Origin of the sequence: Novosphingobium sp. (genome assembly GCF_027531025.1) — a bacterium.
Taxonomy (GTDB): Bacteria; Pseudomonadota; Alphaproteobacteria; order Sphingomonadales; family Sphingomonadaceae; genus Novosphingobium.
Genome location: NZ_JAPZQX010000002.1, coordinates 445,757 through 496,860, shown reverse-complemented (window position 1 = coordinate 496,860; position 51,104 = coordinate 445,757). Strand labels below are relative to the sequence as shown.

General features: G+C 65.5%; 55 protein-coding genes (1 of these 55 cut by a window edge). 31 read left to right on the top strand and 24 right to left on the bottom strand.

Features of this window, described 5'->3' with window-relative positions; genetic code table 11:
* The 3 genes from O9281_RS03035 to O9281_RS03025 all read left to right on the top strand — a co-directional run.
* A partial coding sequence (locus tag O9281_RS03035) for an integrase catalytic subunit (RefSeq protein ID WP_298182603.1) occupies positions 1-107 on the top strand: 107 nt, incomplete at its 5' end.
* Between the two features lie 43 nt (positions 108-150).
* Entirely contained in the window at positions 151-711 is a 561-nt protein-coding gene (locus O9281_RS03030) for an SDR family NAD(P)-dependent oxidoreductase (protein ID WP_298182583.1), read from the top strand.
* On the top strand, positions 708-1,505 hold the full coding sequence (locus O9281_RS03025; protein ID WP_298182581.1) for an SDR family oxidoreductase: 798 nt from the start codon (positions 708-710) through the stop codon (positions 1,503-1,505). Before O9281_RS03030 ends, O9281_RS03025 begins: the two co-directional genes overlap by 4 nt.
* A gap of 28 nt (positions 1,506-1,533) precedes the next feature.
* On the opposite strand, the gene O9281_RS03020 is transcribed toward O9281_RS03025, so the two are convergent.
* The 3 genes from O9281_RS03020 to O9281_RS03010 form a co-directional block, all read right to left on the bottom strand.
* Positions 1,534-1,989, bottom strand: coding sequence for a host attachment family protein (locus tag O9281_RS03020; RefSeq protein WP_298182579.1), 456 nt, complete (start codon positions 1,987-1,989; stop codon positions 1,534-1,536).
* Between the two features lie 94 nt (positions 1,990-2,083).
* Positions 2,084-2,758: a response regulator gene (locus O9281_RS03015; protein ID WP_298182577.1), complete on the bottom strand. Its 675-nt coding sequence runs from the start codon at positions 2,756-2,758 to the stop codon at positions 2,084-2,086.
* Positions 2,751-4,583 (bottom strand): PAS domain S-box protein, encoded by a 1,833-nt coding sequence (locus O9281_RS03010; protein ID WP_298182575.1) that lies wholly within the window; start codon positions 4,581-4,583, stop codon positions 2,751-2,753. The genes O9281_RS03015 and O9281_RS03010 overlap by 8 nt, the downstream gene beginning before the upstream one ends.
* Positions 4,584-4,979: 396 nt before the next feature.
* Between O9281_RS03010 and O9281_RS03005 the strand changes: the two genes are divergently transcribed.
* From O9281_RS03005 to O9281_RS02955, 11 genes are all read left to right on the top strand, one after another.
* On the top strand, positions 4,980-5,693 hold the full coding sequence (locus tag O9281_RS03005) for an ABC transporter ATP-binding protein (protein ID WP_298182573.1): 714 nt from the start codon (positions 4,980-4,982) through the stop codon (positions 5,691-5,693).
* A complete protein-coding gene (locus tag O9281_RS03000; RefSeq protein ID WP_298182571.1) occupies positions 5,690-8,050 on the top strand; it encodes an ABC transporter permease in 2,361 nt (786 codons plus the stop codon). The genes O9281_RS03005 and O9281_RS03000 overlap by 4 nt, the downstream gene beginning before the upstream one ends.
* A gap of 2 nt (positions 8,051-8,052) precedes the next feature.
* Positions 8,053-9,258 (top strand): HlyD family efflux transporter periplasmic adaptor subunit, encoded by a 1,206-nt coding sequence (locus O9281_RS02995; RefSeq protein WP_298182570.1) that lies wholly within the window; start codon positions 8,053-8,055, stop codon positions 9,256-9,258.
* Between the two features lie 106 nt (positions 9,259-9,364).
* On the top strand, positions 9,365-11,260 hold the full coding sequence (locus tag O9281_RS02990) for a DUF3604 domain-containing protein (RefSeq protein WP_298182569.1): 1,896 nt from the start codon (positions 9,365-9,367) through the stop codon (positions 11,258-11,260).
* 9 nt (positions 11,261-11,269) lie between these two features.
* Positions 11,270-12,106: a peptidylprolyl isomerase gene (locus tag O9281_RS02985; RefSeq protein ID WP_298182567.1), complete on the top strand. Its 837-nt coding sequence runs from the start codon at positions 11,270-11,272 to the stop codon at positions 12,104-12,106.
* On the top strand, positions 12,103-13,086 hold the full coding sequence (locus tag O9281_RS02980) for a HupE/UreJ family protein (RefSeq protein ID WP_298182565.1): 984 nt from the start codon (positions 12,103-12,105) through the stop codon (positions 13,084-13,086). The genes O9281_RS02985 and O9281_RS02980 overlap by 4 nt, the downstream gene beginning before the upstream one ends.
* The gene (locus tag O9281_RS02975; RefSeq protein ID WP_298182563.1) at positions 13,083-14,060 is read left to right on the top strand and encodes an acyltransferase; all 978 of its coding nucleotides are present in this window, start codon (positions 13,083-13,085) and stop codon (positions 14,058-14,060) included. Before O9281_RS02980 ends, O9281_RS02975 begins: the two co-directional genes overlap by 4 nt.
* A gap of 11 nt (positions 14,061-14,071) precedes the next feature.
* Positions 14,072-14,878: a crotonase/enoyl-CoA hydratase family protein gene (locus O9281_RS02970; RefSeq protein ID WP_298182561.1), complete on the top strand. Its 807-nt coding sequence runs from the start codon at positions 14,072-14,074 to the stop codon at positions 14,876-14,878.
* Between the two features lie 59 nt (positions 14,879-14,937).
* Positions 14,938-16,239: a 3,4-dihydroxy-2-butanone-4-phosphate synthase gene (ribB, locus tag O9281_RS02965; protein ID WP_298182559.1), complete on the top strand. Its 1,302-nt coding sequence runs from the start codon at positions 14,938-14,940 to the stop codon at positions 16,237-16,239.
* The gene (gene ribH, locus O9281_RS02960) at positions 16,239-16,658 is read left to right on the top strand and encodes a 6,7-dimethyl-8-ribityllumazine synthase (protein WP_298182557.1); all 420 of its coding nucleotides are present in this window, start codon (positions 16,239-16,241) and stop codon (positions 16,656-16,658) included. Before ribB ends, ribH begins: the two co-directional genes overlap by 1 nt.
* Complete coding sequence (locus O9281_RS02955) at positions 16,655-17,581, top strand: aldo/keto reductase (protein WP_298182555.1); 927 nt, start codon at positions 16,655-16,657, stop codon at positions 17,579-17,581. The genes ribH and O9281_RS02955 overlap by 4 nt, the downstream gene beginning before the upstream one ends.
* Positions 17,582-17,748: 167 nt before the next feature.
* Here the strand turns inward: O9281_RS02955 and O9281_RS02950 are convergent, their stop codons facing one another.
* Genes O9281_RS02950 through O9281_RS02935 form a run of 4 tightly spaced genes read right to left on the bottom strand, consistent with a single transcriptional unit; the run spans position 17,749 to position 21,028 of the window.
* A complete protein-coding gene (locus O9281_RS02950; RefSeq protein WP_298182553.1) occupies positions 17,749-18,276 on the bottom strand; it encodes a DUF1254 domain-containing protein in 528 nt (175 codons plus the stop codon).
* Positions 18,273-18,872: a DUF1214 domain-containing protein gene (locus O9281_RS02945; protein ID WP_298182551.1), complete on the bottom strand. Its 600-nt coding sequence runs from the start codon at positions 18,870-18,872 to the stop codon at positions 18,273-18,275. The genes O9281_RS02950 and O9281_RS02945 overlap by 4 nt, the downstream gene beginning before the upstream one ends.
* Positions 18,862-19,950 carry a hypothetical protein gene (locus O9281_RS02940; protein WP_298182549.1) on the bottom strand — a complete coding sequence of 363 codons (1,089 nt, stop codon included), beginning with the start codon at positions 19,948-19,950 and terminating at the stop codon, positions 18,862-18,864. Before O9281_RS02940 ends, O9281_RS02945 begins: the two co-directional genes overlap by 11 nt.
* A 4-nt stretch (positions 19,951-19,954) precedes the next feature.
* The gene (locus tag O9281_RS02935) at positions 19,955-21,028 is read right to left on the bottom strand and encodes a phosphotransferase (protein WP_298182548.1); all 1,074 of its coding nucleotides are present in this window, start codon (positions 21,026-21,028) and stop codon (positions 19,955-19,957) included.
* Positions 21,029-21,232: 204 nt separating this feature from the next.
* On the opposite strand from O9281_RS02935, the gene O9281_RS02930 reads away from it, so the two are divergent.
* Positions 21,233-21,910, top strand: coding sequence for a hypothetical protein (locus tag O9281_RS02930; protein WP_298182546.1), 678 nt, complete (start codon positions 21,233-21,235; stop codon positions 21,908-21,910).
* Between the two features lie 57 nt (positions 21,911-21,967).
* On the opposite strand, the gene eno is transcribed toward O9281_RS02930, so the two are convergent.
* Positions 21,968-23,254, bottom strand: a complete 1,287-nt coding sequence (gene eno, locus O9281_RS02925; RefSeq protein WP_298182544.1) for a phosphopyruvate hydratase — start codon at positions 23,252-23,254, stop codon at positions 21,968-21,970.
* A 156-nt stretch (positions 23,255-23,410) separates the two neighbouring features.
* Between eno and O9281_RS02920 the strand changes: the two genes are divergently transcribed.
* The 5 genes from O9281_RS02920 (at position 23,411) to O9281_RS02900 (ending at position 25,480) form a co-directional block, all read left to right on the top strand.
* Positions 23,411-23,989 (top strand): hypothetical protein, encoded by a 579-nt coding sequence (locus O9281_RS02920; RefSeq protein WP_298182543.1) that lies wholly within the window; start codon positions 23,411-23,413, stop codon positions 23,987-23,989.
* A gap of 37 nt (positions 23,990-24,026) precedes the next feature.
* A complete protein-coding gene (locus tag O9281_RS02915; protein WP_298182541.1) occupies positions 24,027-24,425 on the top strand; it encodes a phage holin family protein in 399 nt (132 codons plus the stop codon).
* A complete protein-coding gene (locus tag O9281_RS02910; protein WP_298182539.1) occupies positions 24,422-24,760 on the top strand; it encodes a hypothetical protein in 339 nt (112 codons plus the stop codon). Before O9281_RS02915 ends, O9281_RS02910 begins: the two co-directional genes overlap by 4 nt.
* A complete protein-coding gene (locus O9281_RS02905; protein WP_298182537.1) occupies positions 24,757-25,182 on the top strand; it encodes a hypothetical protein in 426 nt (141 codons plus the stop codon). The genes O9281_RS02910 and O9281_RS02905 overlap by 4 nt, the downstream gene beginning before the upstream one ends.
* A 67-nt stretch (positions 25,183-25,249) precedes the next feature.
* Positions 25,250-25,480: a DUF4170 domain-containing protein gene (locus O9281_RS02900; protein WP_298182535.1), complete on the top strand. Its 231-nt coding sequence runs from the start codon at positions 25,250-25,252 to the stop codon at positions 25,478-25,480.
* Between the two features lie 107 nt (positions 25,481-25,587).
* Here the strand turns inward: O9281_RS02900 and greA are convergent, their stop codons facing one another.
* The 4 genes from greA to carA all read right to left on the bottom strand — a co-directional run bounded on the left by greA (position 25,588) and on the right by carA (position 30,896).
* Positions 25,588-26,064 carry a transcription elongation factor GreA gene (greA, locus tag O9281_RS02895; RefSeq protein WP_298182533.1) on the bottom strand — a complete coding sequence of 159 codons (477 nt, stop codon included), beginning with the start codon at positions 26,062-26,064 and terminating at the stop codon, positions 25,588-25,590.
* 106 nt (positions 26,065-26,170) lie between these two features.
* Positions 26,171-29,494, bottom strand: a complete 3,324-nt coding sequence (gene carB / locus O9281_RS02890; protein ID WP_298182531.1) for a carbamoyl-phosphate synthase large subunit — start codon at positions 29,492-29,494, stop codon at positions 26,171-26,173.
* Positions 29,494-29,718, bottom strand: a complete 225-nt coding sequence (locus tag O9281_RS02885; RefSeq protein ID WP_298182529.1) for a hypothetical protein — start codon at positions 29,716-29,718, stop codon at positions 29,494-29,496. Before O9281_RS02885 ends, carB begins: the two co-directional genes overlap by 1 nt.
* Complete coding sequence (gene carA / locus O9281_RS02880) at positions 29,718-30,896, bottom strand: glutamine-hydrolyzing carbamoyl-phosphate synthase small subunit (protein ID WP_298182527.1); 1,179 nt, start codon at positions 30,894-30,896, stop codon at positions 29,718-29,720. The genes O9281_RS02885 and carA overlap by 1 nt, the downstream gene beginning before the upstream one ends.
* Before the next feature lie 150 nt (positions 30,897-31,046).
* On the opposite strand from carA, the gene O9281_RS02875 reads away from it, so the two are divergent.
* Positions 31,047-31,499 carry a GatB/YqeY domain-containing protein gene (locus tag O9281_RS02875; RefSeq protein ID WP_298182525.1) on the top strand — a complete coding sequence of 151 codons (453 nt, stop codon included), beginning with the start codon at positions 31,047-31,049 and terminating at the stop codon, positions 31,497-31,499.
* Between the two features lie 59 nt (positions 31,500-31,558).
* Here the strand turns inward: O9281_RS02875 and O9281_RS02870 are convergent, their stop codons facing one another.
* Complete coding sequence (locus O9281_RS02870; RefSeq protein ID WP_298182523.1) at positions 31,559-31,903, bottom strand: hypothetical protein; 345 nt, start codon at positions 31,901-31,903, stop codon at positions 31,559-31,561.
* Between the two features lie 225 nt (positions 31,904-32,128).
* Here O9281_RS02870 and dnaG point away from each other — a divergent pair, with 225 nt between their 5' ends.
* Both dnaG and rpoD read left to right on the top strand, forming a co-directional pair.
* On the top strand, positions 32,129-33,988 hold the full coding sequence (gene dnaG, locus O9281_RS02865; protein WP_298182521.1) for a DNA primase: 1,860 nt from the start codon (positions 32,129-32,131) through the stop codon (positions 33,986-33,988).
* Positions 33,988-36,006, top strand: coding sequence for an RNA polymerase sigma factor RpoD (rpoD, locus tag O9281_RS02860; RefSeq protein ID WP_298182519.1), 2,019 nt, complete (start codon positions 33,988-33,990; stop codon positions 36,004-36,006). Before dnaG ends, rpoD begins: the two co-directional genes overlap by 1 nt.
* A 61-nt stretch (positions 36,007-36,067) precedes the next feature.
* Here rpoD and O9281_RS02855 read toward each other — a convergent pair whose 3' ends face one another.
* A complete protein-coding gene (locus O9281_RS02855) occupies positions 36,068-37,753 on the bottom strand; it encodes a M20/M25/M40 family metallo-hydrolase (RefSeq protein ID WP_298182518.1) in 1,686 nt (561 codons plus the stop codon).
* Positions 37,754-37,920: 167 nt separating this feature from the next.
* On the opposite strand from O9281_RS02855, the gene rpiB reads away from it, so the two are divergent.
* The 7 genes from rpiB (at position 37,921) to rpsD (ending at position 42,255) form a co-directional block, all read left to right on the top strand.
* Positions 37,921-38,358 carry a ribose 5-phosphate isomerase B gene (gene rpiB / locus O9281_RS02850; RefSeq protein WP_298182517.1) on the top strand — a complete coding sequence of 146 codons (438 nt, stop codon included), beginning with the start codon at positions 37,921-37,923 and terminating at the stop codon, positions 38,356-38,358.
* Positions 38,359-38,370: 12 nt separating this feature from the next.
* Positions 38,371-39,684, top strand: coding sequence for a serine hydroxymethyltransferase (gene glyA / locus O9281_RS02845; RefSeq protein WP_298182515.1), 1,314 nt, complete (start codon positions 38,371-38,373; stop codon positions 39,682-39,684).
* Positions 39,685-39,687: 3 nt separating this feature from the next.
* Positions 39,688-39,903 (top strand): hypothetical protein, encoded by a 216-nt coding sequence (locus O9281_RS02840; protein ID WP_298182513.1) that lies wholly within the window; start codon positions 39,688-39,690, stop codon positions 39,901-39,903.
* Positions 39,900-40,361 carry a transcriptional regulator NrdR gene (gene nrdR, locus O9281_RS02835; RefSeq protein ID WP_298182511.1) on the top strand — a complete coding sequence of 154 codons (462 nt, stop codon included), beginning with the start codon at positions 39,900-39,902 and terminating at the stop codon, positions 40,359-40,361. The genes O9281_RS02840 and nrdR overlap by 4 nt, the downstream gene beginning before the upstream one ends.
* A 7-nt stretch (positions 40,362-40,368) precedes the next feature.
* Complete coding sequence (locus tag O9281_RS02830) at positions 40,369-41,094, top strand: RNA methyltransferase (RefSeq protein ID WP_298182509.1); 726 nt, start codon at positions 40,369-40,371, stop codon at positions 41,092-41,094.
* 75 nt (positions 41,095-41,169) lie between these two features.
* Positions 41,170-41,436, top strand: coding sequence for a hypothetical protein (locus tag O9281_RS02825; protein ID WP_298182507.1), 267 nt, complete (start codon positions 41,170-41,172; stop codon positions 41,434-41,436).
* A gap of 204 nt (positions 41,437-41,640) precedes the next feature.
* Positions 41,641-42,255, top strand: coding sequence for a 30S ribosomal protein S4 (rpsD, locus tag O9281_RS02820; RefSeq protein ID WP_298182505.1), 615 nt, complete (start codon positions 41,641-41,643; stop codon positions 42,253-42,255).
* A 73-nt stretch (positions 42,256-42,328) separates the two neighbouring features.
* On the opposite strand, the gene O9281_RS02815 is transcribed toward rpsD, so the two are convergent.
* The 5 genes from O9281_RS02815 to O9281_RS02795 all read right to left on the bottom strand — a co-directional run bounded on the left by O9281_RS02815 (position 42,329) and on the right by O9281_RS02795 (position 47,105).
* On the bottom strand, positions 42,329-43,123 hold the full coding sequence (locus O9281_RS02815; protein ID WP_298182503.1) for a class II aldolase/adducin family protein: 795 nt from the start codon (positions 43,121-43,123) through the stop codon (positions 42,329-42,331).
* Between the two features lie 52 nt (positions 43,124-43,175).
* On the bottom strand, positions 43,176-44,306 hold the full coding sequence (tgt, locus tag O9281_RS02810) for a tRNA guanosine(34) transglycosylase Tgt (RefSeq protein ID WP_298182501.1): 1,131 nt from the start codon (positions 44,304-44,306) through the stop codon (positions 43,176-43,178).
* A gap of 76 nt (positions 44,307-44,382) precedes the next feature.
* The gene (locus tag O9281_RS02805; protein ID WP_298182499.1) at positions 44,383-44,928 is read right to left on the bottom strand and encodes an outer membrane beta-barrel protein; all 546 of its coding nucleotides are present in this window, start codon (positions 44,926-44,928) and stop codon (positions 44,383-44,385) included.
* 240 nt (positions 44,929-45,168) lie between these two features.
* The gene (locus tag O9281_RS02800) at positions 45,169-45,603 is read right to left on the bottom strand and encodes a hypothetical protein (RefSeq protein WP_298182497.1); all 435 of its coding nucleotides are present in this window, start codon (positions 45,601-45,603) and stop codon (positions 45,169-45,171) included.
* A 68-nt stretch (positions 45,604-45,671) separates the two neighbouring features.
* Entirely contained in the window at positions 45,672-47,105 is a 1,434-nt protein-coding gene (locus tag O9281_RS02795; protein WP_298182495.1) for a carotenoid oxygenase family protein, read from the bottom strand.
* 44 nt (positions 47,106-47,149) lie between these two features.
* On the opposite strand from O9281_RS02795, the gene O9281_RS02790 reads away from it, so the two are divergent.
* Positions 47,150-47,731: a WHG domain-containing protein gene (locus tag O9281_RS02790; RefSeq protein WP_298182493.1), complete on the top strand. Its 582-nt coding sequence runs from the start codon at positions 47,150-47,152 to the stop codon at positions 47,729-47,731.
* Here O9281_RS02790 and queA read toward each other — a convergent pair.
* From queA to O9281_RS02765, 5 genes are all read right to left on the bottom strand, one after another.
* Positions 47,728-48,756, bottom strand: coding sequence for a tRNA preQ1(34) S-adenosylmethionine ribosyltransferase-isomerase QueA (gene queA / locus O9281_RS02785; RefSeq protein WP_298182491.1), 1,029 nt, complete (start codon positions 48,754-48,756; stop codon positions 47,728-47,730). The two genes, O9281_RS02790 and queA, sit on opposite strands and share 4 nt — an antisense overlap.
* Positions 48,757-48,805: 49 nt before the next feature.
* The gene (locus tag O9281_RS02780) at positions 48,806-49,480 is read right to left on the bottom strand and encodes a peptidylprolyl isomerase (protein WP_298182489.1); all 675 of its coding nucleotides are present in this window, start codon (positions 49,478-49,480) and stop codon (positions 48,806-48,808) included.
* Between the two features lie 87 nt (positions 49,481-49,567).
* Complete coding sequence (coaD, locus tag O9281_RS02775; RefSeq protein WP_298182487.1) at positions 49,568-50,080, bottom strand: pantetheine-phosphate adenylyltransferase; 513 nt, start codon at positions 50,078-50,080, stop codon at positions 49,568-49,570.
* 1 nt (position 50,081) lies between these two features.
* The gene (locus O9281_RS02770) at positions 50,082-50,984 is read right to left on the bottom strand and encodes a polyprenyl synthetase family protein (protein ID WP_298182485.1); all 903 of its coding nucleotides are present in this window, start codon (positions 50,982-50,984) and stop codon (positions 50,082-50,084) included.
* Between the two features lie 4 nt (positions 50,985-50,988).
* On the bottom strand, positions 50,989-51,104 hold the 3' end of the coding sequence (locus O9281_RS02765) for an exodeoxyribonuclease VII small subunit (RefSeq protein WP_298182483.1). It continues 142 nt past the right edge of the window; the window shows 116 of its 258 coding nt (coding positions 143-258); its start codon lies beyond the right edge, outside the window; its stop codon occupies positions 50,989-50,991.

The window sequence follows — 51,104 nt, the reverse complement described above, 5'->3', positions numbered from 1 at the left end:
GCTATCGGCCTCCGGCCCCGGAAACGGCAACACCGCCATGGCTGCCCTCCGGTTCCGCTTCGCTTCACCTGCGGCCAGCCATGGCGCCGGAGGCAGTTTTACACTAACAAATAACACGGACCACTCGGTGGGGGCCGGTCACATCCGCATGTGCGGATCGAGGCGCTCGATCTCGAAGACCGCGCCTCGGTAAGCGCACTCGCGCAGCGTCTTTCGGGCATGGCAATCGATGTACTGCTCAACAATGCGGGACTTTACGGGGGTAGCTGGGACAATGCCTCGCACCGCCAGAGCCATGACAGCATGGACTATGATCTGTGGGAGCAGATCATGCGGGTCAATGTCATGGCCCCGTTCCAGCTGGTGCACGAACTGCGGCCAAATCTTGAAGCTGGGCAGCGCAAGCTGGTGATCAACATGTCCTCCGATCTAGGCTCGATCGCCAACAACGCACAGGGCCAGTCCTATGCCTACCGCTCGAGCAAGGCGGCCCTCAACATGGTAACCAAAGGCCTGTCGGTGGAACTGGCACCGCTTGGCTTTACCGTCATCAGTATGGCCCCAGGATGGACGCAAACCGATCTTGGCGGCACATCGGCACAGTGGCCGGTCGAAGAGAGCGTGGCCAATCAGCGCAAGGTAATTGCGGGGATCACCACACAGGACAACGGGCGCTTCGTCGATCTGCTCGGGAGGAACGTTCCCTGGTGAACGTCCCCCGCCATGCGCTTGTCACTGGCGCAGCGAGCGGAATCGGGCTGGCTGCGGCAGAACTGCTGCTGAAGCAGGGCTGGCGGGTCACCGGGCTGGACCGCCAGCCCTGCCCGACCAACCTGGCTGCAGCCCAATGGATTGCATGCGACCTGAGCGATCCTTCAGGCCTTGATGCGGTCTGTGCCACAGTTGCGGACCCTCTCGACGCGCTGGTTCTCAGCGCAGGGGTTGCGGGAGTTGGCGATCCGCTCCGGGTACTCCAGATCAACTTCATCGCTGCGCGCCGCATGGTGCGGCTGCTCTCGCCCCGGATTCATGCTGGCGGCTCGGTCGTCGTGGTCTCATCGGGCGCCGGATGGCGTTGGATGAACCGCAGGAATGCCTTGCTGGATGTTCTGCGCGAAGAGAGCGACACCGAGGCGCTCACTCTTGCAAGCGCCCTGTGTGGCTCTGCAGCCGAGGCTTACAACTGCTCGAAGGAACTGCTCTGCGCACTCGTGGCCCATGATTGCCTGCAGCACTGGCCCCGCGTGCGCCTTAACTCGGTCAGTCCCGGTAGCGTCGCAACGCCGCTGCTTGCCGATTTCACCGCGTCGATGGGCGATGAAGCGATGCGCTTCTCGCGGGCGGCGGTGGGCCGGGATGCCACCTGTGAAGAGATTGCCGCAGTGATCGCCTTTCTCGCGAGTGATCAGGCTCGCTGGGTGAACGGTGCCGACATCAAGGTCGATGGCGGACTGACCGGCGCACTGGCCGGCTGTGCCGTTCGTTTCCCAGGTTGGGAATCCTGACTTCGCTGATCAGGCGATCGTCCGTGCGTCAGGCGCCCATGGCGTCGAGTTCGCCCACGATGATGCGGGTCAGTTCGTCCACGGTGTGGCGGGTCAGGTCCTTGTCGATCATGGCCACGATCCGCTGCTGCGCGGCAGGGTCGAGCGCACGGCGGAAGGCCGCAAGCGAGCGTGGCGGAGCGACCACGATCACGTCGGCACTTTCCCGATCATCCAGCGCGCTGACCAGCTCGGCCACTTCGGCGGCGAAACGATCCTCGTTGCGCTGGTGCGGATCGCCCCGACTGAAGGTGTCGCTGCCTGAGCCGAAGCGCGATCCGGCAATGCCGGGCCCATCATGCAGAATCTCGCGGTTGGTCGGATTGCGGTGCGCATCGTGCCCAACCACCGAAAGGTTCGGGCGGCGAAAATCGCCAAGATTGCGCAGCACCAGCAAACGCCCGCCATCAAGCAGTACAACATGGGCCCCATGCCGCAGAATCATCGCGCATCACCCTTTCGACCAAGGTTTCAGGTGAAGCCGTGCTTATGAATGCCAGCCAAGGCCTGCTATCGGGTTTGTTACGGAGCCAGGGCGATCAGGATCGCCCTTCTGCCGCCTTCGGACGATAATTGCGCCGCCAGGCCTGTTCCGATCCGAGGCCGGCCGCAAAGGCGATCCGCAAGGCTTCGGCAAAACTTGCAACATCAAGCTTGGTCATCAGGTTGGCGCGATAGACCTCGACCGTGCGCGGGCTGATGCCCAGATCGAAGGCAATCGTCTTGTTGGGATAGCCGCAGGCCAGCCCGTCCAGCACCTCGCGCTCGCGTTCGGTCAGCTTGCCCAGCTGGGTGCTTGCCCAATCGGTGCGGCGGTGCAGTTCCTCGCGATCGTTGAGCGCGGCAAAGGCCAGCTCGATCGAGTGGAGGAGCCGCTCCCGGTCGAACGGCTTTTCGAGAAAATCGATCGCGCCGGAGCGCATGGCCCTGACCGCCAGGGAAACATCGCCGTGGCCGGTAAGCAGGATCACGGGCTGGGCGAAGCCCTGCTCGGTCATCGCCTGTTGCACGGCCAGGCCATCCAGGCCCGGCATCCGGATATCGAGCAGGACGCAGGCCTTGCCATCGCGATCCGCCTCCTTGAGGAACAGCTCGCCACTCGCCCAGCGCTCGGTGCGGAAACCGGCATTACGCAGCAGGAAATCGAGCGAGCGCCGGACCGAATCCTCGTCATCCACGATATGCACCAGCCGCTTGTCGGCATCGTCAACCATCGCCGTCCTCCGCAACGGGAACCGTGAAATGGAACGCCGCGCCACCGGTTGGCACCCGTTCGTGCCACATCCTGCCGCCATTGGCCTCGATGATCGTGCGGCAGATCGCAAGCCCCAGACCCATGCCCTTGGTGCGCGTCCCGCTGAACGGCTCGAACAGATGCTGCTCGACCTCGGGGTGCAGACCGGGGCCATTGTCCTGCACCGTGAAGTGCACGCCATCCGGATCCGGTTCGGCATAGATTTCGATCCGCCCGTCCCCTCCAAGCGCTTCAAAGGCATTGCGTACCAGGTTGATCAGGACCTGTTGGATCTGGATCCGGTCAGCAAAGATCGCCGGGCAGTCTAGCGAGATGTCCATTTGCAGGTTGACCGATCCGGCCTCCGCTCCCGGCAGAGCGAGCGCCAAGGCTTCCTTGACGAGGTCGGCCGTATCGGCGACCCGCGGTTCCAGATCGCTGCGGGCCAGGAAGGCGCGCAACCGATGGATGATCTCGCCCGCGCGCAGCGCCTGGCGGCTGGATTCGTCCAGCGCCTCGCGCAGCAGCGCGACGGCCCCCTCTCCCTGGGTCAGATCGATTGAACCGGCTGCCTGCAGGTAGTTGGCAATGGCGGTAAGCGGCTGGTTCAGCTCGTGCGCCAGGGCAGAACCCATGGTTGCCAGCGCAGCTCCCCGCGAAATCTGCGCCAGTTCGGCTTCGACCTCGCGCAGCTGGGCGGCATCCGCCTCGCGCTGGGTCAGGTCACTGATGAACCCGGTGAAGACCTGTCGCCCATCGATCTCGAACTCACCCACGTGCAACTCGTGGGCGAAAACCGAACCGTCCTTGCGCTGGCCGAGCACACGCCGGGCCTTGCCGATGATCTGGCGTACGCCGCCGGCGCGATAGCGCGCCAGGTACCCATCGTGCCGGGAACGGTCAGGTTCCGGCATCAGCATCGAGACATTCTGCCCGATCACTTCTTCGGCCTTGTATCCGAACAGGACCTCGGCCGCCGTGCTGAAGGACAAGACAATGCCGAAGTCATCCATGGTGATCATGGCATCGGGAACGGTCTCGATGATCGAGCGCAGTCGCGCCTCGCTCTCCCTTAGCACCCGTTCCCGAACCAGTTCATCGGTGATGTCGCGCAGCACCCCGCAATAGCCCAGCAGCTTTCCGAACTGATCGCGGATCGGGGTGGCGGTCAGATCGACCATTACGCGCGATCCGTCCTTGCGCTTGCGCCAGCCACGATCGCGAAAGCCACCCATCTCCAGGATGCTGGCAAACCGTTGGCTTGCCCTGTCATCCCGCTGCTGTTCCGGTAACTGAATGATCCCGATCATCTGGCCGATGGCTTCCTGGGCAGTCCAGCCAAACAACCGTTCGGCGCCCGAACTCCACATGGTGATCCGCTGATCGAGCCCGACCATGACGATCGCATAGTCCGTGGCACTGTCGATCAGCAGCTGCATCGCCAGGTGATAGGTCTGCTCGCGCGTTTGCGATGCCACCAGGTCGGTCTTGCGATTGGCCAACAGCAACGCGCCGCCAATCTCCCCGGCCTCGTCGCGCCAGGGCATCATCTTCCATTCGACCCAGTCGATCGAGCCATCGGCCCACCGCAGGCTATCAAGCTCGGACGATTCGGTGGCGCCGGCGAGGATCCGCTGGTGAATGGCGCGGACGTCCTCCGGTATCTCTGGAAAGACATCGTAATGCAGCTGGCCGACCACATCCCGGTCACCCAGGCCAAAGTCCTCGCGGAAGCGCCGACTGCAGCCGAGATAGCGCATGTCGCGATCGAAAATGGCGATGCCTGCCGGAACATTCTCCAGCATCAACTCGCAAATCTGGCCACTGGCTGCGAAGCCTAGCAAGACCCTCTCCGACTGGTGTCCTTATCCGCCGGATCAATACCGACGCAAACATACGCAAGATTGCGACCGCACCGTTCGCGTTGCAAGCCGCAAAAATCGTTAGCTGCGCCGCTTTTCTGCAAGAAGTCCGGTTCCGGTTGCTGCCCCCCGACCGTTCCTTGGCGAGGCAATCGGTCTGCCACTATCCGGTGTTTCCCGGATAGCGGCGAGTCGCCCCGCCGTGGGATCGCCAGCCCCGGATTGACCTGATCGGGACGTCACCTTGCCCCCATCGACATTGCCCGGGAAATCGGCGACCCTGCCGCCGGATCGCGCCTGTTGCCGTCTTGCCAGCCTGGCGGCGGGACCGGAGGGGGAATGAGCGAGCGGCCTGCCATCTATCGCACCGCCGGGCTGACCAAGTCCTATGGGACCGCCCCAACCGCGGTCCATGCGCTGCGCGGGGTTGACCTGACCGTCCACGCTGGAGAGCTGCTGGTGCTGCTGGGCCCATCGGGTTCGGGCAAGTCCACCCTGCTCAACATCCTGGGCGGGCTGGACAGCGCCACTTCGGGCCAGGCCTGGTTTGAGGATAGCGAAATCACCGCGCTCGATGCCGATGGGCTGACCGAATACCGCCGCCGCTCGATCGGCTTCGTGTTCCAGTTCTACAACCTGATCGCCGCGCTGACCGCGCGCGAGAACGTGCAGCTGATCACCGATATTGCCGAGGATCCGATGACGCCCGAGGAAGCGCTGGCGCTGGTCGGGCTGGAGGGGCGGATGGATCACTTCCCGGCCCAGCTTTCCGGCGGTGAGCAGCAGCGCGTCGCCATTGCCCGCGCCATTGCCAAGCGCCCACAGGTGCTGCTGTGCGACGAACCGACCGGCGCGCTCGACAGCGAAACCGGGATCCGCGTGCTGACCGCGCTGGAAACCGTCAATCGCGAGGTCGGGACGACAGTGATGATCATCACCCACAATGCCGTGATCGCCGACATGGCGGACGAAGTGGTCCACTTTGCCGACGGCGCGATCGCCTCGCACACCAGCAATCCCCGCCGCAAGCCGCCCGGCGAGCTGGCTTGGTGAACGCGCTGCCGCCCCTCACCCGCAAGCTGCTGCGCGACCTGTGGCGGCTGCGCGGTCAGGCATTGGCGATTGCCCTAGTGATGGCGGCGGGCGTCGGCATGGCGGTGATGTCCTATGGCATGATGCGCAGCCTCGATGCCGCGCGCAGCGCCTATTACGAGGGGTATAGCTTGGCCCAGGTCTGGGTGCCGCTGCGCCGGGCGCCCGACAGCCTCGCCCGCGAACTGGCTGAAGTGCCGGGCGTTGCCGGGGTGGAAACGCGCCTGTCGGGTGCCGCCACGCTTGATCTGCCGGGGATCGCCGAGCCGGTGCTGGCGCGGCTCCATTCGCTTCCGATCCAGCTCAACCGCGTGGTCCTGCGCTCTGGCCGGATGCCGCGGGCCGAACGTCCCAACGAGGTGATCGTCAGCGAGGCCTTCGCCAAGGCCGCCCGGCTGGCGCCGGGTGACCGGCTGCCGGCGCTGGTCTATGGCAAGCGGATCGAACTGGTGCTGGTCGGCACGGCGATCTCGCCCGAGCATGTCTATGCCGTGGCCCCGGGCCAGATCTTTCCCGACAACCGCCGGTTCGGGATCATCTGGATGGCGCGCGAGCCACTGGCCGCCGCGCTCGACATGCGCGACGGGTTCAACGAAGTGCTCCTGCGGCTGGCACCCGGCGCCTCTAAACAGGAAGTGATCCGCCGGGCCGACCGGATCAGCGCCGCCTATGGCCCGGTCGGGGCCTATGGCCGCGATCTGGACGTATCCAACCGCTTCCTGTCCAGCGAGATCGACCAGTTGCGCACCATGGTGCAGATCCTGCCGCCGATCTTCCTCTTGGTCTCGGCTTTCCTGCTCAACATCCTGCTGGCCCGCCTGATCGACACCGAGCGCGAGGTGATCGGCCTGCTCAAGGCCTTTGGCTATCGCAGCGCGCCGATTGCCCGGCACTATGCCCAGCTGGCGCTGCTGCTTTCGCTGGGCGGCGTGGCGCTGGGCTGGGTGCTGGGCTTCTGGCTCGGCCGGGGGGTAGCCCTGCTCTACCAGGCCTACTTCGCCTTCCCGGCGCTGACCTTCTCCGCCGGGGCCGACATCTATCTCGGTTCCGCCGCCATGGCCCTTGCCGCCGTGCTGGCCGGGGCAATCTCGGCGGTCTGGCGGGCGCAGCGGCTGACCCCGGCCGAGGCCATGCGCCCCCCTGCCCCGGCGCGCTATTCGAGCGGCCCCTTGTCGAGCCGGCTGGTTCGCCTGCTGCCCGACGAGCCAAGCCGGATGATCCTGCGCGGGTTCTTCCGCCGCCCCTTGCGGACCATCGCCAGCGTGCTGGGCCTGGCCATGGCGCTGGCGCTTTACGTGGCCTCGGCCAGTTCGACCGACAATGTCGAGCGGCTGATCCAGCTGGTGTTCGAACGCGGCCAGCGCGCCGATCTGGCCCTGTCCTTCACCGAGCCGCGCGACGGGCGCGTGCAGCGCGAGCTGGCGCTGCTGCCCGGCGTGCAGCGTGCCGAAACCTATCGCGCGGTCGGCGCGGAACTGGTCAAGGGCCCGCATCGCGAGCGTGAGGCCGTGCTGGGCCTGCCGCGCGGCAGCGCGCTGATGCGGATCGTCGCGCTGGACGGCACGACGATCGAGCCGCCACCGGGCGGCGCGCTGATTTCGAGCCAGCTGGCCCGCAAGCTGGACATTGTCGCGGGCGACCAGATTGAGGTGCAGGTCACCGAAGGTCAGCGCCAGCGCTTCACCCTGCCGATCACCGCCGTGGTCGACGTGCCGCTGGGTGCCTCGCTGGTGATCGAACGCGGCGCGCTCAACCGCCTGCTGCGTGAGGGCGATGTAGCCAGCGGGGCCTACCTGATGACCGACCCGCAGCAGGCGCCCGCGTTGTTTGCCCGGCTCAAGCAGACGCCCCAGGTGGCCTCGGTCACCGTTGCCGCCAATGCCGTGCGCGGCATCCGCGAGACGATTGCCGAAAGCATGGGCATCGTCACCCTGTTCAACACCCTGTTCGCCATGCTGATCGTGGTGGGCGTGACCTATACCAGCGCGCGGATCAGCCTGTCGGAACTGGCGCGCGACCTCGCCTCGATGCGGGTGCTGGGCTACCGCAAGGGCGAGGCCGGCTTCGTGCTGGTGGGCGAGCAGGCCCTGCTCGCCCTCGCTGCCCTGCCGCTGGGGCTGGTGCTGGGGATGGCGCTGTCGCGCTATATCGCCAGCAGCTTTTCATCGGATATGTTCATGATCCCCGCCGCCGTCAGCGCGCGCACCCTGGCCGAGGGCGTGCTGGTGGTGGCGGTGGCAGCGGCGGCCACTGCCGTGCTGGTGCGGCGCAGCGCCGACCGGCTCGACCTGGTCCGCGCGCTGAAGACGCGGGAGTGACCATGACCAAGGCAACCTTCACCGGACCACGCCTGCTGATCGGGCTGATCGTCATCGCCCTGGCGCTGGCCGGCTGGTTCATGCTGCGCAAGCCCGCGCTCGAGGTGGAAACCGCACTGGTCCATAGCGGCCCGATGGCGGTCACCATCGATGACCTCGGCGAAACCCGCGTGAGCGATCTGTTTACCGTCTATGCCCCGGTCACCGGCGAGCTGCTCAGGCTGCCGCACAAACCCGGCACGGCCGTTGCGCCGGGCGAGGTCGTGGCCCTGATCCAGCCGATCCAGCCAGCCCCGGTCGATCGCCGCGCCTATGCCGAAACGCTCGACCGGATCGAGGCGCTGCGCGCCGAGCTCGCCGCCGCCCGGGCCGGCGTGCAGGAGGCGCAGGTCACCGAACAACTGGCCCGCACCACGCTGCAACGGATCGAGGCGTTGCAGGCGCGGGGGTTTGTTTCGCGCGCGCAATACGATGCCGCCCGCAGCGAGCGGGACCGCGCCCGCGCCGCGACCCGCGCCGCCAGCCAGACCGCTGACGCCGCCCTGCATGCCCTGCGCGCGGCCGAAACCGGGCTGCGCACGGGCAGCGGCGCACCGCCGATCGGGCAGGCGATCGAAGTCCGCGCTCCGAACGGCGGTGTGGTCCTCAGTCAGCTGCATGAAAGCGGTGGGCCTGTCGCCGCCAGCACACCGCTGCTCGAACTAGGCGATCCGTCCCGGCTTGAAGTGGTGGCCGAAATGCTCAGCGCCGATGCGGTCAAGGTCGCGCGCGGCGCAGCCGTGGAAATCGCCGCCTGGGGCGGCGACCGGCCGCTGCCGGGCAAGGTTCGGCTGGTCGAACCGCTGGGCTTTCGAAAGATCTCCGCCCTGGGCGTGGAGGAACAACGGGTCCGGGTGATCATCGACCTGACCGGACCGCGCGAGAGCTGGCAGCGACTCGGCCATGGCTACCGCGTGGGCGTGAAAATCGCGCGGTGGAGCGATGCCAAAGTGCTGCAGGTGCCGATTGGTGCCCTGTTCCGCGAAGGCACCGGCTGGGCCGCCTTCACGGTGGACAGCGATGGTCGCGCCCGGCGCATCGCTGTCGCAGTCGGACAAATGAACGACGAAACCGCCCAAGTCCTTGGCGGACTTCGCGAAGGACAGGCGGTCATCGTCCATCCGGGCGAAAAGGTCCGCGACGGGGTTCGCGTCACCGCAGCCGACTGAACCACCTTTGCGAAAAACTTTGCCCGAGCGCGGGATTGACGCGCGCCCCGGCCCTGCGCATGCTGCATTGCAAAGAAAAACCGGTTTCGACGCAGGAGGGGATGGAATGCGGCGCAAGGTAATGTTGGCGGCGGTGCTGCTGGGAACAAGCGCGCTGGTCGGCGGATGCGATCAGATCAAGCAAGCCGTGGGCGGCGGCGAAGTGGCGGTCAAGGAAACCGAGTTTCCGGAAAGGGTGCTGTGGGGCGATACCCACCTCCATACCGCCAATTCGGTCGATGCCTTCGGTTTTGGCGTGCGGCTTGGGCCCGAAGAGGCCCTGCGCTTTGCCCGGGGCGAGGAAATCACTTCGACCACCGGGCTCAAGGCCAAGCTGTCGCGCCCGCTGGATTTCCTGGTCATCACCGACCACGCCGAAGGGCTTGGCGCGACCAAGGCGCTGTATGACGCCCCGCGGATGCTGATCACCGATCCGACCATGCGCCGCTGGTACGACATGATGCACGAAGGACCGGAAGGTTCGCAGCGCGCCATGGCCGAGATCCTCGACGCGCGCGGGCGCAATGACCTGCCGGACGCGATGATGGGCCAGGCCGATGCGGCGGAACGGACCAAGTCGGTCTGGAACAGCAGCATCGACACGGTCGAAGACTATAACGAGCCGGGCAAGTTCACCGCCTTCTTCGGGTTCGAATACACGCTGATGCAGGGCGGCAACAACCTGCACCGCAACATCATCTTCCGCGATGGGCCCGACAAGGTCCGCACCGTGGTGCCGATCGACCCGACCTACAAGGCCACTCCGGACGAGATCTGGAACTATATGGAGGCTTACGAGAAATCGACCGGTGGACGGGTGCTGGCGATCCCGCACAACTCGAACCTGTCGAACGGCCTGATGTTCGAACTGACCCAGCCCGGTGGCGGGCCGATGACCGCCGAATATGCCAAGCGCCGGGCGCGGCTGGAACCGGTGGTGGAAATCACCCAGATCAAGGGCGACAGCGAAGCGCACCCCTTCCTGTCACCCAATGACGAATTTGCCGGCTTCGGCGTGGCCGGCTGGGAGATCAGCAACCTGCTGGGCAACGAGCCCAAGAACTCCAGCATGTTCGCGGGTGAATATGTCCGCGAGGCGCTGAAGCGTGGCCTGCTGCTGGAAGCGCAGATGGGCGTGAACCCCTACAAGTTCGGCCTGATCGGCTCGACCGACAGCCACACCGCCCTTGCTACCGGTGATGAGGACCAGTTCTTCGGCAAGCATAGCGGCAATGAGCCCAATCCAGCGCGCGCGCTGCAGGGCCAGAACCTAGGTACGCGGCAGGGCCGGTTCGGCTGGCATTACCTGGCCAGCGGCTATGCGGCCGTCTGGGCCAAGGCCAATACCCGCGCCGCGATCTTCGATGCCATGCAGCGCCGCGAGGTCTATGCCAGCACCGGCCCGCGCATGACCGTGCGGTTCTTTGGCGGCTGGGATTTCAAGGCTGATGACCTGACGGGCGACTGGGTCCGCGCCGGGTACCAGCGCGGCGTGCCGATGGGCGGGGAACTGAAACCTGGCGCGAAGGGCGCGCCCAGCTTCATCGTTTCCGCGCTGAAGGATCCGATCGGGGCCAATCTCGACCGCGTCCAGGTGGTCAAGGGCTGGGTCGACAAGAACGGCAAGGCCCAGGAGAAGGTCTTCGACGTGGTCTGGAGCGATGCGGCGAAGCGCAAACCGGTGGGCGGCAAGCTGCCGTCGGTGGGCGATACCGTCGATGTCGCGACCGCCAGCTACAAGAACACCATCGGCGCGGCGACGCTCAACACGGTCTGGACCGATCCGGAATTCGATCCTTCGGTCCGCGCGTTCTATTACCTGCGGGTGCTGGAGATCCCCACGCCCAGCTGGCCAGCCTATGACGCGGTCCGCTTCAAGCTGAAGCTGCCGCCCGAAGTGCGGGTGAAGCAGCAGGAACGCGCCTATACCTCGCCGATCTGGTATTCGCCGACCAAGGCCTAGGGAGACCCGATGGCATCCTGGCGCGATCGCGCAGTCGGTTTGCTGCGCGAACCTCTGGTGCACTTCCTTGCGGCAGGGGCTCTAGTCTTTGTCGTGCTGTCGGGCCGCCCGCCCGATGCCGGTGAGCGGCGGATCGTGGTGGACGAGGCTGTCGTCGCCGGGATCGTCAACCGCTATGTCCAGGCCTTCCGCCGTCCGCCGACCCCAGCCGAGCTCGACGGCCTGATCAGCGACCACGTCCGGACCGAGGTCTATTATCGCGAGGCCCTGCGCCTGGGCCTTGACCAGGATGACGAGGTGGTCCGCAAGCGGATGCGCAACAAGATGCTGGCAATCGCCGGGGCCGAGGCGGAAGCCGCGCAGCCCAGTGATGCCGATCTGCAGGCGCTGCTGAACAAGGATCCGGCGCGCTATGCCCTGCCCCCGCGCTACACACTGGAACAGCGCTACATCGGCGAGGACAATGCCGCCAATCGTGCCCGGGCCAGCAGCGATGTAGCCGCGCTGAACGCCGGGCGGGCCGCAGGACTGGCGCAGCAACCCTTGCCATTGCCGGGCCGCTTCGTCGATGCACCGGCCTTCGATCTGGCAACCCAGTTCGGCGATGAATTCGCCGCCGCCCTGGCCAAGGCTCCGGTCGGCCGATGGTCTGGCCCGGTGTCCTCCGGGTTCGGTCTGCACGTGATCAAGATGGAACAGCGCGCCCAGCCGCCGCAACCGCGCCTGGCCGAGATCCGCCAGCGGCTGGAAAACGATTGGCGCGCCGCCGCCGTGCGCAAGGCCGAAGACGCCCATCTCAAGGAGCTGCTCGAAGGCTATGACGTGCTGATCGAGCGGCCGGAATGATCGCGCTGGTCCGTCTTGCCCTGGCGCTGGTGCTGCTGGCCTTTGCCCTGCCATCGCGGGCCGACGAGCTGCGGCCGGGCTATCTCGAGCTGACCCAGCAGACTGAGGCCGAGTGGAAGCTGGTGTGGAAGGCCCCGATCCTGGGAGGCCTCGCCACCCGCGCCGCGCCCTTGCTGCCCGATTTCTGCAAGCTGGCGCTCGATACGCCGCGCCTCGCCGGTCCTGCCGTGGTCGCGACCGGGCGCGTGACCTGCACCCGCCCGCTCGATGGCGCGACCGTGGGACTGGAAGGCATGGAACCGGGTTCGACCGACGCCCTGCTGCGGGTGGCCCCGCTCGGCCGCCCGGTACAGACCGAACGCCTGACGCCCGGCAGCAGCACTTTCACGATCAGCGCGGTGCCGGATCGCTGGCAAGTCGCACGAACCTATTTCGTGATCGGGGTGGAACACATCGTCGCGGGCTTCGATCACCTGCTGTTCGTGGTAGCGCTGGTCCTGCTGCTGCAACACGGCTGGTCGGTGGTGGCCGCTGCCTCGGCCTTTACCATCGCCCACTCGATCACCCTGGCCGGCACGACGCTGGGCCTGTTCGGCCTGCCCCAGGCCCCGGTGGAGGCAACGATCGCCCTCTCGATCGTGTTCCTGGCAGTCGAGATCGTCAAAGCAAAACCAGGCGAGCCGCGGTTGTCGGAACGCTTGCCATGGCTGGTCGCCTTCCTGTTCGGCCTGCTCCACGGCTTCGGCTTTGCCGGGGCGCTGCGGGAGATCGGCCTGCCCGAAACCGACGTGCCCATGGCGCTGCTGACCTTCAACCTCGGGGTTGAAGCCGGACAATTGCTGATCGTCGCCGTTTCCATGGCAGTGCTCACGCTGCTGCGCCGCTTCGCGCCGCGCGCGCTGCGTCCCGCCGTGATGACCAGCACCTATGCCATCGGCGCGGTAGCCAGCTTTTGGTTCATCGAGCGGGTCTGGGCATGAGCGCCCCGGCGCGGCTGGCCGGGATCGACGCGCTGCGCGGGATCGCGGCGCTGCTGGTCGTGGGCCTCCACACCAATGCCGTGTTCGGCGGGCTGGGGCAGTTTTCGAAGGGCTATCTTGGCGTCGATTTCTTCCTGATCCTGTCGGGCTACCTGATGGCCCGGATCACCGAGCCCCGGATTGCCGCCGGTCTGACCCCGCAACGGTTCATCGTCGCACGCTACAAGCGGTTCTGGGGCATGGTCGCGCTGGGATCGCTGATCGGCATTCCCTATTTGTGGATCCGCGCCGGGGGCGAATGGTGGCCGTTCCTGCCCGCGCTGATTGCCAACCTGGCCCTGCTGCCCTGGCCGGTCGCCAACCTGCTGTTTGCGGTAAACATCCCGGCCTGGACGATCTTTGCCGAACTGGTCGCCAATGGCGCGCACGTGGTCGCGCTGCGCCGCCTGTCCGACCGGGGGATTGCGGCGCTCACCTTGCTGCTGGGCGGGCTGACGGTCTGGGTGGCGGTCAGCTGGGGCAATCTCGATGTCGGGGCGCGGCCGGGCCATGTCTGGGCGGCAATCCCGCGCGTGTTCTTCGCCTATTGCCTGGGGATCGCGCTGTGGCGCTGGGGGGGTGAGCGGGTGCTGGTGCCGCTACCCGCACCGCTGGTGCTGCTCGCCCTGCCGCTGGCGATTGTCGGCAGCTGGTGGAGCGGCTGGCGAGCCTGGCATTTCGACATCGTCTTCGTCGCCCTGCTCTGCCCGCTGGTGATTTCAGCCGCAACCCGGCTGACCCGCCAGACCTGGCTCGGCTGGCTGTCGGCCGCGATCTCGTTCCCGCTCTTCGCCACCCACCTGCCGATCCTCGAAGCCGTGCGCGAACTGGGCGGCGGCAAGGAACTGGCCGTGCCGCTGGCACTTGGCGTCGCCCTCGCAATCGTGTGGTGGACAAACCGCCGCGATGCCCGCAAGGCACTGGCCAAAGCTTGAAGGAGACCCCGATGGAACCCGCCGTCCTGCTCGACATCGACGACACCGGCATCGCCACGATCACGCTCAACCGGCCCGAGATGCGCAATCCGATCTCCGGTGATGACGTGGTCGACGGTCTGTGTGACACCTTGGTAGCGCTTGAGTGCAATCCGAAGGTGCGCGTGGCCGTGCTTACGGGTGCCGGAAAGGCCTTCTCATCGGGCGGTGACATCAACGCGATGAAGCCCGGCGGCGGCGGTCTGAACGCCGGGTTCCCGGCCGGTACGCGCGGCAATTACAAGCGCGGCATCCAGCGCCTGCCCCTGGCTTTCGCCGCGCTGGAAGTCCCCGTAATCGCCGCGGTCAACGGACCGGCCATCGGCGCCGGGCTCGATCTTGCATGCATGTGCGATCTGAGGATCGCTGGCGAAAGCGCTAAATTTGCTGAAAGTTTTGTCAAACTCGGGATCATTCCCGGTGATGGCGGGGCATGGCTGCTGCAGCGCGTGATCGGCTTTGCCAAGGCGGCCGAAATGACGCTGACCGGCGATATCATCGATGCCCAGGAAGCCCTTGCCTGCGGCCTCGTCTCGCGCGTCGTCCCCGATGCCGAACTGCTCGATGCCGCCAGGGCCCTCGCCGCGAAAATCGCCGCAAATCCGCCCCATGCGGTCCGGATGACCAAGCGCCTGCTGTGGGAGGCCCGCCGCGCCGATCTGGCCACCGTGCTAGAAATGTCGGCCGCAATGCAGGCCGTTGCTCATGCCACCGGCGATCACGAGGAAGCCGTCAACGCCTTCCTCGAAAAGCGCAAGCCGGTCTTCAAGGGGGACTGATTCACAGGCGATGTGATTAGAGCCTATCGGATCACATTATGATGTGATAGGCGATTCGCATGTCTGAAAATCTTATCGATCGCGTCCGCAAGCTGATCAACGATGGCGGCATGTCGCGCGCTGGCCTGGCCAGGGCGGCGGGGCTGCATGCCAATACCTTGCGGGACTGCACCGAGCCTGACTGGAACCCCACGGCGGAAACCCTGCGCAAGCTGGAACGGTTTCTGTGGGACAGTGATGACGAGCCGGTGCTGGTTTCGATCGAAGAGATCATCGAAGAGGCCCGCAACGGCCGGATGTTCATCCTGGTCGATGACGAGGACCGCGAGAACGAGGGCGATCTGGTCATCCCCGCGCAGATGGCCACCCCCGACGCGATCAACTTCATGGCGACGCACGGCCGCGGCCTCGTCTGCCTGACGCTGACCCGCGAGCGGACCGAGCACCTGGGCCTCGAACTGATGAGCCGCAACAACGGCACCCGGCACGAGACCGCCTTTACCGTCTCGATCGAGGCGCGCGAGGGCGTGACGACCGGGATATCCGCCGGAGACCGCGCCCGCACCATCGCCGTGGCAATCGATGCCAGCAAGGGGCGGCAGGACATCGTGACGCCCGGCCATGTCTTCCCGCTGATCGCCCGCGATGGCGGCGTGCTGGTCCGCGCCGGCCATACCGAAGCCTCGGTCGATATCTCGCGCCTGGCTGGCCTCAATCCCTCGGGCGTGATCTGCGAGATCATGAACGAGGACGGGACCATGGCCCGCATGGACGACCTGATCCCCTTCGCGCGCAAGCATGGCCTCAAGATGGGCACGATCCGCGACCTGATCGCCTATCGCCGCAAGCACGATCACCTCGTCGAAAAGCGCGCGGAACTGCGCTTCAACAGCCGCTGGGGTGGTGACTGGACCGGGTATACCTTCTTCAACAAGGCCACCGGCGACGAGACGCTGGCGCTGGTCAAGGGCCACATCACCCGTGACAAGCCGACCCTGGTGCGGATGCACACGATGAGCTTCTTCGTCGATGTGTTCGGCGAATTGAACGAGCGCACCGGGCTGCTGTCGCGCTCGATGGAAATGATCGCCGAAGAAGGCACCGGCGTGCTGGTGCTGATCAACAAGCGCATGCCGGGGATCGTTTCGCGCTTCATCGAACTGCGCCAACAGGGCAAGGGCGCGGGCACGCCCGAGGTCGAGCAGCTGCGCGACTACGGCGTCGGCGCGCAAATCCTTGCGGAATTGGGCGTGCATGACATGATCCTGCTCACCAATACCCACCACACCCTTGCCGGGCTCGAAGGCTATGGCCTTTCGATTGTCGGGGAACGGGCAATCACCGGAACCGGGGGCGAATAATGGCCAAGTTTCTGATAGTTGAAGCCCGTTTTTACGATCATCTGAACGATCAGCTGATCGCCGGGGCTAAGGCCGTGCTCAAGGCTGCGGGCCATCAGGCCGAGGTCATCACCGTGCCCGGCGCGCTGGAAATCCCCGGCGCGATTGCCCTCGCCGATCAGGCCCAGCTCTATGACGGCTATGTCGCGATCGGGGTGGTGATCCGCGGCGAAACCTATCACTTCGAGATCGTGGCGGGCGAATCCGCGCGCGGGATCATGGCGCTGACGATGGACGGCCTCGCTATTGGGAACGGCATCCTGACGGTCGAGAACGAGGCCCAGGCGCTGGTTCGCGCCGATCCGGCGCAGAAGGACAAGGGCGGCGAAGCGGCCAAGGCAGCCATTGCCTTGCTGCAACTGCGGGAGAAGTTCGCATGAGCACCAACCCCGCAATCGCCGGGATTCCGCTGGTCCTGGGCGGCAACGTCTTTGGCTGGACGGCTGACCGCGACACCAGTTTTGCCGTGCTCGATGCGTTCTACGAGGCTGGCGGCCGGATGATCGATACCGCCGATGTCTATTCGGCCTGGGTGCCCGGTCACAAGGGCGGCGAGAGCGAGACGGTGCTGGGCGAATGGCTGGAAAGCCGTGGGGTTCGTGCCGACATGCGGATCCACACGAAGACCGGGATGCTGGGCGCGGCGGAGCTTTATGCGCCTGAACGGATCGCCCAATCGCTCGATCGCTCGCTGGAACGGCTGCGGACCGACTACCTCGATCTCTACTATGCCCACCGCGATTACGAGGAACTGGCGGTCGAGGATATTGCTTCAGCCTTTGCCGCTACCGTCGCCAGCGGCAAGGTCCGCTCCATCGGCGCATCAAACTTCACCGCCGCCCGCCTTGGCGCCGCGCTAGATGCGGCGCGCAATGGCGGATTTGCGGCATTCTCGACCCTGCAGAACGAGTACAACCTGGTCTCCCGCGCGACCTATCCCGCGGATCTGCAGGCCCTTTGCCAGGCGAACGGAATTGCCATGCTGCCGTTCTTCGGGCTGGCCAGCGGCTACCTGACGGGCAAGTACCGCAGCGAGGATGATCTCAAGCAATCGGTGCGCGGCACCCGGATGGCGGAACTGGTCACCACCGGCGCGCCGATGCTGGCGGCGCTGGATGCTGTGGCCGCAGAAACCGGCGCTTCGCTGGCGGCGATTGCGCTGGCCTGGCTGCGGTATCAGCCGGGTATCCCTGCCCCAATCGCCAGCGCGACCAGCCCGGTCCAGCTCACCCAGCTGATCGAGGGCGCGCGGCTGGAGCTTTCGCCCGAACAGGTGGCCAAGCTCACCGCCGTGGTGATCTGACGCGCAGACCACGTGCACACCAAGTGCACTTGGCGGCACTCAACAGTCACCCAGAGCACGGGTAACCGGCACTTGCTGCCACGGCTTTTGCCAACCGGCGGAATCGGCCAAGTTGGAAAGCGATCACATCGCGCACATCACGATGTGATCGCTGTTGGAAACCCGGGTCAGCCAGCCAGCGGCGCGCAGCTGTCCGCACGGCGGGCCAGGTCGACCTCGGCGAACTTCTCCGCCGTTGGGGCCAGCCGCCGGTCAAGGATGATCCCGCGTGCCGATGGCGATTCGATCACCCGCTCGCCCGCCGGGCTGGCCTGCCCCTTCATTGCGAGGACGAAGCGAATGCCCTGCGGGTACTGGCTGCTGTCGAGCGCGGCGATATTGTCGGTATTGGCGGCAAAGACCGAGAGCGAGACATAGCCCTGCCCCGGCGATGGCGCTGCCGTCACCAGCAGCGGCCCCTTGGACAGGTCATAGACGCAGGACGCATAGGCGAGGTCCGGCGAAGGCCGCACCACCCGGCGCGATTTCTCGGTAGTCCGGTCCCCGAACTGGAAGCGGTTGATCGCCGTGCCGCCCTCCGACATCCGGTCCATCGCCACGCCCATCAGGACATTCGGCACGGCCAGCACCAGGGCAACATGACCGATCACCGCCGCGCCGATGAACAGGCCGAGCAGCTTGATCTTCCGGTTCATGCCTGCTCTCCACAATCGAGCCGTTCCACCTTCGGCATGGGGATCGAACCATAATCGGCCTGGGCCTTGGCATCAGGCTGGTACAGGCGCAGGGTAATGTCGAATTCACCGGCCTTGCGGGTCGAGGCCCAGGCCCCGCTTTCGGGCCGGCTGGGCGCCAGGATCGCCGTCCAGTTGCCATCGGGATCGGGCTGTACCTCGGTCGCATCGAATGACAGGGCGTCGTCATTGTTGAGCGGCAGGTAATTGTCGGCGGCATAGACCGTCACCGACCACCATCGGGCCGGCATGGCCCCGCCGCTGACCCGGTACCGGCAGTCCTCGCGCAGCCGCGCCCCGCTGCCATCGGTGTTGCGGGTGAAGTAGATCGCGTGCTCCTTGGTCAGCGCCAGCAGGCCGGCCACGGCCACGCGGGCGCGGGTCCAGGGATCGGCATCGGCCGAACCGGTTACCGAATTGCCGCTCCAGCCCGCATAGCTTTCGCCCTGGACCATCCCCTTCTGCAGCCAGAACCAGCCCGAAGCGGTCCCGACGACCAGCCCCGCCACTACCACCCCGGCAGTAACCCAGCGCGATCCCTTGCGATCAGCCGACATCCATGAACTCCTTCAGACCGAGCGGCTTGTAAGGGCCGATGATCAGTTGCTCGAACACGCCCATCCCCTCGCCATAGCGTTCCGACTTCACGCGCGAGAGGAACTGGACGTGGTAATTGTCCATGGTGCGCGGATCGCACTGCGCGAGGCCGAAATCCTCGCGCTCGACCGCCAGCCGGCCATGATGCAGGCCATGGCCCCACTTGGGATGGGTATAGCCCAGCCCGCGCATCTGGAACCGGCCCAGCGGCTCGAAAGTGATCCTATCCGGCCCGTCTGGCGTCTCGACCGTGATCGTGCCGCCATCGGGCCAACGGGTGCCGGGCATCAAGGGAGAAGCCATCTGCGCAGCGGGCGTCTCGTAATGCCCTTCGGCCCCGCTGCCATCGGGCGCGATCACCGCACGGGTGTTCCAGGCGTGCCCCCCGGCATCGGCGTTGATGTGGAAGAAGACCGAGCGGTCGGCAAAGTTTAGCGGGGTCCACTGCCAGAAGAAGCCGGGGATCACGCCGTGGCCATGCGGCTGCTCGTCGCGCGAACCGACCGGGCGCACGCCCCAGGAGCGGTCGCGGGTGCCGGCCGTGCCAGGGGCGCAGTCCTCGCGCACCCCGTCGATCTCGATCCAGCCGGTGTAATGGCCGTTTTGCGTCAGGCGCGTGTAATCCATGAAGGTGCGCGGCCCGATCCGATGGATGAAGCGCGGCTCCTCGATCGGAAAGGCGCGGCCGTTAAAGGTCAGGTCGGCCTTCAGCCCTTCCCCGTCGACCACCACGCGCAGTTTCTGCAGCGGCTCGATCACCTCAATCCGGATCGGCCCGACCTGCAGATCCAGCCGCTCCATGTTGAGTTCGCGGCTGGCGTGGACATTGTGCTGCACCCCGTCGCGGATCGCCGAAAAGTGGGCATCGGCCACGTTGAGGTGCGGATAGATCCCCAGCGCAACCGCGAAGAAGCCGGAGCCATCCGGGGCATAGCCATTGAAGAAATAGCGGTCGTAGAAATTGCGATCAGTCCCGGCATAGGCGACCGGTTCGGGCGTCTGGTGCAGCGGGAAATCGTCACCCTTGGTCAGTACCATCAGATCAGCCTTTCAGCTTTGCCAGGCTGCCGTGCTGCAGCGCCAGCGCGCAGCCGCCCCGGGCCATCGAGAGGAAATTGGCATCGCCGCGCGGCGTGCGTTCGACATAGGCGGCACTGAACACGGCGGTGGAAACGCCGTGCAGCGCGCCGATCACGTAATCGTCCCAGATCGCCTCGCGGCTGAGCGGCACGCCGCGGGCGGTCATTTCCGCGCAATAGAGCGCCAGCAATTCATCCTCGTGCGCGCGGCGCAGCGCGTCACCGATTCCGGTGCCCAGGAAATAGCCGATATCGGTCATGGGATTGCCGACCGCCACGGTCTGCCAGTCGAGCACAGCGATTTCCTCGGCCCCGCCCTTGATATCGAACAGCATGTTGTCGAGCCGGAAATCGCCGTGGACGATCGACCTTGGCCCACCTTCACGTCCGAACCAATGCTCCTTGGCCTCGTTCAGTTCTTCGCAGATCGCCATGAATTCCGGCTCAAGGCTATCGGCATAGCGTTCGCGGAAGATCGCCTGGGCATTGCCATAAAGCGCCTTGATCTGCTCGGCCTGGCCTTCCCTGGGTTGCAACCAGTCGATCCCGGTCAAGGCCGCGTTGCCCCAGCTTGGCGCATGGATGGCTGCGGCCTGGCGGATCCCCGCGCTGGCATCGGCCGCCGAGCAGCTGGCCAGCTGGTTGCCGCCGCGCGCCGGGCCCAGGTCCTCGAACAGCAGGACGAAATCGACGCCATCTTCCGCGATTTCCGCCGCCAGCGCCTGCGGTACCCGCACGCCAAGGTGCGGAGCCAGTTCCCGGTAAAAGCCCACTTCCTTGGCATAGAGCCCGAAGGCGGCGGCCGTGCCCCGGCTCATCTGGTCTTCGGCCGGAAACTTCCCCGCCAGTGTAGCAGGGCCAGCGCCGGGCCGGTCGTAGGTCAGGTGAAAACGCACGGAATCGCCCACCTGGCCGGTGCCGATCGGCTCCCACTGCACGGCAGTCACCGCGCCGCTTTCCAGCAGCCCGGCGGCGCGCAGCCGCGCGCTCAGCCAGTCAGGCGTGATCTTGTCAGGGTGCGAGGCAATCGCTGTCACCCGGCCCTCTCCTCCGGTTGTTTAAACGAACGGTTAAACGGCGATAGCTGCTCTGGCAATCGCCCCGGCAGCAAAAAATGGGGCCATCGCCTGTCGCATGGTTTGGTGGTACCCTGTGGCACGCCTGCAACGCGGCTGACAGCGCGGGTTCAGGTAACCGGGCGCAGACCTTCTGCATCTGGAACAGCAAATGGGAGGGAGACCATGTTGCGAGCAATCCTGACAACCGCAGCCGTGGCCTGTGTGGCAACGGCGGCTCATGCGGCAAGCACGGACTATTTCATCAAGCTGGAAGGCGTGGAGGGCGAGGCCCGCGTCGAAGGCTGGTCGTTCGGTGCCTGCAATGCCGGTTGCATGTCCAGCGGCAGCACCAAGCGCGAAGCGGCGCCGCCCAAGCGGCTGACCGGGCCGCTGCAGGCCAGCCAGAACAGCCAGAGCCTGCGCGAATCCCCGACCCGCGGCCGACCGCCGCGCGTGGCGGTGGGCGATGTCGATGGCGATGGCGTGCCGGACCTGGCCTATGCGGCGACAATGCCCGAGGTGGAGGGCCTGACCGTACAGCTCGACAAGGCCTCGCCCCAGCTGGCCAAGATCTGCGAAGGCAAGCATATCGCCAAGGCCGAACTGCGCACGGCGGCGGACACCTTCGAGATCACCGGCGCGAGCGCGACTTGCGGATCAAGCCCAGGCAGTCGTCTCAACACCGGGACCATGCCCAACCGGATCAGCATGAACGTGACCGTGCCGAAGCAGACCCAGGGCGCGACCTTTGGCGAGCGCTGCGCGGCAGGCGCCTGTCCCGCCAGCGAAACGGTGTTCGTCACCCTGACCGGCGGCCAGATGAAGCACACAAAGACCGGTCACGTCACGATCCTGAAGTAACTGGTTACGGGCAGCCGGTAGCGGACCTGGTAGGGCCCGCTGCCGGCCGGCAGGCAATCAGCCAGCCAGGCGCCCGAACGCCGCCGCTCCGGCATAGACAGCGGCATCGCCCAGCTCTTCCTCGATGCGGATCAGCTGGTTGTACTTGGCGAGCCGGTCCGAGCGGGCGAGCGAGCCGGTCTTTATCTGGCCGCAGTTGGTCGCGACGGCGAGGTCGGCAATGGTCGCGTCCTCGGTCTCGCCCGAACGGTGCGACATGACGGCGGTATAGCCGTTGCGCTGGGCAATGCTGACAGCGTCGAGCGTTTCCGACAGCGAGCCGATCTGGTTGACCTTGACCAGCAGCGAATTGGCCAGGCCCTTGCCGATGCCCATGGTCAGCCGCTTGGGGTTGGTCACGAACAGGTCGTCGCCAACCAGCTGGACCTTATGGCCGATCTTGTCGGTCACGGCCTTCCAGCCTTCGAAATCGTCTTCGCTCATGCCGTCCTCGATCGAGATGATCGGATAGTCGGCGCAGAGCGCGGCAAGGTAATCGGCCATTTCGACCGGGCTGAGCGAGAGGCCCTCGCCGCTGATCTCGTACTTGCCGTTCTTGAAGAACTCGGTCGCGGCGCAATCGAGCGCCAGCTTGATCTCGGTCCCGGCCTTGAAGCCGGCCTTGTCGATCGAGGCCATGATGAAATCGAGCGCGGCGCGGGTGCTCGACAGGTTCGGGGCAAAGCCGCCCTCGTCACCCACGGCGGTGGACAGGCCCTTTTCGTGGAGGCCCTTTTTCAGGGTGTGAAACACTTCCGCGCCCCAGCGGACCGCTTCGGCCAGGGTCGGCGCGCCGACCGGCATGATCATGAATTCCTGGAAATCGATCGGGTTGTCGGCATGTTCGCCGCCGTTGATGATGTTCATCATCGGCACCGGCAGGACATGGGCCGAAACCCCGCCGACATAGGCATAGAGCGGCAGGCCGCGGGCATTGGCGGCGGCCTTGGCCACGGCCAGCGAGGTGCCGAGGATGGCGTTGGCGCCGATCCGGCTCTTGTTCTCGGTGCCATCCAGCTCGATCATGATCGCATCGATATCGCGCTGGTCTTCGGCATCGCGGCCCAGCAGCGCGTCGCTGATCTCGGTGTTGACGGCAGCGACCGCCTTCAGCACGCCCTTGCCCAGGTAACGACCCTTGTCGCCATCGCGCAGTTCCACCGCTTCGTGCGCGCCGGTCGAGGCGCCCGAAGGCACGGCGGCGCGGCCGAACGAGCCATCGTCGAGCAGCACGTCGACCTCAACCGTCGGGTTGCCGCGGCTGTCGAGGATTTCGCGGGCGTGGATGTCGATGATGGCGGTCATGGCTGTCTACCCCTTGTAAGGCTCAATTCGGCGCTCCTTAGCAGGGGAGCCTTGGCAGGCAAGCTGCATTGCAGCATATTCGGACTTGCAGCGCTGCCGTAGCGTCCCCAAATCGTGTTCATGGCCGCAAGTCGCGGCCCAGAAAGGGCAAGTATCATGGCCAAGACCCCGACCAGCACCGAAGGCAAGCCCGCCGCCAAGAAGCCTGCCGCGAAGAAGCCCGCTGCCAAGAAGCCCGCTGCCGCCAAGGCTCCCGCCACGACCGAAGCGAAGGCCAAGTTCGCCAAGGCGATCGAGGAAGCCAAGGCCGGCGCCACCGCACTGACCACCGAAGCCAAGGTCAAAGCCGAAGGTTATCGCGACCAGCTGTCCGCCAAGAGCGGCGATCTGACCCAGGACGCCCGCGAACTCGCCGCCCAGGCCAAGGACCGCGCCGCCGAACTGGCGGTCGAAGGCAAGGCCAAGGCTAGCGACGCCATCGCCACCCTGGGCAAGATCGTGGGCGACAATGCCGCCACCATCGATGAGAAGCTGGGCACCCGTTATGGCGATTATGCCCGCACCGCATCGCGCACGATGCAGGAATCGGCCGCCAAGCTCGACAGCAAGGATCTCAACGAACTGGGCGACGATGCCAAGCAGTTCGTCCGCAAGAGCCCCGGCATCGCCGTGGGGATCGCGGCGGCGTTTGGCTTCCTGATCGCGCGGCTGTTCAAGGGTTCGTCCAAAGGCTGATTGACAGCACGGTCCGCGCCGGGCTTGTCTCGCGTCGATGGAAACCCCTGACCCCCAGCCCGAACCGCCACTCGTCAAGGACGAGGCCAGCGATGCGGCGACGCGCTCGCTGATCGACGACGTGCGTCAGCTGGCGGTCGATGGCCGCACCCTGCTGGAAGCCGAACTGGCCTACCAGAAGAGCCGTGCCACGTTGGCGGGCCAGACCGCCAAGGGCATGGCCGGGTGGATCGCCCTTGCCCTCGCGCTGGTGTTCTTTGCGCTGATGGCGCTGGTCATGGGGCTGCTGCTGGCGCTGACCCCGCTGATCGGCGGCTGGCTGGCCATGCTGGCGGTGGTGCTGGGCATCTTGCTGGCTGCGGCACTTAGCGGCTGGGCGGCCAAGCGCAAGTGGCAGGCGATGGAACGGCGCCTCAAGGAAGAAGAAGCCGCATGAGCAGTTTCGAAGCCGACCGCGCCAATCGCAAGGCCGCCTGGAACCTGTTCGAGCGGCGGCTGAAGCAGGTTCAGGACGATCTGGCTGCGCGCAGCATCGGCGGGCGGGTAGCCGACAAGGTGACCGAGGACGCACTCGACCTGGTGGACGAGGCCCTGGCCGTTGCCAAGGACAACAAGGGCCTGATCGCGGCGACCGTGGCGGCGCTGCTGGCCTGGGCATTCCGCGCGCCGCTGCTGGACTGGATCGGGGAACGGTTCGATCCGCAAGGTCCGGTTCAGGGCGAAGCCGCCAATGACGATGGCGCAGACACATCAGAGGAGCAGGCACAGTGAGCGAATCGAAAGCCCGGAGCGAACGCATCGCGGCGAAGATCGCGGATTCACAGGCCCGGCTGGCGCGGGATAACCCCGCCCTGCCCGCCACCCCGCTGCCCCCGAAAGACGCCTACCCGCCCGAAGACTATCGCACCCTCGCCGGGGAATATCCCTGGCTGGCGATGGCGGCGGGCCTTGGCGTGGGCCTGCTGGCCGGGGCGCTGGTGCCCAAGAAAGCCGGCAGCCAGTTCACCCAGCGCGCGCTCAGCCTGGCGATGGTCGCCGGTGAGATCGCCCTGGCGCTGAACAAGCAGGCCGATGACCGCGCCGCTGCTTCAGCCGACCAGCCGGGCAGCAAGGCCAGCACTGGCGCAGGTTCTTCGGCCGGAATCGCGCTGGCCCGTCAGGCGATCAAGCTGGCCGCGCGCGCCCGTCGATAAGACTGCCCCCCTTGCGCGAAACGCAAGGGACGCTAAAGGCGCGCCATCCACTCCCCAGGGAAGCGCCATGAGCAGCCAGAAACTCCACCTCGTGATGGGTGGTCGCGTCCGCGATCCCCAGACGCTTGAATTCACCGAACTCGACAAGCTCGATCTCGTCGGGGTCTACGCGACCTATGCCGAAGCCGAAGAAGCCTGGCGCGACAAGGCCCAGCGGACGGTCGACGACGCCGAAATGAAGTACGTGGTCGTGCACCTGCACCGCCTGCTCGAGCCGGAACAGCTCAAGCGGCCGTAAGGTACGGTGTCTCGACTGCGGCCTTGCGGCCTTCGCTCGACGCGAACGGACTCAGCTAACCCAAAGCCGTTCGTGTCGAGCGAAGTCGAGACACACGAGTCCGAGGCTCAGATGAATTCGATCTTCTGGACGAGGTAGGACCGGTCACCCGCGGGCACGGTCACTTCGATCTCGTCATCTACCCGCCGGCCGATCAGGGCGCGACCGAGCGGCGAGGCATAGCTGATCCGGCCCAGCTTGGCGTCGGCCTCATAGGGGCCGACGATCTGGTAGCGCACCGGCTTGTCATCATCGTCCAGCAGGGTCACGGTCGCGCCGAAGATGATCTTGTCACCCGAAAGCGTGGTCGGATCGACGATCTGGGCGCGGCTCATCCGGTCCTCAAGGTCGGCAATCGCCGCCTCGACCTGGCCCTGGCGCTCCTTGGCGGCGTGGTATTCGGCGTTTTCGGACAGGTCGCCGTGAGCGCGCGCTTCCTCGATCGCATCAACGATCTTCGGCCGCTCTTCACGCAGCGCCTTCAGCTCGGCGACCAGCCTTTCATAGCCTTCCGCCAGCATCGGCAGCTTTTCAACACTCGCCATTATCGCCTCTTTCTCAACTTCATCCGGTGCAGCGACTAGAACCCTGTCCCGCCCCCCAGAGGGGTGGCAGGCCGCTCAGTCACGATGTCGGGGGAACGCCTGTTACTCAACCATAATAGTCTTGCAGGCTGCGAACTTCAAGTTTCGCCCCCCGCAAGGCTGCGATCGCCTCTGCCGCCGCCACCGAAGCCGCCGCCGTGGTGAAGTATGGCACCTTGCCGTTCAGCGCCGAAGCGCGGATCGACTGGCTGTCCTTCAGGCTCTGCCAGCCTTCGGTGGTGTTGAAGATCAGCGCCACTTCGCCATCGATGATCCGGTCGACAATATGCGGCCGCCCTTCGGCCACCTTGTTGACCGGCTCCACCGGCAGGCCCGCTTCGGCCAGGTAACGATGCGTGCCGCCGGTGGCGATAATGGTGAAGCCCAGCCCGACCAGGCGCTGCACCGCCGGCAGGATCACCGGCTTGTCGCTGTCCTTGACCGAAACGAACACCACCCCGCCCTGCGGCAGCAGCATCCCCGCGCCCAGCTGGGCCTTGGCAAAGGCGGTGGGGAAATCGGCATCGATCCCCATGACTTCGCCGGTGGACTTCATTTCCGGGCTGAGCACCGGATCGACGCCGGGGAAGCGGGCAAAGGGGAACACGGCCTCCTTGACCGCCATGTAATCGAACTCGCGCTTGAACGGCGGGAAGGTGGAGAGCTTTTCGCCCGCCATGACCCGCGCCGCGACCTTGGCCACCGGCTGGCCGATCGCCTTTGCGACGAAGGGCACGGTGCGGCTGGCGCGCGGGTTCACCTCGATTAGATAGACTTCGCCATCCTTGACCGCGAACTGCACGTTCATCAGCCCGCGCACGTTGAGCCCGCGTGCCAGCAGATCGGCCTGGCGTTCCATCTCGGCCACGATCTCGGCCGGCAGACTGTAGGGCGGCAGGGTGCAGGCGGAATCGCCCGAGTGGATCCCGGCTTCCTCGATATGCTGCATCACGCCCGCGACTACGACCTGATCGCCATCGCACAGCGCATCGACATCGCATTCGATCGCATCGCGCAGGTACTGGTCGATCAGCACCGGCGAATCCCCGGAAACCTGCACCGCCGTGGCGATGTAATCATCCAGCTGGGCTTCGGAATCGACGATTTCCATTGCTCGGCCACCCAGCACATAGCTGGGGCGCATCAGCACCGGATAACCGATCCGGTTGGCCACGGCGACGGCCTCGTCGCGGCTGCGGGCAATGCCGTTGGCCGGCTGCTTCAGCTTCAGCTTGTTGACCAGCGCGGCAAACCGCTCGCGGTCTTCGGCGAGGTCAATCGCATCGGGCGAGGTGCCAAGGATCGGCACGCCGTTGTCTTCCAGCGTCTGCGCCAGCTTGAGCGGGGTCTGCCCGCCGAACTGGACGATCACGCCCAGCAGCTGGCCCTTGCTCATTTCGACGCGCAGGATTTCCAGCACGTCCTCGCCGGTCAGCGGTTCGAAATAGAGCCGGTCAGACGTGTCATAGTCGGTCGAAACCGTCTCCGGGTTGCAGTTGACCATGATTGTTTCATAGCCGGCTTCGGCCAGGGCGAAGCAGGCGTGGACGCAGCAGTAATCGAACTCGATCCCCTGCCCGATCCGGTTCGGCCCGCCGCCCAGGATCACCACCTTCTTGGCATTCGACGGCGCGGATTCGCACTCCGGCGCGCCGAAGCTGGGGGCTTCGTAGGTCGAGTACATGTAGGGCGTGACCGCCTCGAACTCGGCCGCGCAGGAATCGATCCGCTTGAAGACGGGGTGGACGCCAAGGCGCTGGCGCAGCTCGCGCACTTCTTCCTCGCTGGTCGCGCCCGCCATGGCGCGCAGGGCATCGTGGAGCAGGCCCGATCGGCGCGCGGAGGTCTCGCCCATGCCGCCAGCCACGTGGATCCCGCGCACGGCCAGGATCGCCAGGCGCTTGTCGGAAAAGCCCATGGCCTTCAGGCGGCGCAGGCCAGCCGCGTCGTTGGGCAGGCCGTTTTCCATGATCGCCGTTTCCTCGGCGATGATCTCGTGAATGTGGCGCAGGAACCAGGGATCGTAATGGGTGATCGCCTGGACTTCCTCGACCGTGAAGCCTTCGCGGAAGGCTTGCCCCACGATCAGCAGCCGGTCCGGCGTCTGGCGCGAAAGCGCGGCGACGATGGCATCGCGGCCCGCCCCTTCGAGGTGCAACACGCGATTGAAGCCATCCAGCCCGGTTTCGAGGCCACGCAGCGCTTTTTGCAGCGATTCCTTGAAGTTGCGGCCAATCGCCATGACCTCGCCCACCGACTTCATCGCGGTGGAGAGCAGCGGCTCGGCGCCCTTGAACTTTTCGAAGGCAAAGCGCGGGATCTTGGTGACGACATAGTCGATGCTGGGCTCGAAGCTCGCCGGGGTGGCCCCGGTGATCTCGTTGGTCAGCTCGTCGAGCGTGTAGCCCACCGCCAGCTTGGCCGCGACGCGGGCGATCGGGAAGCCGGTCGCCTTGGAGGCCAGGGCCGAGGAGCGCGAAACGCGTGGGTTCATCTCGATCACGATCAGGCGGCCATCCTTGGGATTGACCGCGAACTGCACGTTGGACCCGCCGGTTTCGACGCCGATTTCACGCAGCACGGCAATCGAGGCCGAGCGCATGATCTGGTATTCCTTGTCGGTCAGCGTCAGCGCCGGGGCGACGGTGATCGAATCCCCGGTATGGACGCCCATCGGATCGACGTTCTCGATCGAGCAGATGATGATGGCATTGTCGTTCCGGTCGCGGACGACTTCCATCTCGTATTCCTTCCAGCCGAGCAGCGACTCCTCGATCAGGACTTCGGTGGTCGGGCTGGCATCGAGGCCGGTGCGGACGATATGCTCGAACTCGACCTTGTTATAGGCGACGCCGCCGCCGGTGCCGCCCAGGGTAAAGCTGGGGCGGATGATCGCGGGCAGGCCGGTGCGCTCCAGCACCGCGAAAGCTTCCTCGACATTGTGGGCAATGCCCGAACGGGCGGATTCGAGCCCGATCTTGGTCATCGCCTCGCGGAACCGCATCCGGTCCTCAGCCTTGTCGATCGCATCGGCATCGGCGCCGATCATCTTGACGCCGTACTTCTCCAGCGTGCCATCGTTGAACAGCGCCAGCGCAGTATTCAGCGCGGTCTGCCCGCCCATGGTGGGCAGCACGGCATCGGGCCGCTCCTTCTCGATGATCCGGGCGACAATCTCGGGCGTGATCGGCTCGATATAGGTCGCGTCGGCGAATTCCGGATCAGTCATGATCGTCGCCGGGTTCGAGTTGACCAGGATCACCCGGTACCCCTCTTCCTTCAGCGCCTTGATCGCCTGGGTTCCGGAATAGTCGAACTCGCAGGCCTGGCCGATAATGATCGGCCCGGCGCCAATGACGAGGATCGAGGAGATGTCAGTGCGTTTGGGCATTAAAAGTGCTCTTCGCCGAGTTTCTTGAGTTGGTTGAATGCAGCTTCTGTCAAACGCAGCGACTGCGAGAGCTTGTTTTGAAACTCTCGTTCTTTCGAGCCATATGTATCAATCTGGATGAACTTCTCGCCATCCACTTCGATCGCCCTGATCGTTCCGTGGCATTCCGTGTGACCGATGCGCGAGTTTTGCTCTTCTACCGAAAACTTCTTTACGACCGCCATCAGACGTTCTCCTCGGTCAACATCCCCACAAACCGCTCAAACAGATAGAAGCTGTCCATCGGACCGGGTGATGCCTCAGGGTGATACTGCACCCCGAAGGCCTTCTTGCCCTTGATCGCGATGCCGCAGTTGCTGCCGTCGAACAGGCTGACGTGGGTTTCCTCGACATTGTCGGGCAGCGCGGTGTTGTCGACCGCGAAGCCGTGGTTCATCGAGGTGATCTCCACCACGCCATCTTCCAGCCGCTTGACCGGGTGGTTCGCGCCGCGGTGGCCCTGGTGCATCTTGGTGGTCTTGGCACCGGCCGCGAGGGCCAGCATCTGGTGGCCGAGGCAGATCCCGAACAGGGGAATGTCGCGTTCCAGCAGTCCCTGGATCACCGGCACGGCATAGGCACCCGTCGCCGCCGGATCGCCCGGCCCGTTGGAGAGGAACACCCCGTCCGGCTCCAGCGCCAGCACGCCGTCGAGCGGCGTCTGCGCGGGCACGACAGTCACCTTGGCCCCGGCCTTCACCAGGTTGCGGAAGATATTGTCCTTCGCGCCGTAATCGATCGCGACCACGTGCGGCCGCTTGTCATGCGGGGAGCGGGCATAGCCCTTGCCCAGGGTCCAGACCCCGCCTTCCCAGTTCTCGATCTCCTCGCGGCTGACCACGCGGGCGAGGTCCATCCCTTCGAGCCCCGGCCAGTCCTGCGCGCGCTTGACCAGAGCGGGGATGTCGAACTTGCCCGAAGGCTCATGCGCGATCACCGCGTTGGGCGCGCCGGAGAGGCGGATGCGGCGGGTCAGCGCGCGGGTATCGATGCCGGAAAGGCCGATCTTGCCCTTGGCCGCCAGCCAGTCGCCAAAGGTGCCTTGCGACCGGAAATTGCTGGGCGCGGTCACGTCTTCGCGCACCACGCAGCCGACCGCGCCATCGACGTGGCTTTCCAGGTCTTCCTCGTTCACGCCGACATTGCCGATGTGCGGGAAAGTGAAGGTGACGACCTGCCCGGCATAGGAGGGATCGGTCATGATCTCCTCATAACCGGTCATCGAGGTGTTGAAGCAGACTTCGCCCACCGCGGCGCCCGTGGCACCGAAGCCGTGGCCCCACAGCACGGTGCCATCGGCGAGCACAAGGACTCCCGTCGCACCCTGCGGTTGGGGTGCGTGCGAAGAGGCGGCGTCGGCCATGGGGAGGCGCTCCGAAATTAGGGGTTTCCAGCAATGTCGCTAAGACGCCGCCGCTAGACCCCTCCCCCCCAACCGTCAACCTATGAAAGGCGGAAAAATCCGGCTAGGCGGCTTCTTTCCCCAATCCTCGCCATAATACCGAGAGAGACCATGTTGAGAGATACCATCAAGGCCGCCCAGATCGAAGCCATGAAGGCGGGCGACAAGGGCCGCCTGGCCGCCGTCCGACTGATCCTGGCCAAGCTGAAGGACAAGGATATCGAACTGCGCACCGCCACGACCGTGCCGGACGACGACGTGATCGTCACCGACGTGCTCCAGAAAATGGCCAAGCAGCGGCGCGAATCGATCACGCTTTATGAACAGGGCGGGCGGCAGGAACTGGCCGATGTAGAAAAGGCCGAACTGGCCGTGATCGAAACCTTCCTGCCCCAGCAGATGGGCGAGGACGAGGTCAAGGCCGCCATCGCCGCGATCATCACCGAAACCGGCGCCGAGGGCATGAAGGACATGGGCAAGGTGGTCGCCGCGCTCAAGGCGAAGCACGGTACGCAGATCGATATGGGCAAGGCCAGCGGGCTGGTTAAGGCGGCGCTTGGCTGAGGAAACCGAAGCAGGTCCGCAAACCGGTTGCGGACCTGCCCGGCGATCAGGACTGAGCGCTATTTCGCGGTCAGCGAGCCAAGATCTTCCTTGACCCGATTGTAGAGCAGCAGCGCGAAGGCCGTGCCGATCGAGGCCGCCCCAAGCGTTCCCAGGTTGCCGGCCACTGCCGCAAGCTGGGCACCGACGCCGGGCAAGGTTGCCAGCGCCGTGCCGACTGCGGGCATGAGCAGCACCAATACGCCGGTCAGGACCACGCGATCCGCCGCCAGGCTGAGCCCGGCGATGAGCCCCAGCACGACCAGGACCATCGTTGTATCGAGTGTTCCAAGCGCAACGAAGCCCGCAACAATTGCGAGTACTATCCCGGCGGCTCGGGCCAGAGAGCTTACCTTGTTCAGCATCTTCTTCCTCCTGTTTTATTAGGGCGGAACCGGTGCCAAGCTGTGAATTGTTTCTGGATTTCCCCCGGACCACCCCCGCGACCCGGTTTCAACTTATACCAGATTGTACTGATGAACAGCCAGCTGACGCTACGGCATGCTTTCTTCCACAGTTATCGGAAACAAGCCTGTGGGGATCGTAAGCCGACTGTTGAGGGGCGCCGGAGAGCGGACTAGAGACTGGCAATGGCCCTCACCCCCCAATGGCTGGATGAACTGCGCGCCCGGATAACGCTGTCCAGCGTCATTTCCCGGACCACGCGGCTGACCAAGGCGGGGCATGAGTTCAAGGCCTGCTGCCCGTTCCACAACGAGAAAAGCCCCAGCTTCACCGTCAACGACCAGAAGGGCTTCTATCACTGCTTCGGCTGCGGCGCGCATGGTGATGTGATCCGCTGGATGACCGACCAGCGCGGGCTGTCCTTCATGGATGCAGTGAAGGAACTGGCGAGCGAGGCCGGGATGGAAGTCCCCGCCCCCGATCCGCGCGCCGCCCAGGCTGCCGAGCAACGCGATACGCTCCACGATGTGATGAAGGCCGCGCAGGACTGGTTCGTGGCGCAGTTGGCCGGGCCGGAAGGGGAAAAGGCGCGGGCCTATCTCGCCACGCGCGGCTTCGATGCCCACACCGTCCAGCGGTTCGGCTTTGGCTATGCCCCGGAAGGGCGGCAGGCGCTCAAAGGCGCGCTCAAGGACGTGCCGGAGGGCAAGCTGATCGAGGCGGGCCTGCGGATCGCCGTTGAGGACAAGGAACCCTATGACCGGTTCCGCGGCCGACTGATGCTGCCGATCGAGGATGCGCGCGGACGGGTGATCGCCTTTGGCGGGCGCATTCTCGATGCGCAAAAGACCGATGCGCCCAAGTACCTGAACTCACCCGACACGCCGCTGTTCGACAAGGGCCGCACGCTTTACAACCTCCACCGCGCCGGACCCGCGAGCCGCCAGACCGGCCGGATCGTGGTGGTCGAAGGCTATATGGACGTGATCGCGCTCGCGGCGGCGGGGATTGCGGACGCGGTCGCCCCGCTGGGCACGGCGCTGACCGAGCGACAGCTGGAACTGCTGTGGCGGCTGGTCGAGACCCCGATCCTCTGCTTCGATGGCGATGCCGCCGGGCAGCGCGCGGCAATGCGGGCCATTGCCCGCGCCCTGCCCATGCTGCGCCCGGCGCACAGCTTGCGGATCGTGCGCCTGCCGGCCGGGCTCGATCCCGATGACCTGATCAAGCAGCGCGGGGTGGCGGCGCTGGATGCCCTGCTGGCCGATGCCCGCCCGCTGGTGAAAGTGCTGTGGGAGCATGAACGCGATGCCCAGCCGCTCCAAACCCCGGAAGACAAGGCCGGGTTGAAGGCGCGGCTGCTGGCCCATGTCGAAACCATTGCCGATCGCGATATCCAGGCGCTGTATCGCCGTGAATTGCTGGAAAAATTCTCGGCCTTTGCCTTTCCCCGCCGCGAGCAACGCGAATGGCGACCGGGCGAATGGAAGCCGGGTGGCCAGTCGCGTGTCCCGCCGCGCCCAACCGGCCGCTCCCGGCGCAAGGCCCCGCCGCGCGATGGCTTGTCGGCGGCGGTCCTCGCCGGATTGATCCGCTTTCCCGCCGAACTGGCGCTTCACGCCGATACCCTGGCCACGGCCCCGCTGGCCGATCCGCGCTTTGAAGCACTGGTTGATGCTTTCGAGGCCGGAGAACCGCTTGAAAGCGCAGCTATCGCGCCCATATTGGCAGCCCGGGGTCTGGCAGCTCCGGCTCCGGAGGAATATGCGGACCTGCGCTTCGGCTTTCTGGGTGATGTGATCCCGGAAGACCAGGCCCGGTCCGAGCTGGCCCAGGCGATCAGCCTGTTGGTTGAACGGCCCGCGCTCGAAGCCGCCCTGGCCGAGGCCACCAGGCGGTTCGAAGCGGACCTTTCCGAAGGGGCTTATGCCGAACAGCAGCGGCTGTTGAAGAGAAAGCTGGAATTCGATGCGCGCTTGCGGCAAATGGCCAGCGCGCGAGCGGGGGTGGCGCCAGCCTCTCCTGCCAAACCAATGGCGGAATGATGGACGAAGATTTTACCGGCAGCGAGAAGGAAGGCGGCGATGCGCCGCTGATCGATCTCAATGAAGCCTCGATCAAGAAGCTGATCGCGCGCGCCAAGCGGCGCGGCGTGATCACGGTCGACGAGCTGAACGAGGCGCTGCCGCAGGACCAGATGACCTCCGAGCAGATCGAGGACATCATGGCCGCGATCAGCGAGATGGGCGTCAACATCGTCGAAAGCGACGAGGACGCGATCGATCCCGACGAGAAGGAAGTCGAGGAACTCGACGAGCAGCCGGACGGCATGGCCGAACGTCCGGACCTGGTGAAGAAGAAGGAAATCATCGAGCGCACCGACGATCCGGTGCGCATGTACCTGCGCGAAATGGGCGCGGTCGAACTGCTCAGCCGCGAGGGCGAAATCGCCATCGCCAAGCGGATCGAAGCCGGGCGCGACACGATGATCCTGGGCCTGTGCGAAAGCCCGATCACCTTCCACGCGATCATCCAGTGGTCCGAAGCCCTGAACAACGGCGAAATGCAGCTGCGCGAGATCCTCGATCTCGATGCCATGCTGTCAAAGGAGCCTGCGCCCGAAAACCTGACCGAAGACGGTGAGGAAGAAGGCGACGGGGAAATCTCCGAAGCCACCGCCGGTCCGTCCTACAAGGAAGAAGAAGACATCGAGGAAGAGGAATCGGCTGACGACGAGGACGAGGACGGCATCGAGCGTCGCGCCCGCCGTCCGGTCGAGGAAGAGGAAGAAGACAACACCCTCAGCCTCGCCCAGATGGAGGCCCAGCTCAAGCCGCACGCGCTTGAAAAGTTTGCCGAAATCACCTCGCTGTTCAAGAAGTTCGAAAAGCTTCAGGCTGAGCGGCTCGATGTGATGGGCGCCGGGGGCGTGTTCCCGGCGGCCAAGGAAAAGACCTATCAGCAGCTGCGCGAAGACCTGACCGCGCAGGTTGAAAGCGTGCAGTTCCACGCGACCAAGATCGAGTACCTGGTCGACAACCTCTATGCCTTCAACCGCCGCCTGACCGCGCTGGGCGGGCAGATGCTCCGCCTGGCCGAGCGCCACAAGGTCAACCGCAAGGACTTCCTCGACAGCTACGTCGGCCACGAGCTCGATGATGGCTGGCTGCAGGCCCAGGCAGGCAAGGACAAGAAGTGGGCGGCCTTTGCCGCCAACGAGGCCGATCCGGTGGAACGCATCCGGGCGGAAATCTCGGACATTGCCTCGGCCACTGGCATGAGCCTGAACGAATTCCGCCGGATCGTGAACATGGTCCAGAAGGGCGAGCGCGAGGCGCGGATCGCCAAAAAGGAAATGGTCGAGGCCAACCTGCGGCTGGTGATCTCGATCGCCAAGAAATACACCAACCGCGGCCTGCAATTCCTTGATCTCATTCAGGAAGGCAACATCGGCCTGATGAAGGCGGTCGACAAGTTCGAGTACCGCCGCGGCTACAAGTTCAGCACCTATGCCACCTGGTGGATCCGGCAGGCGATCACCCGTTCGATCGCCGACCAGGCCCGCACGATCCGCATCCCGGTGCACATGATCGAGACGATCAACAAGCTGGTCCGCACCAGCCGCCAGTTCCTGCACGAGCAGGGCCGCGAGCCGACGCCCGAGGAAATGGCCGAGCGCCTGTCCATGCCGCTCGAAAAGGTCCGCAAGGTGATGAAGATCGCCAAGGAGCCGATCAGCCTCGAAACCCCGATCGGGGACGAGGAAGACAGCCACCTGGGCGATTTCATCGAGGACAAGAACGCGATCATCCCGGTCGACGCGGCAATCCAGGCCAACCTCAAGGAAACGGTCACCCGCGTCCTTGCCAGCCTGACCCCGCGCGAGGAACGCGTGCTGCGCATGCGCTTCGGCATCGGCATGAATACCGATCACACCTTGGAAGAAGTCGGCCAGCAGTTCTCGGTGACCCGCGAACGAATCCGCCAGATCGAAGCCAAGGCGCTGCGCAAGCTCAAGCACCCCAGCCGGTCGCGCAAGATGCGCTCGTTCCTGGATCAGTAAGCGGTCCGGCAGCGACCAAGGTTTAACGATCGGCCCGGAGCGATCCGGGCCGTTTCGCTATTCAGGTGCGAGGCACGGCATAGACTGCGACCGTTTTCGCCGGGGCATCGAACTGGACCCAGAGCGCAATGGCCACGGCCAGTCCCGCCGCCAGCCCTGCGCCAAGCCGGGCCGGGCGCTGGCCGATCGGGGCCCACAACGGCAGAATGGCCGTCACGGTCAGGACAAACGGCAGGACGGCGGCCATCGGCATGTCCGGACCGACCCCCTGCATCACGAAATGCCCCAGCGGCACCATGTAGCTGATGACAGCGATAGCGGCGCCAATGCCCGCAAGGGAGCGGGCGGGACCGTTCGGCATGGCCAGGGCCAGGGCAACGAGCAGCAGGGGCACCGATACGAAATAGATCGCCGTCGGGGCTACGGCCTGACCATAGACCGCGAGCAGGATCAACGGCGCGGCAAACCCGGCGATAGCCCCGGTCGTGGCGCGCCAGGGGCCGATCACCAGCAGGAAAGCGGCGATACCGGCGAGCGCGGCCATGGCTTCAAGCCGGGGAATCGCGGCTAGCCGGTCGTAATACTCGCCCTCCGATCCGCCGAGCGACAGCCAGTTGATCCCATAGGTCAGCAGTCCCGCGACGAGCGCCAACCCCAGAAAGCGCCCCACCCCACCAGCAACCCCGGCACTGCCATCGCGGCGCAGCGACCAGCCAAAGGCCGCAACCGCAATGCCCAGGATCAGCCAGCCCAGCCCGGCCGGGTAGTGAAGCGTGATCACGCCCAGCCAGTCAAAGAACACCGTATCGGGTGCCTTGCCCGGCATGCCATCGCGCGGCAGCAGGGCGCGGGTCAGCTCAAGGGTCTGGTTGCCGATATCCTGGACCGAACCCTGATCAAGCGTTTCCGGGGTGCTGAGCGGCGAATGATAAAGCCCCGACCGGCCAATGAACGCCAGGTTATAGGCGGTGTAGCTGCCCTTGAGCGCCGGGGTCAGGTCGGTATCGTTGGGCAGGACGGAATAGATGAAGGCCGCCAGCGACGAAGCCGCTGGCTGTTCGGCATGGGTTGCATAGAGGCGCATGGCCTCGCCGTTGCCGCGCGAGGTCTGGAACATGTTGGCCCGCCCACCGCCGCCGCGCGCCTCAAGGTTGATGATTGCCCCGATCCGGTTGCGCAGCGGATTGTTGGCGAAGAAATGCTCTGCCCCATCCAGTCCAAGCTCCTCGGCATCGGTCAGCAGCACGATAAGGTCGCGCTCGGGCTGGCCCGCCGCCTTGATCGCCCGTACCACTTCCAGGCTGGCGGCCACGCCGGTGGTATCATCGGCGGCACCCGGAGATCCCCAGACGGTATCGTGGTGCGCCATCAGCGCGACCGCGGGCAGGCTGCGATCCTTGCCGGGCAGGATGCCGATCACGTTGGTCAGGGTCATCGCCGTGTCCAGCCGCCCTGACCAGCGGTTGAGCCGCTTGAGCGAGCGGGCCTCGAGCGGTGCCTGGTCGGTCAGCACCTCCATCCCCAGTTCGGCCATGCGCTGCTGGAGATAGGCACGCACGGCGGCGTTCTCGGCGCTGCCCGTAGGGTGCGGTTTTGCGGCGATGATCCGGATATCGGCCATCGCGCGGGCAGCAGAAAACGTGGTGGCAGGCGCATCGACACCACGCGGCGCGGGCGGGATCGTGGCGTAGATGCCCAGCACCAGCCCGACAAGCAGCGCGATGATCAGCGAAAGGCGTGTCGGCATCAGAATTCTCCCCCACGCCGGAAGGTGATCCGGTGTATTATCAGTGTCAAGCACCGCTACGGCGATTTTCGCACAAAACCGGCGGGCAGAGACTGGATATGATCGGGTCGCGGGCCTAAGGGGGGCCAAGCGATTCTTGCCTCCTCCAGCCGCAGGTCGTCCTATCGATGCGCATTGCCATTGCCTCCGATCACGCCGCCGTCGACCTCAAGGCCGAACTGCGCGAGTATCTGATCCAGCTGGGTCACGAAGTGGCCGATCTTGGCCCGGAAACGGCCGACCGGGTCGACTATCCCGACTATGGCTACCTGCTCGCCTCGGTTGTCGCCGATGGCACGGCCGAGCGCGGTGTGGCGCTGTGCGGGTCTGGCATCGGCATCTCGATCGCGGTCAACCGCAACCCCGCCTGCCGCGCGGCGCTGGTCTCCGAGCCGCTTTCCGCCGCCCTCGCGCGCGAACACAACGATGCCAATGTCATCGCCATGGGCGCCCGCCTGACCGGGCCAGACATGGCCAAAGCCTGTCTTGACGCCTTCCTTTCCACCAGCTTTGGCGGCGGTCGTCACGGTCCCCGTGTCGACAAGCTCTCCAATCCGCCCGCCTGAGGAGCCTTCCCAGTGACCACCACCCTCGCCGCCCGCCCCGCGATCCGCTCCGCCGGTTTCTTCACCGAGCACCTCGCCAGCGTCGATCCCGAAGTCCATGCCGCGATCCGGAGCGAGCTGCACCGCCAGCAGACCAAGATCGAGCTGATTGCCAGCGAGAACATCACCTCGCTCGCCGTGCTGGAAGCGACCGGATCGGTCTTCACCAACAAGTATGCCGAAGGCTATCCGGGCAAGCGCTATTACGGCGGCTGCGAATATGCCGACGTGGTCGAAAACCTGGCGATCGAGCGGGCCAAGGCCCTGTTCGGCTGCCAGTTCGCCAACGTTCAGCCCAATTCGGGCAGCCAGATGAACCAGGCCGTGTTCCTGGCCCTGCTGCAGCCGGGTGACAGCTTCATGGGGCTGGACCTCAATTCGGGCGGGCACCTGACCCACGGTTCGCCGGTCAACATGAGCGGCAAGTGGTTCAAGCCGATCCCCTATGGCGTGCGCGCCGAGGACGAACTGCTCGACATGGCCGAGGTTGAGCGGCTGGCGCATGAGCACAAGCCCAAGCTGATCATCGCCGGCGGCACCGCCTATTCGCGGGTCTGGGACTTCCAGAAGTTCCGCGAGATCGCCGATGCCGTGGGCGCCTACCTGCTGGTCGACATGAGCCACTTCTCGGGCCTGGTCGCGGGCGGCGCGCACCCTTCGCCCTTCCCGCACGCCCATGTCGTCACCAGCACGACCCACAAGAGCCTGCGCGGCCCCCGTTCGGGCATCATCCTGACCAATGACGAAGACCTGGCCAAGAAGTTCAACATGGCCGTGTTCCCCGGCATGCAGGGCGGGCCGATGGTCCACGTCATCGCCGCCAAGGCTGTGGCTTTTGGCGAAGCGCTGAAGCCGGAATTCAAGGCCTATGCCGCGCAGATCGTGGCCAATGCCCGCGCGCTGGCCGCCAGTGTCGAGGCCAACGGGCTGCGAGTCGTCTCGGGCGGGACCGACAACCACCTGATGCTGGTTGACCTGACCGCCAAGGACGTGACCGGCAAGTCGGCCGAAAAGGGCCTCGATCGCGCCTGGCTGACCTGCAACAAGAACGGCATCCCGTTCGACAAGCGCTCGCCCTTCGTCACCTCCGGCATCCGCCTTGGCACCCCCGCCGGTACCACTCGCGGTTTCGGCGAAGAGGAGTTCCGTCAGGTCGGCGCGCTGATCGCCGAAGTGGTTGACGGCCTGTCGCGCAACGGCGAGGAAGGCGATGGCCAGATCGAAGCCCGCGTGCGTGACCGGGTGGAGGAACTCTGCGCCAGGTTCCCGATCTATCCGGAGCTGTAAGCCATGACCGATCCGAACAAGGGCAACGACCTGATCAGCGATGTGCGCGACGAAATCGTTGGCATGGGCAAGCAGGGCATGGCCCACCCCTCGACCAAGCCGGTGCTGACCGGTGCGGCGATCGGTGCCGTCGCCGGGGCCGTGCTGCCAGTCGTGTCCTGGCCGATCGGACTGCTCGCGGGCGCGGGCTTCATGCTGTACAAGAGGCTGCGCCCTTGAGGTGCCCATTTTGTGCGCATGACAATAGCCAGGTAAAGGATTCGCGGCCCACCGAGGATAACACCGCGATCCGCCGCCGCCGCCAGTGCGAAGGCTGCGGCGCGCGCTTCACCACCTTCGAACGCGTCCAGCTGCGCGAGATCACCGTCGTGAAATCGGGCGACAAGCGCGAACCCTTCGACCGCGCCAAGATCGAGCAATCGGTCGCCCTGGCCTGCCGCAAGCGCGGAATCGGGCAGGAGCGGCTCGACCAGCTGGTTTCCGGCATTCAGCGCCAGGTCGAAACCCTGGGCGATGCCGAAGTCAGCGCCAAGCAGATCGGCGAAATGGTAATGGACGGGCTACGCCAGCTCGATTCGGTCGCCTACATCCGCTTCGCCTCGGTCTATCGCGATTTCAGCGAAGCCCGCGATTTCGAGGAATTTGCCAGCGCAGTCCAGGATGCCGGGAAGAACTGAGACGGCCATGACCGACCGCCAGCCCGCCATCGTCCTGGTCCGCCCGCAGCTGGGCGAGAACATCGGCAAGGCGGCCCGCGCCATGCTCAATTTCGGGCTGACCGACCTGCGATTGGTCGCCCCGCGCGATGGCTGGCCCAATCCCTCGGCTGGCCCCGCCGCAGCCGGCGCGGACATCGTGCTGGAACGGGCGCGGGTCTATGACACGCTGGCTGACGCGGTGGCCGATTGCGCGCACGTTTATGCCACTACCGTGCGCAAGCGCGGCGTGACCAAGCCGGTGGTCGATGCCGAACAGGCCGCGCGGGCAATTCATGCCGAACCGGGGCGCAGCGCCTATGTCTTCGGGCCGGAGCGGTCGGGCCTTGAAACCGATGACGTGGCGCTGGCCCGGACAATCCTGACCGTGCCGATCAACCCGGAATTCGGCTCGCTGAACCTCGCCCAGGCGGTGATCCTGTGCGCTTATGAATGGTCCAAACAGCAGGCGCTGGTCCAGCCGACGATCGAGGAACTGCTGCCCCCTGCCCCGCAGGACGAACTGGAAGGCATGATCGTCCAGCTGGAAACCATGCTGGAGCCTTGCGGCTATTTCCGCCCGGCCAGCCGCGCCGCCGCCACGCGCCGCACGCTGCGGACCATGCTGACCAAGCCAGGCTGGAACCATCTGGAGGTACGGACGATGCGCGGTGTCTTGTCCGCGCTCGCCAAAGGTCCGCGCAAGCCGGACTGAAGTCGTTGGTCGAAAGGGCTTTCCGGCCGCGTCAGCGATGCGGCATAGGCCCGCCGTTCGATGGAGTTACCCCTGATGCGTCTTGTTCCCGTCTTGATTGCCCTGGCTATCGGCACTGCCCCTGCAGCCGTTCTGGCGACAGAGCCTGCCCCGGCCGCCACCGAGGCGGCCAAGCCCAAGAAGATCTGCCGCCTCCTGCCCGCCCGCACCGGCTCCCACCGCCCCCAGGGCAGGGTCTGCAAGACAGCCGAGGAATGGCGCGCGCGCGATCGCGACCAGTACCTGCAGGCCCCGCTCGAGGATACGACCAAGATCGCGCCGGTCGGGCCCCAGATTGGCTGACGCAGGAAATCCGCGCATTTCCGCTTGAAATCCGCCCCGGCCACGGCTAGGGGCGCCACTTCGCAATTGACCCCGCACTCCGGTGAAGCGGTGGTCGCATTTCGTGTTCGGTCTGTTTTCGGGCCGTAACTGACGGAATGGTGCGGTTCCGGACCAGAAGCCCCGGGCAGTTCCAGGGCATGCAAATTGAAGGATCGATGCGCCATGTCGAAGCGCAATTCGTCGAAGTACAAGATTGACCGCCGGATGGGCGAAAACATCTGGGGTCGTCCGAAGAGCTCGGTCAACCGCCGTTCCTATGGTCCGGGTCAGCATGGCCAGCGCCGCAAGGGCAAGGTCAGCGACTTCGGTCTGCAGCTGCGCGCCAAGCAGAAGCTCAAGGGCTACTACGGCGACGTCACCGAAAAGCAGTTCAAGCGCACCTACCAGGAAGCCAGCCGCATGAAGGGCGATACCGGTCAGAACCTGATCGGCCTGCTCGAACAGCGCCTGGACATGGTCGTGTACCGCGCCAAGTTCGCGCCGACCATCTTCTCGGCCCGCCAGGTCGTTTCGCACGGTCACATCTATGTGAACGGCGTGAAGTGCAACATCGCCAGCCGCCGCGTGCGTCCGGGTGACGTGATCAGCCTGGGCAAGAAGGCCAAGGAAATGGCCCTGATCGCCGAAGCGCAGAGCCTGCCCGAGCGTGAAGTGCCTGACTATGTCGCCGCCGACGGCACCGACAAGGTCACCTTCGTGCGCGTCCCCACGCTCGACGAAGTGCCCTATCCGGTGAAGATGGAACCGAACCTGGTGGTCGAGTTCTACTCGCGCTAAGCTTCGGTCTCACCGAACACAAAAAAGGGCGGTCCCGGTGGGGCCGCCCTTTTTCGTTGCCCGGTTCGTCGGCTCAGTTGCGGAACGAAGGGTCGATCCGGTCCAGCTTGCGCAGCAGCGCGGGCCAGGCCAGCATGTTGGCCACTGCGCTCATGCCTGGGCCAGAGCTCTGGGTTTCGACCTTTTCAGGCGTCCCCTGCGGCGGGTTGTAAAGGCCGTCGCGGCCAGCACTGAGCATCTTGACCTGCGCATCGCAGGCCCGCTCCAGAAAATAGAGCCGCAGGAAGCATTCGCCGACCGTGCTGCCCACCGCCAGGGTGCCGTGGTTGCGCAGGATCATCGCGTTCTTGTTGCCCATGTCCTGCACCAGCCGCTCGCGCTCCTCGAGGTCGGTCGCGATGCCTTCGTACTCATGATAGGCGATATCATGCAGCGCGATCATCGCCGTCTGGGTATGGGGCAGCAGCCCCTCGGCCATCGCGCTGACGGCCTGACCCGCTGGCGTATGCAGGTGCATCACCGCATGGGCATCCTCGCGCGCCATATGCAGGGCGGAATGGATCGTGAAGCCGGCCGGGTTGACCGGGTGCGAGGTTGGCACCACCGGATGCCCTTCGACATCGATCTTGACCAGCGAACTGGCGGTGATCTCTTCGAACATCATGTCATAGGGGTTGATCAGGAAGTGGTGTTCCGGCCCCGGCACGCGGGCCGAAAGGTGCGTAAAGATCAGGTCATCCCAGCCATAGAGCGCGACCAGCCGATAAGCCGCTGCCAGATCGACGCGGACTGCCCACTCTTCGTCGCTCACCGCGCCGCGCACGTGGTCGTCATTCACCGCCGATATCGTTTCCATCACCGTCGCCATGATCGCTCTCCGTATTGCTTTGGCGCGAGCCTAACGCAAACGAACCAGCTTGTCAGCGGGAACGGTAACTCGCTCTGAAGTCTGCCGCAAAGGCCGCGAACCGCCCTTCGGCAATCGCCGCTCGCATCGCGGCCATCAGCTGCTGGTAAAAGGTCAGGTTGTGCTCGGTCAGCAGCATGGCCCCCAGGATCTCGCCGCTCTTGTGGAGGTGATGGAGGTAGGCGCGGCTGTATTTCGTGCAGCAATCGCCGGGGCAGCGCTCGTCGAGCGGCGCCGGATCCTCGGCATGCTTCGCATTGCGCAGGTTGACCGGGCCATTCCAGGTGAACCCTTGCCCGTTGCGGCCGGAACGGCTGGGCAGGACACAGTCGAACATGTCGACCCCGCGCTCCACCGCGCCGACCAGGTCATCGGGCTTGCCCACGCCCATCAGGTAGCGCGGGCGATCGACGGGCAGCATTCCCGGCGCGAAATCGAGCGTGGCGAACATCGCCTCCTGCCCCTCGCCCACGGCCAGCCCGCCGATCGCATAGCCATCGAAGCCGATTTCCTGCAGTGCCTCGGCGCTTTCGCGGCGCAGGCCTTCGTCCAGCGCGCCCTGCTGAATGCCGAACAGGGCCGAGCGTTCGGCGTGCTCCTCGCCACTGTCGAACCCGGCCCGGCTGCGCGCGGCCCAGCGCATCGACATCCGCATCGAGCGGGCGATGGTGTCATAAGGGGCATCGGCGCGCGGGCATTCGTCAAAGGCCATGACGATATCGCTGCCGAGCAGGCGCTGGATTTCCATGCTGCGTTCGGGGGTCAGCAGGTGGCGGCTGCCATCGAGGTGGCTTTTGAAGGTGACGCCGTCTTCGGTGATCTTGCGCAGTTCGGACAGGCTCATCACCTGGTAGCCGCCGCTGTCAGTCAGGATCGGGCGATCCCAATTCATGAACTTGTGCAGCCCGCCCAGCCGCGCAACGCGTTCGGCGCCGGGCCGCAGCATCAGGTGATAGGTATTGCCGAGCAGGATGTCCGCACCGGTCGCGCGGACCGTCTCGGGCTTCATCGCCTTGACCGTGGCAGCCGTGCCGACCGGCATGAAGGCGGGCGTGCGGATTTCGCCCCGGCGCATCCGGATCGTGCCGGTGCGGGCCTTGCCATCGGTGGCGTGGATTTCGAACTGGAAGCGCGGCGCGGTCATGGCGGCAGCGCATAGCGGCGTGCGGCCGCAAAGTCACCCGGAGGAAGCCGATCGCCTCCCCCGGGTGTGCAGATGCTTAGAACTTCACCGCAACGCCGACAGTGGCGCGGGTGCTGTCAAAGGCAATGGTATCGAGGTTGAGGCGCAGGGCCACGTTCGATTCCTTGCCAAGGTTGATGTCGGTACCGATGCCAACGATGTAGTCGCCGTCGGTGTCGTCGGCACCGGCCGGAACCGGCAGCGGGGCAACGACATGGGCCAGGTCGAAGTTCACTTCCTGGTAGCCACCCCGGACATAGACCTTGCCGAAACCGGTCTTCACGCCAAGGCGCGCGTTGACGCCATATTCGGAATCGATCGCGCCAGTGCCGATGTTGTAATTGCCTTCGACCCCGACGAACAGGTTGCCCGACACCGGAACGTCCACCCCAGCAAAGGCCCCGAAGATCGCGCCGCTATCGCGGACAGTGCCGCCGATCGCGACATCCGTGCCGGCATCGTGATGACCAGCCTGGACGCCGACATAGGGCTCGACCTTGTTCTCTTCGGCGTGGGCCGGAGCGGCAAAGGCGATGGCACTGGCGGCCGCAACAAGCGCGGCGCGGTTCAGCGTGAACTTCATGTTGAATCTCCTGTGTTTTTCCTGAGCAAAGCCGGATGATGACGCCTAGAAGAAAGACCATGGGCTCCGGCCAACGAAGTAGCTGGTGCCCGACTTGGTATTTCTGGAACCATTTCTGGTAATGATCAGATATTCATATTTACGAAAGCTGCATTGCAGCGCAGCAAGACCAAAGAGCAGCTTTCGCTTTACACCAGACTGAACACCCGGTTCACGACGGATTCAGTTTGCGGAATTGTTCTAGATGAAGCGGTTGCGCTCAACCAGGCCGACCAGCGCCTCGCGCACCTCGCGCCAGGCGCCCTGCTCGGCGGAATCCTGCGCGGGAACGGCGCGTTCGATCACATCGATCAGCGCCTCGATCATGCCCCGGAACCAGTCCGGCGGCACATCCAGTGCCACCCGGTGGTGCGGCACCGAGGTGTCGAAATAGATCCGCGCCTCGGTCGGGCTCTCGAACCAGGTCATCACGTAATACAGCGTATTGCCGACCATCTCGGCTTCAAGCCTGGCCGGACTGTGCGGCGAATGGTGGGCGAAGCTGGCCCGGGCATCGGGGAAGCGGCAATAGAATTCGGCCATGACCGGTTCGGTCAGATCGCCGAGCACTTCGGCAGCGCGTTCCAGCCGCGCTTCGATCGCGGTCTGGTTTGGATTGGCAATGGGATCGGTCAAAGCAGGCATCCTCCCACCGCGGTGATAGCCGCAGCGGGAGGCGCTTGTCTCGCGCTGGATAATCCGGGTCAGTCAGCCAGCCAATTGCCGTGGAATCCGGGCGGTATGCGGTGCGGGATGTGCACGCTGGCAACCGGCGGGGCGGCCATGTTGCTCGCATCGAGGATGACCAGGTCGGTCGTTTCGTTGCGAGTATCGATCACATAGCCCATCAGCCAACCCTCGCCCTCGGGGGCATCGGCGCTGCGTGGCACAAAGACGAACTCACCCGGAACCCGGCCAGGTCCGAAATCGTGCTGGGTGCGCCCGCCCGTAGCCAGGTCGTGGCGATAGAGCGGCTGTTCGCCAAGGAAGGCCGGATCGTCATTGTCCGGCAGCCCCATGGCCCAAGCGAAGCGATAGGGCTGGCCGAAGAAGCGCTCGTCCGGACGCGGGAATTCCTGCGGCGTGGGGTCGATCGTCTGGCGTGCGACCTGCCTGGCGGCCGGGTCGATCGTCCAGCGTTCCATGCCGAGCGAGCGCCCCGCTGGGCCATCCGCGCCGCCTTCGAACATCGTTTCGTAGACCGCGCTGTCCACGATCACCCGGCCCTGCTCATCCTCATAGCTGTTGGCGACGTGGAAGACGTAGCACGGGTCGACATTGCACCACACGATGTCATCCGCGCTGCCCTGCTTGGGCAGCAGGCCAACCCGGGCCTGATGATCGCGATTCCAGGCATAGGGGAACTTTTCCCCCGAAATCAGTGCCTTCATCGAGAAGGTTACCGGCAGGTCGAACACCACCACGTAGTTGCGGGTGATCGTGCATTCGTGAATCGACGGACCGTGCTGGACCGGGATCGGCAGTTCGCGCGTGACCTTGCCCTCGGGCGAGAGGACCACGTGCCAGACCTTGTCCGGCGTCTGCCCGTCATAAGTAATCGCGTGGAACTCGCCAGTCAGCGGATCCTCATGCGGGTGAGCCGAGAACGGCGCCGAGAGCGTTCCACCAAAGTCGGTATAGGCGACGGTATCGAGGTTATCGTCAAGCTGGGCCGGATAGGAACCGGCCTCGACAATCGCGTGGATCTTGCCCGCGATCTTGATGACATTGGTGTTGACCCCGTCGCGCGGCGAGCGGCGCGGGCCGGGCGCGGCAGTCGGCCCGCCTTCGGCCTCCAGCACGCGGCTGCGGATATAGCGGTTGTGATACCACAGCGCCTTGCCGCCCTGCAGCCGCACGCCGTGCACCATCCCGTCGCCGACGAACCAGTGGTGGCCGCGCGGATCCGGCTTGAACGGGTTGGGCCCGATCCGGACGTAACGGCCCGACAGTTCGGCCGGGATCGTGCCGGTGACCTTGAGGTCGGTCAGGCTCAGTTCCTCGCGCATCGGGGTGTGGATGCCGGTGAGGAAGGCATGTTCCTCGTTCGCATTGCCGCGCGCGCGGTTGAGATTGGCCACGGCCATCACGCCCTTGGTTACGACCGATCGGATTGCGGTTTCAACTGCGCTTGCCATGCGACGAATCTCCCAGTAATGTTGATGGTGTAAACATAGCGGATATGGTAACAGTGTCAACATCGCTGGCGAAAGAGCGTTCCTATCATCATGGTGACCTGCGCAGCGCGCTGATCCAGGGCGGCCTGAACGCCCTAGAAAGTGCGCCGATCGAAGAGCTGTCGCTGCGCGCGCTGGCCCGCGAGGTCGGCGTATCCGCCACCGCAGTCTATCGCCACTTTCCCGACAAGGCGGCGCTGCTGACTGCGCTGGCGGCCGAAGGGATCGAGCAACTGGGCCAGTACCAGCTGAAGGCCGCCGAACAGGCCGGACCGGAACGGGCCTTTGGCGCGACGGGCCGTGCCTATGTCCGCTGGGCGCTGGCGCACCCTGCCCTGTTCCGCCTGATCTTCAGTCGGGTCGAGCCGGTGGGCGAAACCGTATTCGGCCAGTCACTCGCCGCGCGCCTGCTGCAAGGCGCGGCCAGCGAGGCCAGCCGGGGCGACGAAGCCCGCGCCCGGCAGCTGGTGGTCCAGGCCTGGTCGCTGGTGCACGGCCTCGCCATGCTGATGCTCGACGGGCAACTGCCGCCCGACGATGACCTGATCGACCGCGTGATCGACCCGCGTACGCTGTTTCCCGGTTAGGGCAGCAACAGCGAGGAATCGCCGTAGCTGTAAAAGCGGTATTTCTGGGCGATGGCGTGGGCATAGACCGCCTGCATCCGCTCCAGCCCCATCAGCGCCGAAACAAGCATCATCAGCGTCGATTTCGGCAGGTGGAAATTGGTCATCAGCCCGTCCACGCCCTTGAAGCGATAGCCGGGGGTGATGAAGATCGCCGTGTCGCCCTCGAACGGGTGGATCACGCGGGCATCGTCCGCCGCGCTTTCGAGGAGCCGCAGCGAGGTCGTGCCAACCGCGACAATCCGGTTGCCTCGCGCGCGCACCGCGTTGAGCCGGGCCGCGGTTTCCGCTTCGATCCGGCCCCATTCGGCATGCATCTGGTGATCGTCGGTATCGTCGGCCTTGACCGGCAGGAAGGTGCCCGCCCCCACGTGCAGCGTCAGGGTTTCGTGCCCGATCCCGCGCTCGGCCAGGGCCGCCATCAGCCGCGGGGTGAAATGCAGCGCCGCCGTGGGCGCAGCAACAGCGCCATCCTTGGAGGCGAACATGGTCTGGTAATCGCTCTTGTCCGCCTCATCGATCGCGCGCTTGCCGGCGATATAGGGCGGCAGCGGGACCTGCCCGGCCCGATCCAGCAGCACCTCGACCGGCTCGTCGCCCGCAAAGGCCAGGGTCCAGCTGCCGTCGGCATGCTGTTCCTCGGCAATGGCCGTAACCCCGGCGGCAAATTCGATCAGGTCGCCAGCCGTCAACCGCTTGGCATTGCGGACGAAGGCCTGCCAGCGGCGCAGGTCGATCCGCTTGTGCAGCGTTGCGCCGATCCGGGCTGCCCCGCGATAGCCTTCGAGCTGGGCCGGGATCACGCGGGTATCATTGAACACCAGCACATCGCCCGGCTCCAGCAGACTGGGTAGGTCAAGCACGCCCTTGTCCGCGAAGGCGCCTTCCCCCGGCACGAACAGCAGCCGCGCGGCATCGCGCGGGCGGGCCGGGCGCAGGGCAATCAGGTCCTGCGGAAGGTCGAAATCGAACAGGTCAACACGCATGGGCGCGCCCTAGCGACCAACGCGTCCGGGTCAAGCCCGGGCCGACAGCTCAGTTCACGGGCTTCGAACTGCTCAGCATATCGGCCGAGATCACGGCCGGCGCTTCGACCGGCGCAGCGGGGCGCGGCTTGCCTTCGCTCAGCATCGAAGCCTGCAGGATCTTCGTCGGCTTGGCCGGCGGCTCGCCCCGTTCGATCGCATCGACCTGGTCCATCCCGGCGATCACCCGCCCGAAATTGGTATAGCGGTGATCCAGCGCGAACCGGGGATAGAACACGATGAAGAACTGGCTGTTGGCCGAATCCGGCTGATCGGTACGCGCCATCGAAACCGAACCGCGCACGTGCGGCATATAGTTGAACTCAGCCTTCAGGTCCGGCAGCTGCGAGCCGCCCTGCCCCGTGCCCGTCGGGTCGCCGGTCTGGGCCATGAAGCCGTCGATCACGCGGTGGAACGTGATCCCGTTGTAGAACCCCTGCGAGACAAGGGTCTTGATCCGCTCGACATGGCCGGGCGCCCACTGCGGCATCAGCCGGATCAGCACGCGACCGCCATTCGACAGGTCGAGCACGAGGATGTTCTCCGGCTCCACCTTCACGTCCGGATTGACATAGGCGCTCATCACCGGAGCCGCCGGAGTGGCCGCATCCTTGTTCTGGGCGAAGGCAGGGGCAGCAACGAGGGCGAGGCCCAGGACAACGGCGGAAAGCTTGGCTCGGATCATCAAGTCTGGTCTCGGATACTGGAATGGGGTCGCTGGTTGGCGAGCGGGATAGCGGCCTGCGGCTGTCGTGGCAATGAACGGAGCGGTTTAATTGCCGCGCGGTCCCCCGGAAGCGGCAATCTGGGCCAGGACATCGGCGCAGACGCTGGGAGTGACGAACTTGGAGATATCCCCGCCATAGACCGCGATCTCCTTGACCAGTCGCGAGGCGATCGGCTGCAGCGAAACGTCGGCCATCAGGAAGATCGTTTCGACCCGGTCGTTCAGCTGACGGTTCATGCCGGTGAGCTGATATTCGTATTCGAAGTCGGTCACGCCGCGAATGCCGCGGATCACCACCGATGCGCCCTGGCTTTCGGCAAAGTCCATCAGCAGCGAATTGAAGCCGACCACCGAGATGTTGCCGGTCCCCAGCGCCGCCACTTCACGTTCCACCATGGCAATCCGTTCGGGATCGGCAAACATCGGCGACTTGGCGATATTGGTCGTGACACCAATGATCAGCCGGTCCACCAGCTTGGCGCCGCGCTTGATGATGTCCATGTGGCCCAGCGTGATCGGATCGAATGTGCCGGGATAGACCCCCACCCGTTCTGCCATCTTAGTGGTCCCTCTCCACGATATAGCGCGCGACATCGCGCAGCAGGTCAGCTTCCGGACCGTGCTGGCCCAGGTGCGCGATCGCCTGGTCGACCAGCATCCGCGCCTGGTCGCGCGCGCGGTCTGGCCCCAGCAGCGAAACGAAGGTCGCCTTGCCGGCCTCGGCATCCTTGCGCAGTGCCTTGCCGGCCAGCGCGGCATCGCCTTCATGATCGAGCAGATCATCGGCGATCTGGAAAGCGAGGCCGATATCGCGCGCATAACCGCGCAGGTGGGCCCGGCCTTCGGGCGAAACCTTGCCCAGCACCGCCCCCAGTTCAACCGAGGCGCTGAGCAGCGCACCGGTCTTGAGCTGTTGCAGCTTGGTGATGGTATGCAGGTCGAAGGTGGTGGTTTCCGCCACCATGTCCATCATCTGCCCCCCGGCCATGCCGTTCCACCCGCTTGAAGTGGCCAGCACCTGGATCAGTTCGGCGCGGGTCCAGGGATCGCCGCTGGTGTCGGGATCGGCCAGGATCTCGAAGGCGAAATCGTGGAGCGCATCGCCGGCCAGCACGGCGGTCGCCTCGTCAAAGGCCAGGTGCGTGGTCGGCTTGCCGTGGCGCAGGGCATCGTCGTCCATGCAGGGCAGGTCATCGTGGACCAGCGAATAGACGTGGATCGCCTCGATCGCGCAGCCGACCCGCAGCGCCGTGCCGCGATCGACGCCGTACATCGCCGCCGTGGCCGTCACCAGCAGCGGGCGCAGCCGCTTGCCGCCGCCCAGCAAAGCATAGCGCATCGCCTCCACCAGCCGCGCGCGCGGATCGTCCGGCACGGGCAACAGGGCATCGAACAGGCTCGCGACATCGGCCGCAATGGCCTGCATCGCTTCGGCGAGCAGCGGCGACGGCTTTCCGGCCATGGTCCTAGCGCCCGGCTTCGGGATCGAAGGGGCGGGTCCCCGCGGCCAGGCCATCGGCCCCGGCAATGATCTGCTCGATCTTGAGCTGCGCGGCATCGAGCCGGGCCTGGCAGTGGCGGC

Bases quoted from the DNA above. Each gene is read 5' to 3' on its own strand.
- O9281_RS02870 (WP_298182523.1), bottom strand. From the start codon at position 31,903: ATGCTGAACAAGGTAAGCTCTCTGGCCCGAGCCGCCGGGATAGTACTC.
- O9281_RS02790 (WP_298182493.1), top strand. From the start codon at position 47,150: ATGGTAACAGTGTCAACATCGCTGGCGAAAGAGCGTTCCTATCATCAT.
- O9281_RS02920 (WP_298182543.1), top strand. From the start codon at position 23,411: ATGGCCAAGACCCCGACCAGCACCGAAGGCAAGCCCGCCGCCAAGAAG.
- greA (WP_298182533.1), bottom strand. From the start codon at position 26,064: ATGGCGAGTGTTGAAAAGCTGCCGATGCTGGCGGAAGGCTATGAAAGG.
- ribB (WP_298182559.1), top strand. From the start codon at position 14,938: ATGTCTGAAAATCTTATCGATCGCGTCCGCAAGCTGATCAACGATGGC.
- O9281_RS02930 (WP_298182546.1), top strand. From the start codon at position 21,233: ATGTTGCGAGCAATCCTGACAACCGCAGCCGTGGCCTGTGTGGCAACG.
- carA (WP_298182527.1), bottom strand. From the start codon at position 30,896: ATGGCCGACGCCGCCTCTTCGCACGCACCCCAACCGCAGGGTGCGACG.
- O9281_RS02980 (WP_298182565.1), top strand. From the start codon at position 12,103: ATGATCGCGCTGGTCCGTCTTGCCCTGGCGCTGGTGCTGCTGGCCTTT.
- O9281_RS02975 (WP_298182563.1), top strand. From the start codon at position 13,083: ATGAGCGCCCCGGCGCGGCTGGCCGGGATCGACGCGCTGCGCGGGATC.
- O9281_RS02815 (WP_298182503.1), bottom strand. From the start codon at position 43,123: ATGGCGACGGTGATGGAAACGATATCGGCGGTGAATGACGACCACGTG.
- O9281_RS02900 (WP_298182535.1), top strand. From the start codon at position 25,250: ATGAGCAGCCAGAAACTCCACCTCGTGATGGGTGGTCGCGTCCGCGAT.
- O9281_RS02945 (WP_298182551.1), bottom strand. From the start codon at position 18,872: ATGTCGGCTGATCGCAAGGGATCGCGCTGGGTTACTGCCGGGGTGGTA.
- O9281_RS02875 (WP_298182525.1), top strand. From the start codon at position 31,047: ATGTTGAGAGATACCATCAAGGCCGCCCAGATCGAAGCCATGAAGGCG.
- O9281_RS02780 (WP_298182489.1), bottom strand. From the start codon at position 49,480: ATGATCCGAGCCAAGCTTTCCGCCGTTGTCCTGGGCCTCGCCCTCGTT.
- O9281_RS02825 (WP_298182507.1), top strand. From the start codon at position 41,170: ATGCGTCTTGTTCCCGTCTTGATTGCCCTGGCTATCGGCACTGCCCCT.
- tgt (WP_298182501.1), bottom strand. From the start codon at position 44,306: ATGACCGCGCCGCGCTTCCAGTTCGAAATCCACGCCACCGATGGCAAG.
- O9281_RS02940 (WP_298182549.1), bottom strand. From the start codon at position 19,950: ATGGTACTGACCAAGGGTGACGATTTCCCGCTGCACCAGACGCCCGAA.
- O9281_RS02995 (WP_298182570.1), top strand. From the start codon at position 8,053: ATGACCAAGGCAACCTTCACCGGACCACGCCTGCTGATCGGGCTGATC.
- O9281_RS03005 (WP_298182573.1), top strand. From the start codon at position 4,980: ATGAGCGAGCGGCCTGCCATCTATCGCACCGCCGGGCTGACCAAGTCC.
- O9281_RS03015 (WP_298182577.1), bottom strand. From the start codon at position 2,758: ATGGTTGACGATGCCGACAAGCGGCTGGTGCATATCGTGGATGACGAG.
- queA (WP_298182491.1), bottom strand. From the start codon at position 48,756: ATGCGTGTTGACCTGTTCGATTTCGACCTTCCGCAGGACCTGATTGCC.
- rpoD (WP_298182519.1), top strand. From the start codon at position 33,988: ATGGACGAAGATTTTACCGGCAGCGAGAAGGAAGGCGGCGATGCGCCG.
- carB (WP_298182531.1), bottom strand. From the start codon at position 29,494: ATGCCCAAACGCACTGACATCTCCTCGATCCTCGTCATTGGCGCCGGG.
- O9281_RS02970 (WP_298182561.1), top strand. From the start codon at position 14,072: ATGGAACCCGCCGTCCTGCTCGACATCGACGACACCGGCATCGCCACG.
- O9281_RS02795 (WP_298182495.1), bottom strand. From the start codon at position 47,105: ATGGCAAGCGCAGTTGAAACCGCAATCCGATCGGTCGTAACCAAGGGC.
- O9281_RS03010 (WP_298182575.1), bottom strand. From the start codon at position 4,583: ATGCTGGAGAATGTTCCGGCAGGCATCGCCATTTTCGATCGCGACATG.
- O9281_RS02950 (WP_298182553.1), bottom strand. From the start codon at position 18,276: ATGAACCGGAAGATCAAGCTGCTCGGCCTGTTCATCGGCGCGGCGGTG.
- coaD (WP_298182487.1), bottom strand. From the start codon at position 50,080: ATGGCAGAACGGGTGGGGGTCTATCCCGGCACATTCGATCCGATCACG.
- O9281_RS02840 (WP_298182513.1), top strand. From the start codon at position 39,688: ATGACCGATCCGAACAAGGGCAACGACCTGATCAGCGATGTGCGCGAC.
- O9281_RS02855 (WP_298182518.1), bottom strand. From the start codon at position 37,753: ATGCCGACACGCCTTTCGCTGATCATCGCGCTGCTTGTCGGGCTGGTG.
- eno (WP_298182544.1), bottom strand. From the start codon at position 23,254: ATGACCGCCATCATCGACATCCACGCCCGCGAAATCCTCGACAGCCGC.
- rpsD (WP_298182505.1), top strand. From the start codon at position 41,641: ATGTCGAAGCGCAATTCGTCGAAGTACAAGATTGACCGCCGGATGGGC.
- O9281_RS02955 (WP_298182555.1), top strand. From the start codon at position 16,655: ATGAGCACCAACCCCGCAATCGCCGGGATTCCGCTGGTCCTGGGCGGC.
- dnaG (WP_298182521.1), top strand. From the start codon at position 32,129: ATGGCCCTCACCCCCCAATGGCTGGATGAACTGCGCGCCCGGATAACG.
- O9281_RS02885 (WP_298182529.1), bottom strand. From the start codon at position 29,718: ATGGCGGTCGTAAAGAAGTTTTCGGTAGAAGAGCAAAACTCGCGCATC.
- ribH (WP_298182557.1), top strand. From the start codon at position 16,239: ATGGCCAAGTTTCTGATAGTTGAAGCCCGTTTTTACGATCATCTGAAC.
- O9281_RS02805 (WP_298182499.1), bottom strand. From the start codon at position 44,928: ATGAAGTTCACGCTGAACCGCGCCGCGCTTGTTGCGGCCGCCAGTGCC.
- O9281_RS02985 (WP_298182567.1), top strand. From the start codon at position 11,270: ATGGCATCCTGGCGCGATCGCGCAGTCGGTTTGCTGCGCGAACCTCTG.
- O9281_RS02830 (WP_298182509.1), top strand. From the start codon at position 40,369: ATGACCGACCGCCAGCCCGCCATCGTCCTGGTCCGCCCGCAGCTGGGC.
- O9281_RS02910 (WP_298182539.1), top strand. From the start codon at position 24,422: ATGAGCAGTTTCGAAGCCGACCGCGCCAATCGCAAGGCCGCCTGGAAC.
- O9281_RS02915 (WP_298182541.1), top strand. From the start codon at position 24,027: ATGGAAACCCCTGACCCCCAGCCCGAACCGCCACTCGTCAAGGACGAG.
- O9281_RS02770 (WP_298182485.1), bottom strand. From the start codon at position 50,984: ATGGCCGGAAAGCCGTCGCCGCTGCTCGCCGAAGCGATGCAGGCCATT.
- O9281_RS02990 (WP_298182569.1), top strand. From the start codon at position 9,365: ATGCGGCGCAAGGTAATGTTGGCGGCGGTGCTGCTGGGAACAAGCGCG.
- rpiB (WP_298182517.1), top strand. From the start codon at position 37,921: ATGCGCATTGCCATTGCCTCCGATCACGCCGCCGTCGACCTCAAGGCC.
- O9281_RS03020 (WP_298182579.1), bottom strand. From the start codon at position 1,989: ATGATTCTGCGGCATGGGGCCCATGTTGTACTGCTTGATGGCGGGCGT.